This is a genomic window from Fulvimarina manganoxydans (genome assembly GCF_900176465.1).
Taxonomy (GTDB): domain Bacteria; phylum Pseudomonadota; class Alphaproteobacteria; order Rhizobiales; family Rhizobiaceae; genus Fulvimarina; species Fulvimarina manganoxydans.
The window spans coordinates 461,374-519,044 of the sequence record NZ_FWXR01000001.1; the positions used below are offsets into that span (position 1 = coordinate 461,374).

The window sequence follows — 57,671 nt, forward strand, 5'->3', positions numbered from 1 at the left end:
CATGCCTGAAATCTGCGAGAGCTTCACCCAGCGAAAGGCTTTGGCCCATCAGGCCGCTGGCCGCGTGGTCATTTTCGCCGGTGGCACTGGCAACCCCTTCTTCACGACCGATTCGGCTGGCGCCTTGCGCGCCGCGGAAATGGGCGCGGCCGCGCTCTTCAAGGGCACGCAGGTCGACGGCATCTATTCCGCCGATCCGAAGAAAGATCCAACGGCCGAACGCTTCGAGCGGCTGACCCATGCCGAGGTCCTGCACAAGGGCCTTGCCGTCATGGATGTCGCCGCCGTCGCGTTGGCGCGCGAGAATCATATCCCCATTGTGGTCTTTTCGATCCACGAAAAGGGCGAATTTGCAAAAATCCTGTCCGGATCTGGACGTTCGACCATCGTCGCCGACTGAAATTGCAGTCGCGTAGGACGATGCCGGCAGGCGAAATATGTGAGGAGACGACATGGCCGAATTCGATTTCGAAGACATCAAGCGGCGAATGGACGGGGCGATCGCTTCGCTGAAGAGCGATCTGGCGGGCCTGCGAACCGGCCGTGCTTCGCCCAATCTGCTCGATCCGATCACGGTCGACGCCTATGGCTCGGCGATGCCGATCAATCAGGTGGCCAATATTTCCGTTCCCGAGCCGCGTCTCGTCACCGTTTCCGTCTGGGACAAGCAGATGGTCGGCAAGGTCGAGCGTGCCATCCGCGAAAGCAATCTGGGTCTCAATCCCGTGACGGACGGGACCACCTTGCGCATCCCGCTTCCTGAACTGAACGAGCAGCGCCGCAAGGAACTGGTCAAGGTCGCGCATCAATATGGCGAGCAGGCCAAGGTTGCGGTGCGTCATGTTCGCCGGGACGGCATGGACCTTCTGAAGAAGCTCGAAAAGGATGGCGATATCAGCCAGGATGACAGCCGGCAGATGTCCGATCGGGTTCAGAAGATGACCGACGAATCCGTGTCCGAGATCGACAAGACGCTCTCCGCTAAGGAAAGCGAAATCATGCAGGTTTAAGGTTCAAGCTCGCCGCCGCGCCCGGCCGAACGGCCCGCTAGCCCGACGTCATCCAGAAGAAAAGGTTGAGCTCGTGCGTCATCCTCGACACGTCGCCATCATCATGGACGGCAACGGACGTTGGGCGCGTGCGCGCGGCCTTCCGCGCAGCATGGGCCATCGCCGGGGCGTCGAAGCCGTGCGCGAGGCGGTGCGGGCCGCCGGCGAGTTCGGGATCGACTATCTGACGCTTTTCGCGTTTTCCTCGGAGAACTGGCGGCGTCCGAAGGACGAGGTCGACGAACTGCTCGGCCTGTTGCGCCATTTCATTCGTCGCGATCTCGCCGACCTCCACAAGGAGGGCGTGCGCGTGCGCGTGATCGGCGCGCGCGAGAATCTCGCCCCCGATATTCTCGGGCTTTTGGAAGAGGCCGAGAATCTGACGCGCGACAATCAGCGTCAGACCCTCATCATCGCCTTCAATTACGGGGCGCGGGACGAGGTGGCCCGGGCGATGCGCACCATCGCGCAGAAATTCGCGCGCGGTGAAATCGAACTGTCGGCCATGACCGACAGCTGCATCGACGCTCATCTTGATACGGCGGGGATCCCCGATCCCGATCTGATCATCCGCACCAGCGGCGAAATCCGGCTGTCGAACTTCCTTCTGTGGCAAGCCGCCTATTCCGAATTCGTCTTCGTGCCGCTCAATTGGCCCGAATTCGACAAACGGGCCTTCCAGGCGGCGCTCGACGAATTTGCTTCGCGTGATCGCAGGTTCGGGGGCCTGTCTCGCGAAATCGCGTCCTGAGCCGCGATATGAGCTCCCTGATCTCGCGTATCGCTGAAATAGGCAGCTGGGGTGATCTGAAGTCGCGCGTGATCTCGGCCGTGCTTCTCGGCCTTGCCGTCATTGCCGTGACCCTCGTGGGCGGTTTCGCGTTTCGCATTCTCTGCGTCGCCATCGGCGTCATCGTCTTCGACGAATGGTCGCGGATGACCAGGTCCAAGCACCGCGCGGGGCCTCTGCATCCCTTTGCCCGGCGTTGCCTCTATCTCACTCTGCTTCTGTTTCTCTTCGGCCTGCCCGAGCTATCGCTTCTCATTCTCGTCGGCGGGGTCGTCTTCATCACATTCGTCGATCGGCAGGAACAGCGCGCGATCTGGACCCTCGGCGGGTTGGTTTATGCCGCTGCCGCCGCCTTGCCGCTTGGCCTGCTGCGCGCCGACAGCACCGAAGGGCTTATCGCGCTCGGCTATGTGGTCGCGATCGTCTGGTCGACCGACATCTTCGCTTACTTCACCGGGCGCAGCATCGGCGGGCCGAAACTGATGCCGATCGTCTCGCCGAAGAAGACGATTTCGGGCGCAATCGGCGGTCTGATCGCCGGTGTTGTGGCGGCGTGCCTCTTTTTGGAACTGACGGTCGGCTCAGTGAGCTGGAGTCTGGCAATCCTCGCCGCTTTTCTCTCGGCTCTCGGTCAGGCCGGCGATCTTTATGAGTCCTGGATCAAGCGACGGTTCGGCGTGAAGGATTCGGGGCGGGTCATTCCCGGGCATGGCGGCATTATGGACCGGATCGATGCGCTCATCGTCGCTGTCGCCGCCGCCTTTCTCATCGGCGCGGCGTTTGCATCTCCCTTTGATCCGGCTCGTGGTCTGATCTGATCGCCTTTGTGGGTTTGCTCTGACATACCGTTCGGGCGTTTGGGTCACACCCGCCGGAAAATCTCAGCTGCCCGCCAATCTGCGGATACACTTGCCGCGCTTCGCCATGCTTACGGCATGGTCGTGGCTCCGAATGCCGAAGGCTCATTCGAGAAGCAAATACGAAAAGGTGGACGATGGAAGCGGGATTGGGACTGGGCAGCATCTGGAATGGCGGTTTGATGTACATCATCCCCTTTCTCTTCGTCCTCACGATCATCGTCTTCTTCCATGAGCTCGGCCATTATCTGGTGGGGCGTTGGTGCGGGATTCGCTCGCTCGCCTTCTCGGTCGGCTTCGGTCCTGAGATCGTCGGTTTCACGGACCGGCAAGGGACGCGCTGGAAGCTCTCCGCGATCCCACTCGGCGGCTATGTGAAATTCCTTGGCGACGAGAATGCGGCCTCGGTTCCGGATCGTTCCGCGGTCGCTCGGATGAGCGAGAAGGAGGCGCGCGAGGCCTTCCCGACCGCAAGCGTCGGAAGGCGGGCTGCGACGGTCGCTGCCGGGCCGATCGCGAATTTCATCCTTGCCATCGCGATCTTTGCCGGTGTCGCCTATGTCCAGGGCCGCCCGGTTGCCGATCCGATCGTCTCGGAGGTGGTAGAAGGCTCCCCGGCGGAGGAAGCCGGGTTTGAGGCGGGAGACCGGGTCCTTGCGACCGATGGCCAGCCGGTCACTTATTTCTCCGATCTCCAGAAATACGTCACGGCCCGACCGGATCAGCCGATCGTCGTCACGGTCGAGCGCGACGGCAAGCCGATCGAGCTAACAGTGACCCCGCGCACGGAAGAGCGCGACGATGGGTTCGGCAAGACCTTCAACGTACCGGTCGTCGGCATCGTCGCGAGAGGGACCGAATCGTCCTTCCGCGTCGAAGAGCTCGGACCGGTCGAATCACTGCGCTACGGCGTCGAGCAGACCTGGTTCGTCACCGAGCGCACCGTCAACTTCATCGGCGAGGTCTTCACCGGCCGACAGAATGCCGATCAGATCGGCGGGCCGATCCGCATCGCTCAAGTGTCCGGAGAGGTCTCCACCCTCGGCCTTGGCGCGCTTCTCAACCTGGCGGCCCTCCTCTCGGTGTCGATCGGTCTTCTCAATCTGATGCCGGTTCCGATGCTGGACGGGGGCCACCTTTTATTCTACGCGTTCGAGGCGGTGAGGGGACGGCCGCTCAGTGAGCAGGTTCAGGAGGTCGGGTTCAAGATCGGCCTGGCGCTCGTCATGATGCTGATGGTCTTCGCGTTTTGGAACGACATTTCCGGCCTTGTCTAACCGGAGTGTTCCATCGCGAGATGCCACGGGGCATGTTGGGGGATGCTTAACCATGATCCGACAGCGCGTGACACCGGCGCAACGCCGTTTCCGAATCCTCAAGGGAAGAGCGCGACTTTGCTTGCTTGAGGACGCAAACCGGATACAAACGACCCTGCATCCGCAGGCGGCGACGTCAAATGAATGGCGAAAAGGTGGTTAAGCCTATGAAGGCTGGAAAAAACATCCTGCGAGCGACTGTGACGGCAGCCAAGTCGACGACGGTTCTCACGGTCGCCCTCGTGGGAATGCAGCTCGCGGCAGCCCAGTCTGCCAGCGCTGCAGTGGTCAATCGGATCGACGTGCGGGGGAATAGTCGCGTCGAGGCCTCCACAATTCGCAGCTTCACGCAGATCCAGCCGGGGACGAATGTCTCCGAAGCCGATCAGGACGCCATCCTTCAGCGCCTCTTTGCGACCGGCCTATTCTCCGATGTGCGTGTCAGCCAGTCAGGTGGCGCGCTGATCATTCAGGTCGACGAGAATCAGATCGTCAATCAGGTGCTCTTCCAGGGCAATTCGAAGATCAAGGATGAGCAGCTGAACGCCGCCATCCAGACGCGGCCGCGCGGCGCCTATTCGCGCGCTCAGGTCGATCAGGATGTCGAGATGATCCGCGAGGCCTATCAGCGGATCGGGCGCAGTGACGCCGTGGTCAGCGTCCAGGCCCAGGAGATCGGCGAAGGCCGCGTCAACGTCATCTATAATATTCAGGAAGGCGATCGCACGAAGATCGCTTCCATCAGCTTCGTCGGCAATAATTTCTTTGGTGACACGCGGCTGAAGCAGGTCATCTCGCTGCGCGAGACCGGCCTTCTCTCCTTCTTCCAGCGCAACGACGTCTATGACGAGGACAAGCTGCGGGTCGACGAGGAAGCGCTGCGCCGCTTCTACTACAATCGCGGCTTTGCCGATTTTCGCATCGTCTCGGCGGTCGCCGAGCTCGATGAGACCGAGAACTCCTATTACATCACCATCACGGTGGATGAGGGCGAGCGCTATGCCTTCGGCGACATCTCGATCGATTCGACCATTGCCGGCGTCGATTCCGGTGCGCTCTACAGCGAGTTGGAGACCTCTCCGGGTGAGGTCTACAGCGCCGAGGATGTCGAGGACTCTCTCGTCAATCTGACCAACAGGCTCGCTGGGGAGGGCTATGCCTTTGCCCAGGTGACGCCGCGCGGCGATCGCGATTTCACCAATCGGACGATCTCGGTCAATTACGTGATCGACCAGGGCCCGCGCGCCTATGTCGAGCGTCTGGAAATTCGCGGCAACACCAAGACCCGCGACTATGTCATTCGCCGCGAATTCGACGTATCCGAGGGCGACGCCTTCAATCAGGTGCTGGTCCAGCGCGCCAAGCAGCGTCTCGAAGATCTCGGCTATTTCGAGAGCGTGAAGGTTTCGACCGCGCCGGGCAGCGAGCCTGACCGTGTGATCGTCATTGTGGATGTTGCCGAGAAGGCGACGGGCGAGCTTTCCATCGGTGGTGGCTATACGACAGGCGGCGAAAGCTCGGGTCCTGTGGCGGAAGTCGGCGTCACCGAGCGCAACTTCCTCGGCAGAGGTCAATTCATCAAAGTCTCGGCGGGCTTCGGCACCGATACCCGCAACTACAATCTTTCCTTCACCGAGCCCTATTTCCTCGGCCAGCGCCTCGCGGTTGGTTTCGACCTCTATCGCACCGAGTCGACGGCAGGCGATTACGATACGCTGCGCAACGGTGGTGACGTGCGAATTGCAGCGCCGATCACGGAAAATCTGACCGCTCAGCTCGCCTACAACTACAAAGAAGAAGAATTCGGCGACAATAACGGCATCACGCTGCGCGATCCGATCACGAACGAGCCGCTCGAGCTCGCCAATGGCGATCGGTTGCGCAGCCTGTGCAGTGATCCGAATCCCGCAGCCTATCGGACGCTGACCGGCCAGGACGTCGTCGATAAGAACGGCAATGTGGTGACGGCGCCGAACTATACGGACTCGGCGATCATCAACAACGCGATCTGCGAGAGCCCCTATTCGACCTCGTCGATCTCCTATTCGCTGACCTACAACTCACTCGACAACTCGAATGACCCGCGCGAAGGCTTCTTCGTCCAGGCGGGCCAGGAATACGCCGGCCTCGGCGGCGATGCCGAATTCCTGAAGTCGACGGTCAAGGCGAGCGCCTATACGCTCCTCAACGAAGAGTTCGACGTCATCGGCTCGGTCAGCGCCAGCGCCGGCCACGTGACGTCGCTCGGCGGCGGCGATCTTCGCGTCTTCGACAACTTCTTCAAGGGCAAGGATCTGGTTCGCGGCTTCGAATATAAGGGTATCGGCCCGCGTCAGAACGGCGTCTCCATCGGCGGAACTCAATATGCCGGTGCACAGGCCGAGGCGACCTTCCCGCTGCCCGGTATTAGTCGCGATCTTGGTTTCCGCGGTGCGGTCTTCGCCGATGCGGGTTCGCTCTGGGGCTCGGAGTATGCGGGCGTCCAGGGTGTCGAAGGTGACGATTCGGCAATTCGCGCGGCAGCCGGTGTGGGTCTCATCTGGGCGTCGCCCTTTGGCCCGCTGCGCGTGAACTATGCCCATCCCTTCATGAAGGAAGATTTCGACAAGACCCAGGAATTCTCCTTCGGCTTCTCGTCGCGCTTCTAACGCAAAGGGGCTGAGAGCGGCCAATTTCGAAGAGCGGGTCGTGGTCTTTGCGGATCGCTGGCCCGCTCTAAATTTGGGCGGGTATCGTGAATGGGCGATCAACTGCCCGGCTCACCCTGTTCCAACGGAGAGACCATGCCGCCAGCCGTCTTTTTTCCGCGCGGCGCAGGACTCGCGGTCGGTGAAATCGCCGAACTGACCCAAGCGGAGATCCGTGAGGGTTCGGACGATGCCTGTCGGATCGATGGGATCGCGTCTCTCTCCGAGGCGAACCGCACCGACATCGCCATGTTCGACAATGTTCGATACGAGGCCGATCTTGATACGACCCATGCGGGCTGCATCCTCTTGTCCAGGCGCTATGCAACTCGTAGCGTCCCGCAGCGGGTTGCGGCCGTTCTGGTCGCACCCGACGCCGGCAAGGCGTTCGCCGCTATCGGTCGCACTCTGTTTCCGGCAGCTCTCGCGCCGGAAGCTGTGGCCGGAACGGACACCATTTCAGTCAAGGCCCATATCGACGAGACGGCTCACCTTGAAGATGGCGTGGTGGTCGAACCATTCGCCGTCATAGGCCCCAATGTCGCGATCGGACGCGGAACGATCGTCGGGGCTGGCGCGCAGATCGCTGCCGGTTGCCGGATCGGCCGTGACTGCCGTATCGGCGCCGGCGTAAGCCTGTCGCATAGTTTGCTTGGCAATCGCGTGATTCTTCATCCGGGTGTCAAAGCGGGGCAGGACGGATTCGGCTATGTGGTTGGGCCGAAAGGCTTAGAAAAGACCGTCCAGATCGGGCGTGTGGTCATTCAGGACGACGTGGAGATTGGCGCCAACAGCACGATCGATCGCGGCGCGGTGCGGGACACGATCATTGGCGAAGGCACGAAGATCGACAATCAGGTTCAAATTGGCCACAACGTCGTTATCGGTCGCAGTTGCGTGATCGTCTCTCAGGTGGGTATCTCCGGTAGTGCGACGATCGAGGACGGCGTGATGATCGGCGGGCAGTCCGGCGTCAACGGTCATGTGACCATTGGGGCCGGCGCGCAGATTGCTGCGGTGTCTTCGGTGAATGGTGATGTTCCCGCGCGTGCCCGATGGGGTGGCGTGCCGGCCAAGCCGGTCCGGGATTGGTTTCGCGAGGTTACGCTTCTCGCGGAGCTGGCAAAAAAGAGGCGGTCTTCAGGAAGGAACGATGAGTGAAGAGCCCAAGGCGTTGGAAAGCGCCGATATTTTCAAGATACTGAAGCTGTTGCCTCATCGGTATCCGTTCCTGATGGTGGATCGGATCATTGATATCGATGGTGACGTCTCGGCGATAGGCGTCAAGAATGTGACCGCCAACGAGCCGCATTTTCAAGGTCATTTTCCGGACAATCCCGTCATGCCGGGTGTCCTCATCATCGAGGGTATGGCGCAGACGGCCGGAGCCATTTGCACCTTGAGCCGTGGCGGCGAGACGCCGGCGCTCGTCTATTTCATGACGATCGACAACGCCAAGTTCCGCAAGCCCGTGCTGCCGGGTGACATGCTGGAATATCACGTCAAACAGAGCAAGAAGCGCGGCAATATCTGGAAGTTCGATTGCCTCGCCATCGTCGCCGGCACGAAGGTCGCCGAGGCGACCGTGAGCGCGATGCTGGTGGCCGCCGACGGAGCCCAATGACATCAGAGACGACAATCCATCCGACTGCGGTGGTCGAAGACGGGGCGGAGATCGGCGAAGGCTGTGAGATCGGCCCTTTCTGCCATATCGGGCCTCAGGTGCGGCTCGGGGCCCATTCGCGGCTTCGTTCTCACATCGCCCTTTGGGGCAACACCGAGATTGGGGAAGGGGCGCAAATTTGGCCCTTCGCCTCGCTCGGCCACGCGCCCCAGCATCTGAAATATCGCGGTGAGGACACCCGCCTTGTTATCGGCAAGAACGCGCTGGTGCGCGAACATGTGACGATGAATCCCGGCACGGTGCAAGGCCGGTCGGAGACGACGGTCGGCGACAATTGCTCCTTCTTCACCGGCGCCCATGTGGCGCATGACTGCGTCCTCGGCAACAGCGTGACGCTGATCAACAATGTCATGCTGGCCGGCCATTGCAGCATCGGCGAGTTCGCCACGATCGCCGGTGGCTCAGGGATCCATCAATTCACCCGTATCGGTCATCACGCCTATATTGGCGGGCTCGCGGCCGTCGAAGGCGATGTCATCCCCTTCGGCATGGTTCTCGGCAATCGCGCCTATCTCTCCGGCCTCAACGTCATCGGCATGAAGCGCGCGGGCTTCTCTCGCGATGCGATCCGCAACGTGCGGCGCGCCTATCGGATGTTGTTCTCCTTCGACCAGACCTTCAAGGAAAGCATCGACGAGGTAGCACTGGAGTTCCCGGAAGACCCGCTCGTCGTCGATCTGGTCGGTTTCATCCGGGCCGGCGGTGATCGCGCCTTGTGTTTCCCGCGTCATACGCCGACGGGCTGACAAAATGGGCGAGGGGACCGGCGAGCGGCTCGGCATTCTGGCGGGTGGCGGTTCGTTGCCCTGTGTCGTCGCACGCGCTGCGCTCGAAGAGGGTTATCAGCCGATCTTTGCCCGGTTTGGCGATGGAACCGGTGGATCGCAGGATGGTTTTGGCGAGGGGCGGGATTTCGCCTGGGGCGAAGCCGGCAATGCCATTATGTGGCTCCGCGAAATGCAGGTTCGAAGGGTGGTCTTCTGTGGAACGATTTCCCGGCGCCCGGATTTCAAGGCCCTCATTCCCAGCTGGCAGACGCTGAAGCGGCTTCCGGCTGCGCTCTCCATCGTGCGGGGCGGCGACGACCGCCTCTTGCGCAATCTCGCCGCCTATCTGGAGCGTCAGGGCTTCACACTGTTGCCCGTCCAGGCGGTCGCACCTCAGCTTCTGACGCCTGGTGGAACCTTGTCTGCGCGAAAGCCGGAGACGTTGGAGTTGTCCGCCTTGACCAGCGCGCGGGACGCGGCGATCGCTCTTGGCCGCCTCGATGCCGGTCAAGCCGTCGTCGCCTCGAACGAGCGGATCATCGCGCTGGAAGGCATTGAGGGAACCCGCGAGATGATGCGGCGCGTGGCTGATCTTAGAGCGCGCGGCCGGATCCATCGCGGCGAGAGACTCGCGCTGGTCAAGGCGGTGAAGCCCGACCAGGATCACCGCTTCGATCTGCCAAGCATCGGCTTGCGGACGATCGACGAGGCCGTCGAGGCAGGGATCAGCGCGATCGGCCTGTCGGCAGGCGCCAGCCTCGTTCTCGATTACGATGACGTCGTTGCGGCGGCAGACCGGGCGATGATTGCATTGGTTGGGCTCTCCTCGGCCGAGGGCACGGCCAAGGCCATGGGAGACGCTCCATGACGCGAATAGCCTTTGTCGTCGGAGAACCCTCGGGCGACCGGATCGGCGCCGATCTGATCGTCTATCTCAAGAAGCGCTACGGCATCGATCTCGAATTGGTCGGGCTCGGCGGCGACGCGATGGCCGAACAGGGGCTGACGAGCCTCTTCGAAATTGAGGAATTGTCGATCATCGGGATCGGCGCGATTGTGATGCGTCTGCCGCAGCTCCTCAGCCGGTTGCGGCAGACGTCGAAGGCGATTTTGGCGGCAAAGCCGGATGCGCTCGTCATCATCGACAGCCCGACATTTTCCCATCGTATCGCCAAGGCGGTAAGGGCGGAACGACCGCACATTCCCATCATAAATTATATTCCGCCGACCGTCTGGGCCTGGCGGGAGGAGCGCGCGGCAAAGATGCGCGCCTATATCGACCACGCGATCTGCGCGCTTCCCTTTGAACCGGACGTCTATCACCGGCTCGACGGACCACCCGCGACCTATGTCGGTCATCCGCTTCTGACCGATCCGGCCTTGCAGCGGATTCTCGAACATCCGCTAAGACCGCGTCCAGCCGATCCGCCGACTCTTCTTCTCCTGCCGGGCTCTCGCCGGGGTGAGATCGACCGGCTCCTGAGTGATTTCGGCGAGACCTATGAAAGGCTCGCCGCGCGGATGCCCGCGCTCAACGCAGTGTTGCCAACGCTTCCGCGCCACAGGGCCCGGGTGGAAAAGGTGATCGCTGATTGGTCGTTCAGACCCGAGGTGGTGACAGGGGAGACGGCGAAATGGGCGGCCTTCGAAAAGGCGGATGCCGCCCTTGCAGCGTCAGGAACGGTGTCGCTGGAACTGGCGCTGGCTGGCGTTCCGATGGCGCTCGCTTATAAGCTCGATCCAGTCGCTTATCGCTTTCGCCATCTCGTCACCGCCTGGACGGCGGCGCTGCCGAACTTCATCACCGGCCACCCGCTGGTCCCGGAGCATTTCCACGAATTCGTCCGGCCCGAGCACTTGGCTCGTCGGCTCGAACGTCTTTTGACGGATACGCCTGAGCGCGCCGCTCAGATGGCCGGCTTTGGCGAGATCCGACAAGCCATGTCGATCGACCGCCCGCCCGGTGAGGCGGCTGCCGAGATCGTCGCCCGGCTCATCGAAGGGACGAACGCGAAGCGCTGATTGATCGGCTCTTTCGCGCTACCGATCACTCGAAGATCAAAGATGCGGCTTCGTCTCCGCAAGCTTCGGATTGGCGGCATAGAAGGCATCTGCCCATGCCGTCAGGGTCGGAAACTCGTTCAGCTTGTCCGCATAACGGAGCTCAATCCAACCCAGGAGAGAAGCGAGGGCGCAATGGGCGATCGTCGGCTGGTCTCCGAGTTCGCCGAGATGCTCGCCGAGCCAGGCAAGACCGCGGTCGGCCTTGCGCGTCTGCCGATCCGTCCAGTCGGAATGACGCTTCTCCTCTGGGCGGAATCGCACCTCATAAAGGCACAGAATCAACGCATCGACGACACCGGATGCGACCGATTCGAAGGTCTTGGCCTTCCGGTATTCGACAAGGGTCTGCGGGATCAGCTGATTGCCGCTCATCCGGTCGAGATATTCGCAGATGACGGCACTGTCGAAGACCGCATCGCCGTCTTCGGTGACGAGCGCAGGGATCTTGCCGAGCGGATTAACCGAGGTAAGGGCCTCCGGCTCATTGCCCGTATCGATCGCATCGACGCTGAGTTCGATATCGCAGATGGCCGCCGCCATCCTCACTTTGGCGACGAAGGGGGAGGCGGAAGAACCAAGAAGACGCATCGAAGCTCCGATCGAGAATCAGTATTTCGTCACATAGCCATAGCCGGTTCTGCCTTCCGGCTGATAGCGGCGAAGCGACTGGCAGTTGGCGCCATACACATGCCAGAGATCCAGCCCGACGACGCAGCCCTCCGCTCGCCAGGACTTAACCGGCGAGAACATGCCGAGGACACCGCCAGCGCCGGCAAAACCCATCGGATGCTCGATCACATAATAGACCGTGCGGGCCACATGATCGGAGATCAGCGCGGTGGCCTCGCAATAGCGGCGCTCGATAGGCTGCGGCGGGGGCAGGGGATCGTTCCGCACCAGCGGGAAATAGGCCTTTTCGTGCATGCCGGAAAATTCGAGGATTTCCAGATCGGCTTCCAGCATGCGCGGCGCGCCATATTCGAACTGATCCTCGACCTCCGCCAAGACGGCTGGGTTGTCGCATTGCGGGACCAGCGCGTCCGCTTCCGGCGCGGGCTGATAGCGAAGATCGGCCGCGAAGGAGGGCGTCGCCGCCAGGGATGTTGCAGCAAGGCAGGCCGCGAAAATCAGGCGAAGGTGGCGTCCCATGGCTGGCTCTCTTCGTCAAAGAATGGCTGTTTGGGATCAAGAGGTAGCATGGGTGGGGCGCGTGGCTTGCCTCAACCTTTGGATTTCAGTCGAAAAACTCGTGCTGTTGCGGATGGGTCGCGGGCCAGAACCGGCAACAGGGCGTCGAAGATCGTCTGTGCCTCTTCGGCAAAGACAAAGGGCGGATTGATGACCGCGAGCCCGGTGCCAACGAAGCGCTCGTCCCCAGGCCGCAAGGCCTCAACGATGAGCTCGGCGGCGAGGGTCTCCGGGTCGCCGATCGCGGCCAGCCCATCGCGCAGAGCGCGAACGCTCGTCTCGCGCTTGATCGGATACCAGACAGCGAAGGTGCCACCCGGCCAACGCTTGTAGGCCTTCCCGACACCCTCGACGATGTCGTCGATTTCGCTGGTCTTCTCGAAGGGCGGGTCGATGAGAACGAGCCCGCGCTTTTCCTTCGGCGGCAGATGGGCTCCGAGCGCGAGCCAACCGTCGAGCGCGATGGCTTTCGCCTGCACATCGCCGGCAAAAAGGGCCTTCAGCGCATCGGCGTCTTCGGGATGCAGCTCATAGGCCGACAGGCGATCCTGGGGCCGCAGACATCGCCGGGCAATAAGCGGAGAGCCGGGATAGAGCCCATCATCGATATCCGTGCCAAGCGCCGCGCGGTAGTCCGCAAGCAATGGATGCTCGGCAAGAGCCGGCTCGCTCAAGAAGCGCGTTACGCCATCTTCCGCTTCCCGTGTCTTCAGCGCTGATTCGCTCGACAGATCATAGAGCCCGCGCCCGGCATGGGTGTCATAGACGCGGAAAGCCTTCTCCTTGCGCTTGAGGTAGGCAATAAGCCGCGTCAGCAGCGCGTGTTTGACGACGTCGGCGAAATTCCCGGCGTGATAGGCGTGGCGATAATTCACCGGGCCTCCATTCCTCTTGTGTGGTCAAATCCCTGCCATGGGGAGATCGATCACGGATGAGCGACATTGCGTTCAACGATCTTTTCAGCGGCCGAGGGCGACCCACATTCATGCCCAACGCCGGGCGGCGGTTTCACGCCGAGCCGGCTTTCTCATGCTTTTCGTATCGAAAGGTCATCCGATGGCAAGCCATAAGCTGTTCGAGCCCTATGCGCTCGGACCAATCCAGCTGTCCAATCGCATCGTTATGGCGCCGTTGACGCGCTCCCGCGCCACAAGCGACGGCGTGCCCAAGGACATGCATGTGGACTATTACCGCCAGCGCGCCGGCGCCGGTCTGATCATCACCGAGGCGACGAATATCTCTGTCGAAGGCCGAGGCTATGCCTGGACGCCGGGCATCTATTCCGACGAGCAGGTCGTCGCCTGGCGCAAGGTGACGGAGGCCGTTCACGAGGCGGGCGGCAAGATCGTCCTGCAGCTCTGGCATGTGGGCCGGGTCTCGCATCCCGATCTCCAGATGAACGGCCAGCTTCCCGTTGCGCCCTCCGCCATCGCTCCGCAGATGAAGGCTTTCACCGAAAGTGGCATGAAGGAAGTCCCGACCCCGCGTGCTTTGGAGACGGATGAGCTTCCGCGTGTCGTCGAGGATTATGTGAAGGCGGCGCGCAATGCGATCGCCGCCGGCTTCGACGGGGTCGAGGTCCATTCGGCGAACGGCTATCTGCTCGACCAGTTCCTGCGCGACGGCGCCAACCAGCGCACCGACGACTATGGCGGTTCGATCGAGAACCGGATGCGTTTCCCCTTGGAAGTGGTGGATGCCGTCGTCGCCGCGGTCGGCGCCGAGCGCACCGGTATCCGCGTTTCGCCAGTCAGCCCGGCGAATGATCTCCAGGACAGCGATCCGCGAGCACTCTTCACGGCCTATGCGGCGGAGCTGAAGAAGCGCGGCCTTCTCTATCTCCACGCGATCGAGGGCGAGACCCGTGGCAAGCGTGATCCCCACGAATTCAAAGCCTGGGAGCTGAAGGACGTTTTTGGCGGCCCCTATATGGGCAACAATGGCTATGACCGGGATCTCGCGATCGAGCGCGTTGAGAATGGCGATGTCGATCTCGCCTGCTTCGGCCGGGACTTCATCTCCAACCCCGATCTCGTCACACGCCTCGAACTGAACGCGCCACTCGCCCCCTATGACGAGAGCACCTTCTATGGCGGCGACGAAAAGGGCTATACGGATTATCCGTCCCTCTCGGAAGAAGAGAAGGCCCGCTACGCAAAGGCTGCCTGATCGAACCGACCAGCTGTTCGGCTGACTTTGAGGCCTCCGCGCGTTTGTCGACGCGCGGAGGCCTTTTTCCGTTCAGGCTGTAAATTGATTTCGTGACAGGAAAGGATTGGTCGGGCGATGCGGTGCCTGCTAATTCTTGAGCATGAACAAGCCTCTGCCTTCCCGCTTCGGCCATTCGGCCTGCCCACATGACTGTCCCTCGACCTGCGCGCTAGATGTCGAGCTCCTGCCAGACGGCCGAATTGGCCGCCTGCGCGGGGCGCCGGACAACAGCTATACGGCCGGTGTCATCTGCGCCAAGGTCGCTCGCTATGCGGAGCGAATTCATCACCCCGATCGGCTCTTGAAGCCGCTGCAGCGCGTTGGCGGTAAGGGCGAAGGCAATTGGCGGGAGATCGGCTGGGACGACGCGCTCGACCTCGTTGCCGAACAGTTTCTCAAGGCCGAACAGATGGACGGCCCGGAGGCGGTCTGGCCCTATTACTATGCCGGGACCATGGGCCTCGTTCAGCGCGACGGCATCAATCGCCTGCGCCACGCCAAAGGCTATTCCGGGCAGTTCTCGACGATCTGCACCAATATGGCCTGGACCGGCTGGGTGATGGGGGCGGGCGCCTTGCGCGGCGCGGACCCGCGCGAGATCGCCAAATCCGACTGCGTCGTCATCTGGGGCACCAATGCCGTGGCGACGCAGGTCAATGTCATGACCCACGCAGCGCGCGCGCGAAAAGAGCGCGGCGCCAAGATCGTCGTCATCGACATCTATGACAACGCGACCATGGCTCAGGCCGATCTTGCCTTGAAACTTCGGCCCGGCACGGACGGCGCTCTGGCCTGCGCGCTCATGCATATCGCCTTTCGCGACGGGACGGCCGACCGGGCCTATCTCGACCGCTACACCGACGACCCGAAAGGGCTCGAAGCCCATCTTGCGACTCGCGGCCCGGAATGGGCGGCGGCGATCACCGGCCTTTCGGTCGATGAGATTGAAAGCTTTGGCGCCCTGATCGGCCGAACGCAGCGAAGCTATTTCCGCCTCGGCTATGGCTTTACGCGCCAGCGCAATGGCGCGGCCGCCATGCATGCGGCCCTCTCAGTCCCGACGGTTTTCGGCCATTGGCAATATGAGGGCGGCGGCGCCTTCCATTCCAACAGCGACATATTCGGTTTGGACGGCTCTTTGATCCAAGGTGCAGCCCTGCGCGACCGAGATACACGCTTCCTCGATCAGTCGCGGATCGGTGCGATCCTGACGGGTGATCGCGAAGCGTTGTCGGGCGGGCCGCCGGTGACGGCGATGCTCGTCCAAAACACCAATCCAGCCAATGTCTGCCCGGAACAGCGCAAGGTCGTCGCCGGATTGCGGCGCGAGGACCTGTTCGTCGCCGTCCATGAGCAATTCCTGACGGACACGGCCAAGCTTGCCGATCTGGTGCTGCCGGCGACGATGTTCCTGGAGCATGACGACATCTATCGCGGCGGTGGGCAGAGCCATATCGTGCTCGGACCGAAGCTGACCGAGCCGCCCGAAACCGTGCGCTCCAATCACTTCGTGATTGAGGCGCTGGCCGAGCGATTGGGCGCTTCCGGCAAGCCGGGATTTGGGATGAGCGAGCGCGATCTCATCACCGATCTTCTCGAGCGGTCGGGCGTGGAAACCGATTTCGGTAGCCTTATCGAGGAGAAATGGATCGATAAGGGCATCGATTTCGAGAAGGCTCATTTCATCGATGGGTTTGCACATGAGAATGGCAAGTTCCGTTTCCGGCCCGACTGGACGGGTACGCGCGCACCCAACCGGCCGCCAAGCTCGCTCGGGCCCCAGGGGCCGCATGCGAGCCTGTCGGCTTTCCCCGACCACGTCGAAACGATTGAGGGAGTGGACGAGGATCACCCTTATCGACTCGCGACTTCGCCAGCGCGCCAGTTCCTGAATTCGTCCTTTGCCGAAACACCCGGTTCGCGAAAGCGCGAGGGCACCCCAGCGCTCATGATCCATCCGGACGATGCAGCCCGTGAAGCCCTATCGGAGGGCGATGTGGTGCAGGTCGGCAATCAGAGGGGCGACCTGCGCCTCGCGGTGACGATCACCGAAACCGTCCGCCCCGGTGTTCTCGTTCACGAGGGCCTCTGGGCCAATTCTGATTTTCTGGACGGGGAGGGGATCAACGTTCTCACCGGCGCCGATCCGGTGGCGCCCTATGGCGGGGCGGCCTTCCACGACAATCGCGTGTGGTTGAGGCGTTCGTGACAGCCCGTCTTGTAATGGCGGGTCGGAGAAACTGACTGCCTCGCGGAGGGTGCGATCCATATTGCCAGAAGCTTCGAAATCGGGCGGCGCGATGCCGTTCGATTGCGTCCAAAGCACGCTTAAAGCTGCCGGCACAGCGGATGACGGGTCTCGCTGGCTTAAACGAAAACGGGCCCGTCAGGGCCCGAAATTCGTCATGATCATGAAGACATCGCCGCAGCCTCGACTGTAGCAATTGGGCGTTGGGCGACGCGAGAGCGTTACGTGCCGGTCGCGATCAGCATGAAAGCGGGGATGTCGTCGCCGAAACCGACAGGCGTGTGGTCGTCGCGGTTGTCGCGGCCGGAATTGCCGGAATAGCCTTCATTGCGACCGCGCGAAGAGGCGGTTGGGCGCTGAGACCGCGACCCGGCGCCTGACCGCGAGCGAGGCTGGCTGCGCGACTCGCGACGGGTCTTGCTCGGGCTCTCCACCTCGGATGCCTCCTCTACGGTGTCCGTGCTTTCGGGGCACGCGGCGACGACCTCGTCCACCGCTTCCTCCACGCGTTCCACCGGCTCCGCGCTCTCTTTGCGACGCGAGCGCGAACGCGTTCCCCTGCTCGACGAACGCGAACGGCTGCGGCGGGTGTCGCCGTCATCGTCCTCGTCGCTGGTCACGATCGAAGAGAGATCGCCATCGAGCCATTCGATATCCGTGCCGATCATCTTCTTGATGGCTTCGAGGTGCTTGGTCTCGGACTGGGTCACCAGCGTAAAGGCCTTGCCGGAGCGCCCGGCGCGTCCAGTACGCCCGATGCGATGGACATAGTCCTCGGCATGGATCGGCACGTCGAAATTGAAGACGTGACTGACTGCTGGAATATCCAGACCACGCGCCGCGACGTCGGAAGCGACGAGAAGCTGCAGCTTATTTTCCCGGAAATTATGCAGCATCATCATACGCGCGCGTTGGTCCATGTCGCCATGGAGCGCGCCGGCCGAAAAGCCGTGTTTTTCCAGGGATCGGAACAAGGTGGAGACGTCGCGCTTGCGATTGCAGAAAATGATGGCGTTGGTCAGATCGCTCTGCTGACGCAGAAGGTCGCGCAGCCGGGACCGCTTGTCGTAATCCTTGGGCTTCGAGGCGACGAGACGCTGCTGCACCGTCAGCGCTGCCGAAGCGGGCTTCGCCACCTCGACGCGCACCGGATTCTGCAGGAACTGCTCGGTGAGCTTGGTGATCTCCGGCGGCATGGTCGCCGAGAAAAAGAGCGTCTGCCGCGTGAAGGGCAGCAGCTTGCAGATCCGCTCGATGTCCGGGATGAAACCCATGTCGAGCATGCGATCGGCCTCGTCGATGACAAGGATCTCGACGCCGGTGAGCAACAGCTTGCCGCGCTCGAAATGATCGAGCAGGCGCCCAGGTGTCGCAATCAGAACGTCGCAACCACGGTCGAGCTTGCGGTCCTGTTCGTCGAAGGACATGCCACCGATCAGTAGAGCGACGTTCAGCTTGTGATTGCTGCCATATTTGGTGAAGGACTCTTCGACCTGAGCGGCCAGCTCGCGCGTCGGCTCGATGATGAGCGTGCGCGGCATTCGAGCCCTGGCGCGACCCTTTTCGAGCAGCGTCAGCATCGGAAGAACGAAGGACGCCGTCTTGCCGGTTCCGGTCTGGGCAATGCCAAGAACATCGCGCCGTTCCAGCGCGTGTGGAATGGCTTCCGCTTGAATCGGCGTGGGTTCGGTATATCCGGCGGATTCGACGGCGGATTGAACCTTGGCACTCAAGCCGAGTTCGGAAAAGCTGGTCAAGTGGTCGGTACTCTTGTGCTCTTTTCGATAGGTCGGGAGACAGCTGCGATTGCGGGCGCGATAGAGCGCAGACGCCCAAGAGTCAACTGCCAGCTCTATATGGCGATGCCATGTATCATTTTAAAGACGGCCCGTCAGTGGCCATTCCAAGCAACGAATCCGACTTCCGGATGCACTGAACGATAAGGGTTAATCGCGCGGACGATCTCTCTCGCTGGGCGCTCGGAAAACGTCTTGACCTCAGTTGGTCGCAAACCCGAAATCGTAAGACCCGTCCGGCTGGACGTGAAGCTCGTAGGTCTCCGAGATTTCGCCATCACGCGGCACGATTTCGAAGAAGAGTGACAAGCCGCTTGGTTCATCGCTCGACGGTTCGTCGGCACGGTAACCGACCACGGCGCCGCCCATCTCGCCGATTTCGGTGATCTCGATCGTCTTGACGAGCGTCGCTCCGCCTTCCGCGCCGGCGATCTGCTGGAGGAAGAAATGCGAGCGGGACGGATCGGCCGGATCGCGGGCCATGACGGTGCGCCAAACACCCTTCGTCCCGTCCTGATCCCACGGTCCGACGATCTGCACGTCCTCGATCAAAGGCGAAAGCCCACCGATCATCGATCCCGCTTGGCCTTCATCCGAGGACGACGAGGCGGGCGCGGCCGTTGCGGATGGGGTGGACGAGCCTGCGGCATCGCCTGTCTGGGCCGTTCCCTCCTGCGCGAGCGCTGACGATAAAAGAAGCACCAAAGCGAGCGGCACTGCCCATAAGCGACCCTGCATGCCCATTTTCAAAGCCATGATGTCTATCGTCCCGTCTGTTGCTCGATCAGATGTCGAGATCTTCGACAAAAGCGGAGCGCTCCTGAATGAAGCGGAAGCGCAAATCCGCCTTCGTGCCCATCAAAGCCTCGACGGCACCGGATGTTCCGCTTTCAGGAGTCTCGTCGATGACCACCTGAAGCAGCGTCCGCTTGCGCGGATCCATGGTGGTTTCCTTCAGCTGGGCGGGAAGCATCTCGCCAAGTCCCTTGAAGCGGGACACCTCGACCTTGCCCTTGCCTTTGAAGTCGCGGGCCACCAGCCGATCTCGATCGCGGTCGTCGCGGGCATAGGCCGTCTTGCCGCCCTGGGTCAGCTTATAGAGGGGCGGGACGGCCAGATAGAGATGGCCGCCACGAACGAGCTCCGGCATCTCGCGATAAAAAAAGGTGATCAGCAGGGAGGCGATATGGGCGCCGTCGACATCGGCGTCCGTCATCACGATCACCTTCTCGTAGCGAAGGTCGCTCTCGCGATATTTTGACCGAGTGCCGCAGCCCAGCGCCTGAACAAGATCGGCGAGCTGCTGATTGGCACCCAGCTTGTCGCGTCCGGCGCTCGCCACATTGAGGATCTTGCCTCGAAGGGGCAAGATCGCCTGGGTGCGTCGGTCGCGCGCCTGCTTAGCCGATCCGCCAGCGGAATCGCCCTCTACGATGAAGATTTCCGAGCCGCTTGCGCCGGCTTGCGAACAATCGGCGAGCTTGCCCGGCAGTCTCAGCTTGCGGGTCGCGCTCTTGCGGTTGACCTCTTTCTCCTGGCGCCTGCGAAGCCGCTCGTCGGCTCGCTCCAGCGTCCAGTCGATCAGCCGCGCCGCGTCCTGGGGCGATGATGCAAGCCAGATGTCGAAGGAATCGCGCATCGACTGCTCGACGATGCGCTGGGCCTCGACCGTCGCCAGGCGATCCTTGGTCTGGCCGACGAATTCGGGTTCGCGGATGAAGACCGAGAGCATGGCACTGGCCGTCGACATGACGTCGTCGCCGGTAATCACGGACGCACGCTTATTCCCCGAGACCTCGGCGAAGGCTTTCAGCCCACGCAGGATCACCGACCGCAGACCCGCCTCATGGGTGCCGCCTTCGGGTGTCGGGATCGTGTTGCAGTAGGAGCGGATGACGCCGTCGTCCGGCGTCCAGGCAACGGCCCATTCCACCGCCCCATGGCCCGAGACCTTTTGCGTGCGGCCGGAAAAGATCTGCCCAGTGATGCGATCCTTGCCGATCGAGCTGTCGAGATAATCCTTGAGACCGCCTGGAAAGTGGAAGCTCTCGCGCGCCGGGATATCGCTTCCGTCCGGAAGCAGTCGCGGATCGCACTGCCAGCGAATCTCGACGCCACCGAAGAGATACGCCTTGGACCGGGCCATTTGGAACAGGCGGGCGGGCTCGAAACCGGCGCCATTGCCGAAGATCTGACTGTCCGGCTTGAAGCGCACGCGTGTGCCGCGCCGGTTCTGAATCTCGCCGACCTCGATGAGAGGTGTCACTGCAAGGCCGCGCGAATAGGTCTGACGGTACAGCCGCCGATTGCGTGCGACCTCGACCTCGAGCGTCTCTGAGAGGGCGTTGACCACCGATACGCCGACGCCATGCAGGCCGCCGGAAGTCTCATAGACTTTCGAGTCGAACTTACCGCCGGCGTGGAGTGTCGTCAGAATGACCTCCAAGGCCGACTTGTCCTTGAAGCGCGGATGGGGATCGATCGGAATGCCGCGTCCATTGTCCGTGACGGTCAGGAAGCCTTCGGCATCCAGCGAGACTTCGATGAAGTTGGCATGGCCGGCTGTCGCCTCGTCCATCGAATTGTCGATCACCTCGGCAAAGAGGTGATGCAGGGCCTTGGCGTCGGTGCCGCCAATATACATGCCGGGACGTCTGCGAACCGGCTCGAGCCCCTCCAGGACCTCGATGTCTGCGGCAGTGTAATCGCCGGGTTCGTGCGCGGTTTCGGGATGAGCCGGTTGCGCCCGCTTCGGGCGTCGGGGCGGCGGTGCCTCCTCCTGACGACGAGCTGCCGAGCCGCCTGAGAACAGGTCGTCGCTCATCGTCCGCGCCCCGCTGCAGGCAGATCGGGGCGAGAAGGTCGAACAAAGTGGCGATCAAGCGTCGGCATGGGTTCCTGGTACACTTTCACGTATTGTTCTTCAAGCGGAGCATCGGAACTTATCCGGCCAACTCCGATTTCGAGGCCGCTATCCGTGATGCTGGCGCTCCTCGCATGAATAGCGCCTCACCAATGAAAAGGGGCGCCCGTTCGGCGCCCCTTTCGTGACATATCTTTGTCGTCTCAGCCTGATCAGACCGAGTAGTACATCTCGAATTCGACCGGATGCGGGGTCATTTCGAAACGCAGAACCTCGGCCATCTTCAGGTCGATGAAGGCGTCGATCTGGTCGTCGTCGAAGACGCCGCCGGCCTTCAGGAACTCGCGGTCACTGTCGAGATTCTCGAGCGACTCGCGCAGGCTGCGGCAGACGGTCGGGATTTCCTTCAGCTCTTCCGGCGGCAGATCGTAGAGATCCTTGTCCATGGCCGAGCCTGGATGGATCTTGTTCTTGATGCCGTCGAGACCGGCCATCAGCATGGCGGCGAAAGCGAGATAGGGGTTCGCCGTCGGATCGGGGAAGCGCACCTCGACGCGCTTGGCCTTCGGCGACTGGCCAAACGGGATGCGGCAGGACGCCGAACGGTTGCGCGCCGAATAGGCGAGCAGAACCGGTGCCTCGTAGCCCGGAACCAGACGCTTGAAGGAGTTGGTCGACGGGTTGGTGAAGGCGTTCAGGGCGCGCGCATGCTTGATGATGCCGCCGATGTAGAACAAGCAGCTTTCGGAAAGCCCGGCATATTCTTCGCCCGCGAAGGTCGGCTTGGAGTCCTTCCAGATCGACTGGTGGACATGCATGCCCGAGCCGTTGTCGCCGAAGACCGGCTTCGGCATGAAGGTCGCCGTCTTGCCATAGGCGTTCGCCACCTGATGGATTACATATTTGTAGATCTGCATCTTGTCGGCGTTGCGCGTCAGCGTGTCGAACTTGATGCCGAGTTCGTGCTGGGCCGCGGCCACCTCATGGTGATGCTTCTCGACGGCAACGCCCATTTCGGCCATGACCGTCAGCATTTCCGAGCGCATGTCCTGGCAGCTGTCGATCGGCGGAACGGGGAAATAGCCGCCCTTGGTCCGCGGACGATGGCCGAGATTGCCGGTCTCGTATTCGGTGTCGTCATTGGAGGGAAGCTCGGTCGAATCGAGCTTGAAGCCGGTGTTGTAAGGGTCGGCCTTGTAACGCACGTCGTCGAAGACGAAGAACTCGGCCTCGGGGCCGAAATAGGCGGTGTCGCCGACGCCGGACTGGGTCAGATAGGCCTCGGCCTTCTTGGCCGTCGTGCGCGGATCGCGATTGTAAGCCTCGCCGGAGACCGGATCGAGAATGTCGCAGACGATCGCCATGGTCGACTGGGCGAAGAACGGGTCCATATAGGCCGTTTCAGGGTCCGGCATCAGGACCATGTCCGATTCGTTGATGGCCTTCCAGCCCGCGATCGACGATCCGTCGAACATCGTGCCTTCTGCAAAGATGTCCTCGTCGATCATCGAGGCATCCATGGTCACATGCTGCGTCTTGCCCTTCGGATCGGTGAAGCGAAGGTCGACGAACTTCACGTCGTTGTCCTTAACCTGCTTCAGGATGTCGTTCGCGCTCGTCATGGCGTTCCTTCCTAGTAGGGATATGCTTGGTTTGGCTGGATGCGGTTATGCGGAATGATCAAAGAGCGGTCATATCGCGTCCGTGCCGGCTTCGCCGGTGCGGATGCGGATCGCTTCCTCGATATTGGAGACGAAGATCTTGCCGTCGCCGATCCGGCCAGTCTGAGCGGCCTTCCGGATAGCCTCCACGGCTGAGGCCACCATCTCGTCGCCGAGCACGATCTCCACCTTCACCTTCGGCAGGAAATCGACGACGTATTCGGCGCCGCGATACAGTTCCGTGTGACCCTTCTGGCGCCCGAAGCCCTTGGCTTCAGTCACGGTGATGCCCTGCAGGCCAACCTCCTGCAGCGCTTCCTTGACCTCATCCAGCTTGAACGGCTTGATGATCGCCTCGACCTTCTTCATCGAATGTCCTTCTCGAATGGTCCCCGATACGGGTCTCGCCCGTCGCCTCGATCATGCACAGTGCATGCCAACTGGCCGGCTGCAAGTCGGGCAGTGGAGAAAAATGAGGCCTCGCCCCCATGTCCACCGCGCGCCCACCGCGAAGGGTATAGAAGCTTCGGCCCTGGCGTCCACCGACCTGTGCTCCATTGTTCGTCCAAACCAAGCGAAGAGGCTTTGGGGCGTGCGTTTCGGGCTTCTGTTTGAATAATAATGATGCATATCGCCTAAAGGATAAGCAAGTCGATGCCAACATGCGCGCCAATCGGAACCGCCTTGCTCACGCCCACGGAAATGGCGGAGGCGGATAGGCTGACGATCGAAAGCGGGATATCGGGCTGGCAGCTGATGAGCGCGGCCGGGCGTGCGGTCGCGGGCGTTGCCGCAGAGATGGTCGCGCTGCCCGGACCAGTGGCCTGTCTTGCCGGACCGGGCAACAATGGCGGCGACGCCTATGTGGCGGCGGCAAACTTGCGGGAACAGGGATTTGCGGTCCGCGTCTTCGCGCTGGGTGATCCCGAGCGCCTGGCTGGCGATGCTGCCTTCGCGCGTGCAGCCTGGAATGCCGAGATCGAGCCGCTCGCCGCCTTCGAGGCGGACCAATTCTCGCTCATCATCGACGGTCTGTTCGGCGCCGGTCTCTCGCGAGCTTTGGATGGCGAGGTCGCCAACTGCGTCGAGCGGGCGAACGCATGTCGAACGCCGATCCTATCCATCGATTTGCCCTCCGGCGTCGCGGGCGATAGCGGCGTGGTGCTCGGCACGGCCTTCAAAGCCCGTCGCACGATCAGCTTCTTTCGCGCAAAGCCCGGTCATCGTCTGGAGCCCGGGCGCAGCCTCTGCGGCGAGATCACGATCCGGCCAATCGGTATTCTGCCAGACGTCCTGCAGACGATTCGGCCGCGGACCTTCGATAACGATCCGAATTTGTGGGGCAGAGCGCTCCGGTGGCCTGCCGATGCCGGCCACAAATATGATCGCGGCCATGCGGTCATTCTGTCCGGCGGCGCGTCGAAGACCGGCGCCGCACGGCTTGCCGCCAATGCCGCACTTCGCGCCGGGGCCGGGCTGGTTACCGTCTTTTCGCCCGCGAGCGCGGTGTTGGTCCATGCGGCCCATCTGACGGCTGCTATGATAAAACGCTGCGAGGGGGCGAGCGAACTCGATACTCACCTCGCGGACGAACGCCTGAACGCCTTCGTCCTTGGGCCGGGCTTCGGCGTCGGCGCCAAGGCGCGGGATGCCGCCCGGCTAATCCTTGAGAAAGCGCGCGCGCTCGTTCTCGATGCCGACGGCATCACGTCCTATGCCGACGATCCCCGGGCCTTGTTCGCCCTGGCTCGCGAAGCGGGAAAAAAAGCCAGCGAAACACGTCTTGTCATGACGCCGCATGCCGGAGAGTTCAAACGCCTGTTTCCCGATCTCGCATCCTCTGAAGGGGCCAAACTCGAACAGGCGCGGGAAGCGGCGGCCCGCGCCCATTCGATCGTCGTCCTGAAAGGCCGGGATACGGTGATCGCGGAGCCCGGCGGGCGGGCCGCCATCAATTCAACGGGCACGCCCTGGCTCGCTACGGCCGGGACCGGGGACGTCCTCACCGGCATGATCGTCGCACAACTCGCGCAGGGAACCCCGGCCTTCGAGGCGGCCTGCGCCGGGGTTTGGATGCATGGCAAGGCGGCCGAGGCCTTCGGGCCCGGGCTGATCGCCGAGGATCTGGCGCCGATGCTGCCGAAGGTGTTTGGCGACCTCGCCCGCCTCATGGACGAGACCTAACCTACTCCGCCGCTTCCTTTTTCACGGTGGGGCGGCGCTCCAAGAGCTCTTTCAGGAAGCGGCCCGTATAGGAGCGCCAGGTCTCGCAGACGGTCTCGGGCGTTCCGGTCGCGACAATTTCACCGCCACCATCGCCACCTTCCGGGCCGATATCGACCAACCAATCGGCGGTCTTGATGACCTCGAGATTGTGCTCGATGACAACAACCGTATTGCCGCGATCGACCAGATCATGGAGGACTTCCAGAAGCTTGGCGACGTCATGGAAATGCAGGCCCGTTGTCGGCTCGTCGAGAATATAGAGCGTCTTGCCCGTGGCCCGCCGCGAAAGCTCCTTGGCAAGTTTCACCCGCTGGGCCTCGCCACCGGACAAGGTCGTCGCCTGCTGGCCGACCTTGACATAGCCGAGCCCCACCTCCTTCAGCGTCGCCAGCTTGTCGCGGACGGCCGGTACCGCCTCGAAAAAGCCGACGCCTTCCTCGACCGTCATGTCGAGAACGTCGGCGATCGACTTGCCCTTGAAGGTGACTTCCAGCGTCTCGCGATTGTAGCGCTTCCCGTGACAGACGTCGCAGGTGACGTAGACATCGGGCAGGAAGTGCATCTCGATCTTGATGACGCCGTCGCCCTGGCAGGCCTCGCAGCGTCCGCCCTTCACATTGAAGGAGAAGCGGCCCGCCTGATAGCCGCGCGCCTTGGCTTCGGGCAGGGCCGCGAACCACTCGCGGATCGGCGTGAAGGCGCCGGTATAGGTCGCCGGATTGGAACGCGGCGTGCGCCCGATCGGCGACTGGTCGATGTCGATGACCTTATCGAGATGTTCCAGCCCCTCGATCCGATCATGCTCGGCTGGCACGTCGCGGCCATTGGCGATGCGGCGCGAGGCGGCCTTGAACAGGGTCTCGATGAGGAAGGTCGACTTGCCGCCGCCGGAAACGCCCGTGACGCAGGAGAAGAGGCCGAGCGGGATTTCAGCCGAGACATTTTTGAGATTGTTGCCCCGCGCGCCGACGACCTTGACCGCCTTGCCCTTCTTCGGCTGGCGGCGCTTTTCGGGAACGGCAATGCCAAGGTCGCCCGAAAGATAGCGCCCGGTGAGCGACTTCGGATTGGCCATGATCTCGGCAGGCGTGCCGGATGCGATGACTTCGCCGCCATGGACGCCGGCCGCAGGCCCGATATCGACGACGTAGTCGGCGGCGCGGATCGCGTCCTCGTCATGCTCGACGACGATCACCGTGTTGCCGATGTCCCGCAAATGCTTGAGCGTTTCGAGAAGACGTTCATTGTCGCGTTGATGCAGGCCGATCGAGGGTTCGTCGAGAACGTAGAGAACGCCCGTCAGCCCCGAGCCGATCTGCGAAGCCAGACGGATGCGCTGGCTTTCGCCGCCGGAGAGCGTCCCGGACGAGCGCGACAAGGTCAGATAGTCGAGGCCGACATCGTTGAGGAAACGCAGCCGCTCGCGAATCTCCTTCAGGATCCGCACGGCGATCTCGTTCTGTTTGTCGGACAGTTTTGCCGGAAGCGCCTCGAACCATTCGACGGCCGTCTTGATCGACAGCGCGGTGACTTCGCCGATGTGGCAACCGGCAACCTTCACCGCCAGCGCCTCGGGCTTCAGGCGATAGCCGTTGCAGGCGGGGCAGGGGGTCGCGGACATGAAGCGCTCGATCTCCTCGCGCATGAAGGCTGATTCGGTCTCCTTCCAGCGCCGTGAGAGATTGTTGACGACGCCCTCGAAGGTCTTCGTCGTCGAATAGGCGCGCAAACCATCCTTGAAGCGGAATTCGACCTTGTCCTTGCCAGTGCCGAACAGGATCGCCTTGCGGCCGTCCTCGGGCAGGTCCGCCCACCGGTCGGTCTGCTTGAAGCCGTAATGCCGGCCGAGTCCATCGAGGATCTGGCCGTAATAGGGCGAGGTGGATTTGGCCCAGGGCGCCACCGCGCCGGATTTGAGGGTTACGGCTTCATTGGGCACGACGAGCTTCGGATCGACTGCCTGCTGCGAGCCGAGACCGTCACATTTCGGACAGGCGCCGAACGGGTTGTTGAAGGAAAAGAGCCGAGGCTCGATTTCCGGGATGGTGAAGCCGGAGACCGGGCAGGCGAACTTTTCGGAAAAGACGATCTGGCGCGGTTTGCCGTCTTCGTCGGTCCCATCGGCGAATTCGGCGACCGCGATGCCGTCGGACAGGCCGAGAGCCGTCTCCAGCGAGTCGGCGAGGCGCGATGCGATATCGTCGCGCACGACGATGCGATCGACCACCACGTCGATGTCGTGCTTGAACTTCTTGTCGAGAGCAGGCGCGTCGGCGATGTCGTGAAACTCGCCATCGATGCGGACGCGCTGGAAGCCCTTCTTCTGAAGCTCCGCCAGTTCCTTGCGATATTCGCCCTTGCGGCCGCGCACCATGGGTGCCAGCAGATAGAGCCGGGTCCCTTCCTCCAGCGCCATCACCCGGTCCACCATCTGGCTGACCGTCTGGCTTTCGATGGGAAGGCCCGTTGCCGGCGAATAGGGGATGCCGACCCGGGCGAAGAGAAGCCGCAGATAGTCGTAGATCTCTGTGACCGTTCCGACCGTCGAACGCGGGTTCTTCGACGTCGTCTTCTGCTCGATCGAGATCGCCGGCGACAAGCCGTCGATCTGATCGACATCCGGCTTCTGCATCATTTCGAGGAATTGCCGCGCATAGGCCGAAAGGCTCTCGACATAGCGGCGCTGGCCTTCCGCATAGATCGTGTCGAAGGCGAGCGAGGATTTGCCGGACCCCGAAAGGCCGGTCATGACGATCAGCGTGTCGCGCGGCAGGTCGAGATCGACATTCTTGAGGTTGTGCTCGCGCGCGCCGCGAACCGAGATCGTCTTCAGTTCCGCCATGGGATATCGGTCTTTGTCTGTTGTCGAGAGTCGCGCCTATCTATGGCCGCGCGTGTCGTCTTTAAAGCGCTCGGCCTGGACTCCCTTGATCGTTCTATTTTTGTTCTATAGCCTGGACGCCGCAGAGTCACAATGGCGTGCCGTGCTTTTTGTTGTTGACGATGAAATCCGAGCCCTTTCGTCCGGGCGTCCCACCGACTAGGGTTCGGCGCGAAATTCGAAGGGAGTTTTTCGTCATGGCAGGCAGCGTCAACAAGGTCATCCTCGTCGGCAATCTCGGCGCGGATCCCGAGATTCGCCGCCTGAATTCCGGCGATGCGGTGGTCAATCTGCGGATTGCCACGTCCGAACAGTGGCGCGATCGCCAATCCGGCGAGCGGCGCGAGCGGACCGAATGGCACAATGTCGTCATCTTCAACGAAAATCTCGTCAAGGTTGCCGAGCAGTTCCTGAAAAAGGGCTCGAAGGTCTATCTGGAAGGCCAGTTGCAGACGCGGTCCTGGGACGATCAGTCCGGCCAGAAGCGTTACACGACCGAAGTCGTGCTGCAGCGCTATCGTGGTGAATTGCAAATGCTCGACAGCCGCGGCGAAGGCGGCGGCGCGGGCGGCGGAAGCTATGGCGGGCCGCGCGGCGGGGGCGGAAGCTCTTCTCGCGACGACGACCGTGGATATGGCGGCGGCGGCGGTTATGGCGGCAGCTCCGGGGGCGGGGGCGGCTCCAACGACTTCGACGACGAAATCCCGTTCTGATTGGAAAATGTCGTATCGGCCGGAGACGGTGCCAGCGCTACGGCCCGTCCCGGTCAGAGAGAGGCCAAAACCCTGCACCATCGCTCTTGCGCGCGGTGTGGAAACGTCGCGCAACGTTTCCACACCATGCTCTAAGCGGAGGCGGTGGCTTCGGATGAGCCGGCGCCTCCTGCAAGAGCTTGGTGCCCTTGTTGGGACTGGACCTCGACGAAGACGCGCCGCACGATCGGAAAGGCGTCCCTAACACGGCGCTCGATCTCGGTCACGATCGTCTCGATCCGTTGGGATACGACGTCGTCGCGAAAGTCGAGGCTCATGGTCAGGAGCACGTCGCTCGGGCCCAGATGCAGCGTGCGCAGCTCGTTCACGCCGATGATCTCTGGTTGATCGGCGATCCGATCGCGGATGCGCTCTTCCATCTCTGGTCCGGCCGCCTCTCCGATCAAGAGACCCTTCACTTCGATGGCAAGCAGCACGGCTGTGACGCCGAGAAGAACCCCGATTAGGATCGAGCCAATCGCATCGAAAGCCGGAATGCCGGTGCCCCATGCAAGGCCAACACCCGCCGCCGCGATGAGTATGCCGAGACACGCCGCCGAATCCTCGAAAAGGACGACGAAGATCGACGGGTCCTTCATGTCGCGGAAATCCCGGAGCAGGCCATTGCCGCGTCGTCTGTCCTGAAACTCGCGAAAGGCAACGCTCCAGGAATAGCCCTCGAAGCAGAAGGAGAGGGCCAGAACGCCGAGAGCCACCAATGGCGAGTTGATGCTTTCGGACTCCCCGGCGATCAGTCCCTCCACGCCCTCGAAGATTGAAAAGCCCGCGCCCAGTGCGAAGATGATGATGGCGACGAGGAAGGACCAGAAATAGACCTCCGATCCGTAGCCAAAGGGATGTTTCTCGTCTGCGGGCTTCTTCGCCCGTTTGAGACCGATCAGGAGAAAGCCTTCATTCGCCGTATCGATGATGGAATGAAAACCCTCGGCGAGCATGGACGAGGATCCGGTGAAGACCGCCGCGACCAGCTTCGTCACCGCGATCGCCAGATTGGCGCCCATGGCGGCGATCACCGCCTTCTTGCTGCCATCGGCTTCTTGCTCACCATCCCGAACCTTGCGCCGTGATCGTGCCATGCAACTGCTCCTGTTCGGTGTGCCGGAGCGGTAAGTCTTCAGGCGCCGAAAAAGTTCGCCGGCTCTTCAAGATTTCGCGAGTCGCGCGTCAGTGAAAGGCGATTTCGCCTGTCCCCGGTCCTGCGCACCTCTGCGTCCCCGAACAGAAGGTTTTCGATAATTGCCAGATGGATAGCGCGGCGCGATTGTCAGATCGCTTCAATATCGCCCCGCGCCCAAGCCTCCATGGTCTCCGACCGAAAATCGGCGAACCGGCCCGCCTCGATCGCCGAGCGCATGCCGGCCATCAGCGACTGGTAATAGGCGAGGTTGGTCCAGGTCAGGAGCATGCCGGCGAGCGACTCGTTGGCGCGCACGAGATGATGGAGATAGGCGCGCGAATAATCCCGCGTCGCCGGGCAATCGGAGGTCTCGTCCAGCGGCCTCGGATCGTCGGCATGACGGGCATTGCGCAGATTGATCTTGCCGAAGCGCGTATAAGCGAGGCCGTGGCGTCCGGCCCGTGTCGGCATCACGCAATCGAACATGTCGATGCCGCGCGCCACCGACTGCAGGAGATCGTCGGGCGTGCCGACGCCCATCAGATAGCGCGGTTTCTCGCCCGGCATGGCCGGCAGCGTCTCTTCGAGGACTTTCAGCATGACCTCCTGCGGCTCGCCCACCGCTAAGCCGCCGACCGAATAGCCCTTGAGGTCCATCGCCGCGAGCGCCTCGGCCGAGCGCAGGCGCAGATCGATCACGTCGCCGCCTTGGACGATGCCGAACATCGCCTTGCCCGGCTGATTGCCAAAGGCCTTGGCCGAGCGTTCGGCCCAACGGAGCGAGAGCTCCATCGCACGCTCGATCTCGGCGCGCTCCGCCGGCAGGCGGATGCATTCGTCGAGCTGCATCTGAATGTCCGAATCCAGAAGGTTCTGGATCTCGATCGAACGCTCAGGCGTCAGCTCGTATTCGCTTCCGTCCACATGACTCTTGAACTTCACGCCGCGCTCGTCGAGCTTTCGAAGATCAGCCAGAGACATGATCTGAAAGCCGCCGGAATCGGTCAGGATCGGATAGGGCCAGCGGGCAAATTCATGCAGGCCGCCGAGCCGCGCCACGCGCTCGGCGCCGGGGCGCAGCATGAGATGATAGACATTGCCAAGGATGATGTCTGAGCCGAGATCGCGCACCTGGTCGAGATACATCGCCTTGACCGTGCCGGCGGTGCCGACGGGCATGAAGGCCGGGGTCCGCACCGTGCCGCGCGGCATGGTGATCTCGCCGCGCCGCGCCTTGCCGTCGGTGGCGATCAGGTTGAAGCGGAACTCATCGCTCATGCGTCTGTCGCCCGCTCCAAGAGGCAGGCATCTCCATAGGAATAGAAACGATAGCCCGCGCCGATTGCATGGGTGTAGGCCGCTCTCATGCGCTCCAGGCCACTGAAGGCCGAAACCAGCATGAACAGCGTCGAGCGCGGCAGATGGAAATTCGTCATCAACGCATCGACGGCACGAAAGCGATAGCCGGGGGTGATGAAGATGTCGGTCGGGCCGGAAAACGGCTTGATCGTGCCGTCCGGCTCCGCCGCGCTTTCCAGGAGGCGGAGCGAGGTGGTGCCGACCGAGACGATACGGCGGCCCGCGCGCTTGGCGTCTGTCAGCCGGGTAGCCAAAGCCGCATCGATATGCCCGATTTCGGCATGCATGCGATGGTCCTCGGTCGTCTCGGCCTTGACGGGCAAAAACGTCCCGGCGCCCACATGCAAGGTCAAGAACTCGGTGGAAACGCCGCGCGCCTTCAGCGCCACGAACAAGGACGGAGTAAAATGAAGACCCGCCGTCGGTGCCGCGACGGCGCCCGGGTCCTTCGCATAGACCGTCTGATAATCGGTTCGGTCTTGTGCGTCCTCAGGGCGCTTCGAGGCAATGTAAGGGGGCAGCGGCACATGGCCGACAGCGGCGATCGCCTCGTCGAGCACCGGGCCGGACAGATCGAAGGCGAGCACCGCTTCGCCAGCCTCGCCTCGCTCCTCGACATTTGCCTGCAGCGAGCCGTGAAGGCAGGTCTCGCCCTCATGGCCGAAGACGATCCGGTCGCCCGGTCTCAGCCGTTTGGCGGGCCGCACGAAGGCCGCCCATTTCTCCGGACCGAGGCGCATATGAAGCGTCGCCTCGATCTCGGCGACGCCTTGGCCCTCCGGCAGGCCTTCCCGCCGGCGGATGCCGACGAGTTGGGCCGGAATGACGCGCGTGTCGTTGAAGACGAGAATGTCGTCCGGCCGCAGACAATCGGGAAGATCGGCGACGCGTCGATCCGTCAGGCCGCTCGGCGCGACCTGAAGAAGCCGCGCCGATTCACGCGGTTCTGCCGGACGCAGCGCGATGCGCTCTTCCGGCAGATCGAAATCGAACAGATCGACGCGCATGAGAGCCTGAACGGTTCGATTACTCAGCGCCGATATCGGTCGCGACGCGCATGGTCGTGATCGAGTCTGGATCGCGGACCGGCTCGCCCTTCTTAATCTTGTCGACATTCTCCATGCCTTCGATCACCTCGCCGAAGACCGAATACTGCTTGTTCAGCCAGGGGGCTTCGTCGAAGCAGATGAAGAACTGCGAATTGGCCGAATTCGGCGCCGCGGTGCGGGCGGCCGAAACCGTGCCGCGCTTGTGCGGCTCGGCGGTGAATTCCGCCTTGAGGTCGGGCTTGTCGGAGCCGCCGGCGCCGGTTCCCGTCGGATCGCCCGTCTGAGCCATGAAGCCATCGATCACGCGGTGGAAGACGACACCGTCATAGAAATTTTCGCGCGCCAGCTCCTTGATCCGAGCGACGTGGTTCGGGGCGAGATCGGGGCGCAGGCGGATAACCACGCGGCCCTTCGTCGTCTCGAGGATCAGGACGTTTTCGGGATTTTCGTAAGCCATCTGAAAAGGCTCCTTTCTTCGATCGGCCAGGACCCCGCACGGAGCGGGCGACCTCATCGCCGTCTCAGCCAGAGTTGCGTCGCGCTCCAGCTATGGAAACGGCGGCCCGGGTCAATCCCGAACCGCCGCAAATTGGGGTCTATCTCGACCAAAACGACCTGAGGCGCAAGTCCGCGAAGTCTCGCGGGGCCACCCCCATGACGGGTCCGATCAGTTGGCGCCGCCGCCGACGGTGACCTTCACCATCTTGTCGGGGTTCTCGACCGACCCGTTCTGTGCCGGATCACCCTTCTTGATCTCGTCGACCACATCCATGCCCTCAACGACGTCGCCGACGATCGTGTATTGGCCGTCCAGGAAATCGCCATCGGCGAGCATGATGAAGAATTGAGAGTTGGCGGAATTCGGGTTCTGCGAGCGCGCCATGCCGACCGTGCCGCGATCAAAGGTCTCGCTATCGCTGAATTCGGCGGGGAGATCAGGCTTGTCCGATCCACCCGTCCCGACCATCGACGCGTCGTAGCCGTTACCCGTCTCCTTCCCGAACTGGACATCGCCCGTCTGGGCCATGAAGCCGTCGATCACCCGGTGGAAGACGACATTGTCATAGGCCCCTTCGCGGGCGAGCTCCTTTAAGCGCTCCACATGCTGGGGCGCGAGATCGGGTCGCAGCTGAATGACGACCTCGCCCTTATTGGTCTCGATGGCCATCCGGTTGTCGGCGTCATCGGACTGCGCAAAGGCCGAGCCGACCCCGGTCGCAAGGACCAGACCGGCAATCAGACCGATCGTCGAGAAAAACTTCATGAAGAACACCTCGTTGAACAAATAGGGCGCGCCCTGCGCAAAGCGTTTCCTGCCTTACGCCCGGCGATCGGCCAAAGCGGCCGCGACCGGCTTCGGCACGAAGGGCGTGACGTCGCCCCCCATCTTCGCGATCTGACGAACCAATGTGGCCGTAATGGGCCTGGTCGCCGGGCTTGCCGGAAAGAAGATCGTCGCGATCTGAGGTTTCATGACGCCGTTCATGCCCGCCATCTGCATCTCGTAGTCGAGATCCGTCCCATCCCGCAGGCCGCGTATGAGGACGCTGGCACCGGCTTGTGCTGCCGCTTCGACGACAAGGCCATCGAAGGGAACCACATCAACGCGGGCAGCCGCTTCGGCGGTGAGCGAGTCGCGGATCAGGGCCACGCGCTCGTCGAAAGAGAACATCGCCATCTTCGACGCATGGACTCCGATCCCGACTACGACCCTTTCGAAAGCAATCAGCGACTGGCGCAGAATGTCCAAATGTCCGTTCGTCACGGGATCGAAGGAGCCGGGATAGAATGCCAGCCTCACGGGTCACCTCTCGGAGTGTTGCAGGAGCTGTCACGAAACTTAACTCGCCAAAGCCAAGCAGCGAAGATACATTCTATGGTGTCAGAGATGCTTGTGCTGTCACATGCCGGTCTGGCTGCAAGGTTGTTGGCGCGCGTCTTGGAACGAATTGCTGCGCACGGCCGTTAATGGGGTACGAAACGAGGAGAACACTTGCATGTTGATCGTCGCGCTTTCACTCGCCATGGTCCTCAGCCTTGCCGCAGCGACCGCGGTCACCCTCCATAACGAGCAGCAGGACTCGCGGGTCAAAGTGTTGGCACGCCGCTCCAGACAGATACGCTGATTAGCGCATCGACGCAGACTGTCGAGCATCCTTGCCTACCGTTAGTCCTTTATCAACCTTTCAATTTCTTCATTGCAGTATCGATCACCAGCCGTTTCATCTATTAGATGCGGCCTGCCATTGAAACGAAAAAGGCTCCCCTTCAATCGAAGAGGAGCCTTTTTGCTAGATCTGCCGAGAGGCGGTCAGACCTCTTCATCCGGGTTCGAGCCGTCAGGTCCGGAGAGATCGCCATCGTTCCTGTTCGTGGCCGAATTCTCGCCGCTTTCCGATGAGCCGTCCTCTGGTTCGATGATCGCGTCGGCGTCTGCTTCACCCGCCTCATCCGTTCCCTGATCGGGAATGCGCTCCACCGAGACGACGCGCTCGCCTTCGGCTGTGCGGAAGATCGTCACGCCGCGTGTCGCGCGACCGGCAATGCGGATGCCTTCGACCGGAACGCGGATCAACTGACCCCGATCGGTGACGAGCAGAATCTGGTCGCCCGGCTCGACGGGGAAGCCCGCGATCAACTGGCCGATCTCGCCCATCCGGTTCACGTCGGTCGCACGAATTCCCTTGCCGCCGCGCCCGGAGGTGCGGAAGTCGTAGGAGGATGAGCGCTTGCCATAGCCGAATTCGCTGACCGTGAGGATGAACTCCTCATTGGCCGACAGGAAGCCGTAGCGCTCGGGATCGATGCGAACGTCCTCGATGCCCTCTTCGTCGACCGACACCTCGCTCTGCACCTCGCCATCGGTGGCGCGGCTCATCTTGATATAGGTCGAGCGCTCGGCCGGTGTCGCATCCACATGACGCAGGATCGCCATGGAGATCAGCCGATCGCCCTTGGCCATCGAAATGCCGCGCACGCCGACCGAGTTGCGGCCCGCAAAGACGCGCACATCGGTCGCGGGGAAACGAATGCACAGGCCCGACGACGCCGTGAGAAGCACATCGTCCTCCTCCTGGCAGGTCGCGACGGCGAGAATTTCGTCGCCGTCTTCCTCGAGCTTCATCGCGATCTTGCCGTTGCGATTCACCTGCGTGAAATCGCTCAGCTTGTTGCGGCGAACGGTGCCGCGCGTCGTCGCGAACATGACGTTCAGCTTTTCCGCCGCCTCGTCGTCGGTCGGCAGCGGCAGAATCGAGGTGATGCGCTCGTTCTTTTCGAGCGGCAGCATATTGATCAATGCCTTGCCACGCGATTGCGGCGTCGCCAGAGGCAGCCGCCAGACCTTCTCCTTGTAGACGATGCCACGGGAGGAGAAGAACAGGACGGGCGTATGGGTGTTGGCGACGAAGAGCCGGGTGACCGAATCCTCGTCGTTCTTCAGGCTCATGCCCGAACGGCCCTTGCCGCCCCGGCGCTGGGCCCGATAGACGCTGAGCGGAACGCGCTTGATGTAGCCGCCATGGCTGACGGTCACGACCATGTCCTCGCGCGGGATCAGGTCCTCATCGTCGAGATCGGCCGCGCCTTCCGTCAATTCGGTCCGGCGCGGCGTGGCGAACTCGTCGCGAATATCGGTCAGCTCATCTTTGATGATCTGAAGAACGCGAGCCCGCGAGGACAGAATATCGAGATAGTCCTTGATCTCGGTCCCGATCTTTTCGAGCTCGTCGCCGATCTCGTCACGGCCGAGTGCCGTCAGACGCTGGAGGCGCAGATCGAGGATCGCACGCGCCTGGGCCTCGGACAGGCGATAGGTGCCGGCCTCCGAAATGCGATGGCGCGGGTCGTCGATGAGACGCACGAGCGGCGCCACATCCTTGGCGTCCCATTCACGCTCCATCAACTGCTCGCGAGCCGTCGCCGGATCGGGCGCCTGGCGAATGAGCTTGATCACCTCGTCGATATTGGCGACGGCGATGGCAAGACCAACCAACACATGGGCGCGCTCGCGCGCTTTGCGCAGGAGATATTTAGTCCGCCGGTTGACCACCTCTTCGCGGAAGGCGACGAAGGCCGACAGCATGTCCATCAAGGTCAGCTGTTCGGGCTTGCCGCCATTCAGCGCGACGATATTGGCGCCGAAGGAGGTTTGAAGCGGCGTGAAACGATAAAGTTGGTTGAGAACGACGTCGCTGGAGGCGTCGCGCTTCAATTCGATGACGACGCGGTAACCCTCGCGATCGGATTCGTCGCGAATGTCGGAGATGCCCTCGATCCGCTTGTCGCGAACGAGTTCGGCCATCTTCTCGATCATCGTCGCCTTGTTCACTTGATACGGAACTTCGGTGACGACGATGGCCTCGCGGTCCCCGCGCATCGTTTCCACATGGACCTTGCCGCGCATAAGGATCGAGCCGCGACCGGTCGAATAGGCCGACAGGATACCGGCCCGGCCGAGCACGATCGCACCGGTCGGGAAATCCGGCCCCGGAATAATCTCCATCATCTCGGACAGAGAAATCGCCGGATTGTCGATCAGCGCAATACAGCCATCGATCACTTCACCCAGATTATGGGGCGGAATGTTCGTCGCCATGCCGACGGCGATGCCGCCCGACCCATTGACGAGGAGATTTGGAAAGCGGGCCGGAAGGACGACAGGCTCGGTCTCGCGTCCGTCGTAATTGTCCTGGAAGTCGACCGTTTCCTTGTCGATGTCGACGAGGAGCGCATCGGTGATCTTCTGAAGACGGCACTCGGTGTAGCGCATGGCCGCCGGCGGATCGCCGTCGATCGAGCCGAAATTTCCCTGGCCCTCGATGAGCGGGGCGCGCATCGACCAGTCCTGCGCCATGCGCACCAGCGCGTCATAGATCGCCGAGTCGCCATGGGGATGGAACTTACCCATCACCTCGCCGACCACACCCGCCGATTTGCGGTAAGGCTTGGTCGAGGTGAGGCCCATCTCGTTCATGGCATGTAGAATGCGGCGATGGACGGGCTTCAGGCCATCGCGCACGTCGGGGAGGGCGCGGCTGACGATGACGCTCATGGCGTAATCGAGATAGCTGCGCTGCATTTCCTCTATGATCGAAACGGTGCCGATACCGCTTTCGGTCGGCCCTTCCGGCCCCCTGGGGGGAGGTGCGGGCGGAATGTCGTCGTTCTCTTCGGCCAAGGAATCGTCCTGAAAATCCGATGGATGCGTGCGCTCGCTATAGACCGAAGGTCAAAGGCAGCGCAAACAATGCCGCGCGCCCGGAATGGCACGGCAGCTCAGACCGGTCATATAAGACCGATGACAGGGGTGTGAAAGCGATAGAGCGCGTTTGGCGAGCCATGACGAGCTCCCGCGCAGCGTTCCTTGCCTCCTAACCCAAAGGATGGTGTGAAGAAGAGGCTGCACCCATGCGAGGGCTCGATGCTCGATCTTCTTCTCAATGGCTTCGTGACGCTGTTCGTCATCGTCGATCCGCTCGGGCTTATCCCGCTCTTTCTGGCGGTGACACCGGGTGTCGATCAGAAAGGTCGTATCGCGATTGCCATGCGGGCCTGCCTCCTTGCTTTGGCGATTCTCTCCGTCTTCGCGCTGGTCGGTCTTTCGCTGCTTCAGACGCTGGGAATCTCGCTCGGGGCGTTTCGGGTGGCCGGCGGGCTGTTTCTCTTCTGGATCGGATTCGAACTGGTCTTCGAACGGCGCAAGGAGCGCCATCAAAAGAGCGCCGATCGCGCCGTTGCGGAAAATGACGATATTGCCGACGTCGCGGCCTTTCCGCTCGCAATTCCCCTGATTGCCGGTCCCGGCGCGATCTCCGCCGTCATCCTCCTGTCCGGCCAATTGCCGAGCGTGATCGGCAAGGCCGGCGTCATCGCCACCATCGCCTTGGCTTTGGCCGTGACCTTCGCCTGCCTTGCCGTCGCCCATCGCATCGACGGACTTCTCGGCGCGACCGGCCGGGCCGTCATCTCACGCCTCCTCGGCGTCGTTCTCGCCGCTTTGGCCGTCCAATTCGTCGCCGATGGGGCGATCCAGCTCTTCGACATCAATACGGCTCGATAGCGATCTGCCTCGCGATTCTCGGGCGTATCAAGAGGTCTCGAAGACGGGCGGATGGCGCACCGTCGGGCGACACGATAAACGGTCGAGAGACGGAAAATAGACGGGCTCTGCCTTGGAAAAGACTGCCTGACGCCGTCCGGGGCGTTGATCCTGCGGGATATCGAGTCACTGCGATCTGCCGAGATTGGGCTTATACGGAGGTTTCCTCGGACTGGCGGAGCACGCAGCCGGTGATCTTCATCGTCCCGTCCGGCTGACGCTCCAGGGTGTAGGAGGCGACCCAGCTTCGACCTTTCGGCCCCGTGAGGTGAACGTCCTGGCGAAAGCCGCCGCGATAGGGCTCCAATTTCCCGAAAACGACATTGCTGGCGCGATAGACGGAGGGATATCCGCTTCTGACCATCTTCATGAAGCGGTCCTCGGTGCCGAACATCGAGCGGATGCCGGGTGCGGCATAGGAAAAGGCCGCGGCGGCGTCATCCGTGCGGAACGCGTTGATTTGGGCGGAGATCACCGCCCGAATGTCCTCGGCGTCACCGGCTCGAGCCGGCGCTCCCGTGATCAAGACGCCCAATAAGGCCAATGTGAAAAGGATTGGGCGCCATGTCATGATCCGAGGTCTCCCTGTCCGATACTCATATCCTGAAGATGAGATACGGTTTTCGGAACCAGGATCGGTCTCAAAAGCCTGTGAAATCGCTCCTTCTCACGTCAGAGTGACGGTGGAGCCGTCAGAAGTCATTGGCCGAATGCAGATCCTCTGGGCGTCTGCCAACGTCCGATCCGCTTAAGTGGACGACAACCCGACGCCGATCCGTGCGAGAGCCCTCGCGGGGGTGCGAGACGACTTCGACATCGACCGATTGGCCGAGTTCGGCGGCCTGATTGAGAGCCTTGCTCAAAGCCTCGGCGCAGCGATGCACCTCTTGGATTGCCTCCTCGCGTGTCATGGGACGTAACTTCCTTTCTGATCTCTCGTGATGGTCCTATTGCGTCTGCCGTCTCAAGATGGCCGATCGAATCTCGGGTCTCACCCGCGTCTCGGATACGCCGCGCCGTCACGATTCGTTGCAAAATGATGTGGAGAAAAGAAAGAAGCCGTCCAGGTCGCCCCGGACGGCTCTTCAGCGGTCGATCCTGCCGGTACATCCGCGGTCAGGACAGACCGATCGCGCCAGGCTCCGTCAGGGTGGAGCGCGCCGATCTGGGGCTATCGTCCCGCCTTCGGCTTTCGCGAGGCTGGAGATCGGTTGGCAAACGACGAAGCGATCCGCGCGCGATGAGAAACATCGTGAGGAACCGAAGGCTGCGCTGGCCGCGATCCGGTGGCCGCTTCTCGCGCACTAGCGCGACGGGGCGGCGAAAAGAACGTAGCCATGTCTGAATCGAAGCGGCGGCAGCGGCGGCGATCGATTCGCGTCGCGGCGGAGCGAATTCAGTCGAGGCGGACACGCTCGGACAGGAGCGACGCCGTCCAATTGGCCCGGTGACATGTGTTTGTCACGGGCAAAGCGCATGCTTTGAACGCAACCGCGAAATTCGATCGATTTCGAGGGTTGCATTCGTCCGAGAGACCGGTTAGCAAGCCTCCACCGGCGGCCGAGACGGCAACGACCTCTCAGCCGACCAAGGCAAGCGCCCGTAGCTCAGCTGGATAGAGCACCAGACTACGAATCTGGGGGTCAGAGGTTCGAATCCTTTCGGGCGCGCCATCTCGCTTCTAGGGGGTGGAAAATCACCTAATATCCTGAATGGAAAGGATAAATTAGGTGTTCGAAGTCCTTCGATCCGGCTGTATGCCAAAGGCTCCAGAAAAGCCAGTCTAAGGACTGTTTTCTTGCCGATCAAATCGGCATTCATCCATATTTTCCAAGGTCTTGATAGAAAATGGAGTGCGTGTTCGAACGACTTCTCCCAGGTCATGCGCGGTTTGCCGTTTGCTACCAGCTGTTCTTCGGCCAAAGCCTTTTCCCGCTCCAGCTTACTGATGCGCTTTTCATAGGCTGCAATGACTGAGGCGTTGTCGGTCTCGACGATGCGGTCGAGCACTGCCTCGATCTTCTTTTCGACCTCGGCGACGTTGGCCTTGAGATGCTTTGTGGCGTGCTTCGCCTGCGCAAGGCGCATGTCCCACGCATCCTTGAACATGGCTTTCGCCAGCTTGAACAGGTTCTCGGACGGCTCCAGACGCTCCAGAAGTCCTTCGAACGAGCTTTCCAGCTCTTCGCGCTTGATGGACTTGCGGTAGCTCTCACAGCCCTTGGTCGGGCAGAGATAATACGGATACTTTTGATTCTTGCCCTGCAACCAGCAGGCAGTCAGCGGCTTCTGGCAATCGTCGCAGAGGATAAAGCCGCGCAGCGGGAAGTCCGCATTGATGTCTTTGCGTGCCGGAGCCTTTGCCGTGCCTTTTAGGCGAGTCTGAATCTTCTCGAAGGTCTCAAAGCTGATAAGCCCTTCGTGCTTGCCCTTGCGCAGCGTGACTCCCCAGCCGGGAGATTCGATATACCCGGCATAGACGACGCGCGTCAGCATGTCGGTGATGCGCTGATTACGGATTTCGCCGTTCGGCAAGTCTTTCGGGAAAGACGGCTGACGCTCCAGAAAGCGTTTCACTTCGACCTGCGTCTCGAAGCGCCCGGAGGCATAGCCTTCCAGCGCTTCTTGCAGGACGGAGGCATTCGGCTCATCGCGCACTAGGATTTTGCCATGCCCGCTTTCGCGCTCATAACGATAGCCGACCGGAGCCTGATGCACCCAATAGCCATTTTGCATGCGCGCGCGCATACGGTTGACCGTCTGCTCGCCGTTTTTCTGGCGCTGGTGCTGGGAAACAGAAGCAAGAAGGTTCTCGACAAGCTGAGAGTCGGAATCTTCGCCGAATTCGATAGAGGGGCTGACAAGGACGCCACCGGCATCGCCGATCTTCACCCGCAGCTCAAAATGCGCCATCAGTCCGCGCGCAAGGCGGCTGATGTCGTCAATGATGACCGCGTGCGGTTCCTTGCGGTGTTGCGAAAGGAAAGCCAGCATGGCTTGCATGCCGGGGCGGGAGGTGAGGCTTCCTGAGCTGTCGTCGCGGAAAACTTCGACGACTTCGTAATTTTTGTACTTGGCGAACTCGCGGCAGCGCGTTTCCTGGGAGCCGAGGCCGTCACCGCGCACGGTCTGCTTCGTGCTCGACACGCGGCAATAGATGACGGCCTTGCTTATATCCCGGTCTTGTGTCTCGTGCATGTTCATGTCTGCCTCCAGTCCGCCCTTCATGTTCAAGGGGCTGGAATCTAAGTGTTTTCAGGTTGCTCTAAAGGCTTCGATTTTACTCTATCGAAGCCTTCTTTTGCGCACGGACAGGACTCTTCCGAATCTTGTCCACATACTTCTTGCAAGGGATGGACGCCGAAGCCGAGGTCTACAAAGGCAACCATGATAGACCAGATGGCCTGAAGGAACTCCTCTTTCTGTTCTTCGCTCAGGTTCGGATCGTCGAGATACGCCTGATACTTCTCCACATCCACAGTAACGATAGGCCGTGCTGACGCATCGAAACGACCGGAGAGATTGCGGTTACCGCCATTCGTGTTATCACCCAACATATCGCACCCCTTCTATAATTTTACTACTAAATGTAGTAGTCGATCAAATTCTACATCCTTCGATAGTCTGTCTGAGTCCGCTCCACTCCTTTTGAATCCGTTTGAGTCCGCTTCGCCCCGCCGTCATTCTTCAGCGAGCTTTTCCCAATCGGGCGGGATCAGTTTGAAGAGGCCGCAGGTCTCGCCACCGACCGGCACGACGACGCGCCGCCCCTGAAAACCGTGATAGATGCAATAGTTGAAGGACTGGCAGGGCTGACCCGGACGTGTCGGATAGCGGCACTGGTACTCGCTGCCGATATGCGGCGTGCCGACATTGCAGGCGAACCAGATACCGCCCAGGAGCATCAGCACGCGCGGACGCTTGAGCGCCGCGACTGTCAAATCCCAAGGCGCATCGAGAATGCGCAGGATGATATGCGGGCGCTTGTGCGGCTTCTTCGTGCCAGTGATTTTCACATCGTAATCATTCATCGCCGTTGCTCCTCTTGCTGTAGGTGAGCCGCAGTTGCGGCCTTGGCTGTGGATAGCCGCCTTCGACGGGATTGCGCGCCGCCCACGACGCCCAGGGCGAGACGAACCAGAAAGGCAGACGCTGCGCGCGGATCGGCGGCAGCGCCTTGATGAGCAGAAGCTGCTCATCCGCACCCATCAGGCGGATTTCATCGGGCGACATGAGCGGCCTGCCGGTCTCGCCGAGGCTTTCGCCGATCTCGTCGTCTTCAGTGCGTCCGAGGTTGAAATTGCGGGTTTTGACCGTGCGCTGGCCGAGCGCCGCCGAGAGGGTCTTGGCGAGCTGATCGTCCTGCACGGCGAAGAACTGCTTCACTTCGGCCTGCGAGAGGACGGTGCGCGCCGTGTACGGCCCGTAGAGCCGGATCAACTCTGATAGCTCCTGCACGAAGGCCCAGACGCGCACGCCGAGGCCGGGAAGCGCCGTCAGGCTTTCGGCGAGCCCTGCGAGCTTGCCCATGTTCGCGAACTCATCGAGGACGAACAGCACTTCGTTGCGCCCGGAAGATCGCGCTACGGCGGCGATGGCCTGCCGTGTGACAAGGCCGAGCCAGGCCCCGTGCGTGGCGATCCGATCCTGCGGGATCACCAGATAGACGCTGGCCTTGCCTTCCTTCAGCGCGCGGAAATCGACGTCGGAGCCGCTGACGGCAGCACCGAGGAAGCCGACCGGATCGAAGATATCGAGCGTCTGCACCGCGCCCTGCCGGAAATCTGCAAACTGATCGGGATTGTCTTCGAGTTGATGAGCCAAATCCTGGCCCAGATCGGCGACCATGCCGAACAGCGCATCGGAAGCGGTCATCTGGGCGACCAGCTTCTCGATACGTTTGGTGCTGGAGAGCACGCGCCACATCTCAGGCAGCGTGCAGGTGACAGGAGCGCCGCGCGTGGCGAGATGCAGCATGACGGCGCGCAAAATGGTGCGCGCGCCTTCGCGAAAATAGCGGTTCCGCGAGTCTTCCGGCTCCGGCAGAAGCTGGAGCGCGAGCGCCTTGGCTTCGTCCGCAACGCCACGTATCAAAGCCGGATCGTTCACCGCATCGAGCAGCGGCTGCAACGGATTGCAGCGATGCTGCGGCAGGCCATGCAGGCCCCAGGGATTGAGGATATAGACCTTCTGGCCGAGCCGTTCGGCGCGATGCGCCGCCGTCACCGCCGCCAGCTCGCCCTTGGGATCGGTGACAAAGACCGAGCCCTGGAAGTGCAGCAGGTTCGGAATAACGACATTGATACCCTTGCCCTGGCGAGCGGGGGCAGCGGTCAGCAGATGTGCCTTGCCGGAATAAAAGAGCGGTTGGCCATCCAGCACGCCGAGATACAGCCCGCGCGGATCGCACAGGCCCGCCGCCTCACAGTCTGGAAGCGTCGCAAATGCCGCGCCGCCAAATGTGTTGGAGGGCAGCTCAGCCAGCTTGCGCTTCGCGCGCTGTTGCCAGAGCTTCAGATAACCGCCGACGCCGATCAGCATCGCCGTCGCGCCGATGAACTGGAAAAAGCCAAGATAAAGCTGATCCGCAGCAGTGAGACTTGGGCCGTCCATTCCAGAGGTCAGTGCGAAGACCGACACGCCAATCAGTAGATTGCCGAGCGGTGCTCCTGACTTTTGCTTGTTCTGGCCCGACATTGGACTTCCCCTTCGTCACGATTGACAAAGGAAAAGCTGGTGATGCTGGAAAACCTGAAACAGAAAGGAAAGCAAACTTCTTCATTCGCATTTTTCGTGCAAAGCTCCGCACCGATGCGGAGATTTGCAGATTCGGATACGCGATGCCCTGGCAGGAAACGGAAGAGCATAACAGGCGGCTGCACGAGGCCCTGAGCGAGTTAGCCGCCGAGAAGGGCGCTCTGGTGCGCCTTGCCGGGGCGCTCAATGCCGACCCGCGCGCTACCGCGACCGATAGTACCCGCAGGGGCGGCCAGCATCAGGACAGAAAAGACCTGATCGCCGCATCGACATTGGCGCGCTGGCAGCAAGAAGGGCTTGCGCGCCTCACAAACGCGCAATCGCACAAGAAGCGCATTGTGTTCGAGTTCCTGGAGCGCTCCGAGAGCTTTCGCACGTCGATCTACAATCCGGCCCCCGACCTGCCGGAAGGCTTCGCCGCCTTCATCGCCGCGCAGCAGAAAACGCTATCGCAGCTCAGGTTCAGCCGACTCAATAATCTCGACGGCACATACCGCCTCTACCGCCGCGCCTGGACGACACCGGCGCGGCGCGACCGCGTTTTAATATCCCGCCTCATCATCACGACCGTGGGCGGTCTCACCCGCTATCGCGAAGAACAGACCTACCGCGACGAAGCACGCGGCGGCATCCTCATCGAGGAAGCCGACGAGGGGCTTGTGTTCAATTCCGGCACCAATCTCTTCCTGTTCGGCTTCGGCGAAGAGGAGCCCCGCGTGAAGTTCTACGCCATCCACGCCTGGCGACCGATGGTCGATGGCAACAGGCCGGTGCAGGAGCTACGCGGCACCGTGATCGCAGTGGCATGGGAGGGCCCGCATCCGGGCTACAGCTTTGTGGCCTATCGGGCGGATGACCCACTCTTTGCGCCGGAGATCGTCCTCGCGAACGCGGTTGATGCTGAAATTTGCAGCTGGATCGGTTGCGAGGCTAGTGATCAGAAACGATTTTAACGATGTCACCGTTTCTGTTGATAGTGATATCAGCGCCGGACTGCATATGAGCTGTCATGGTCGTTGGGTCGAAACTCTGAACGAGCGTAGCCTTTGTGTTTAGTCGCCACAAAAGCTGCCAATTTCGGTTGAAACAAAATAAATTATCATACACAACGCGGGTTGATATCAGCACGTAAAAATTTCCGTCATGTGCATATATTTCATCATTTTCATCTATATTGAGATGCTCGTTTTTCTTTATAATTTGATATAGCGCATCATTTGTTTCCATTCTATAGGCTGCGGCCTTTCTATCGCTTAACTCAATGTATAATTGCGAAGATTTTCGTAATCAATAATGTCGATCTGATCTAAACGGCTGCCGCCTCGCGCATCTAGCTCTTTGTACTCAGACGTATTCTTGCCATTCGACGACGGCGCACTTCCGAATCTGTCAAGCTTTCAGGTTCGATCTGATCCGTCACCCGAAGGTACTCTTGAGAATCGCCGCGATCCCATGCTTCATGAGCGCGCGTCCGCAAGCCACCGAATTGCATGTCGGCCAATACAAGACGTCGACTCTCTTGCGCAACTGTATGCAGCCGCTGAAGCTCATCCAAATCTCCGAGAAGCAGTTTGTGCAAGTGGGTTTTCACTTTTTCAGCCAGCTTCTGGAGGCATTTAGCGGCAACGGCGTCCTCATATGCGTATAGTCCGCTCTCGTAATCCTCAAGGGCTCCACCAAACTGGCCAGCTATCTCTTCTAGAGATACCCCCATCTCGCCAGTGGCCGTAGATATCTCCAATCCAATCCATCCAGATCTAGTTTCTCTTTCAATCGATAGGAGGATTTTTTCGGACCGAAAATGGATTTCTAGAGGGTATTCTATTGACATTTCAAACTGATAATCTTTTATAAGAAATTCAAAGCATTCAGCGACTAACGATGAAAAATATAAATCTTTGTCCATAATATTAACTAATTTCTCGCCCCTAATTTGGCGGATGCCAATGCTGAGTTGAAGAATTATACACCCATCCTCTCGATTTTAGTATAAATCTTTCCATCATTAAGAATCCTGTATTCGATGTGCGGAGCGTTGATCCAATATTAGGATTGACGGAGCCGTCTCTAATTGGAATGCCTTTTCTGATCTCTTTCCTAAGTTCGGAGTAATTTTGACGCCAATTGGATTGAGGAGTTCCCCGGTTTGGCAATCTGGACAGTAATGTCATCTCATTTTTTCTGAGCGTCGTGTCTCTCAGACGAGAATAAGATTTTCCAGTCTGTACACTCTGAAGTGTTCGCACCTTCCCAATAACTACCGTCGCATTAGTAATCGAATTAAATGAACCAGAAATCCTAGAGCTACGAGTTAGATTGTCACCGGCGAATCGTGCCTCGATACCTGAAGGACTCAATTTTCTTCCGAAGTATCGTTGAGGGTGGCGGGGACCGTCGAGTCGATCTGAGTTGCTGGGGGAGCTTCGGTCCAGTAGAGTGGGCGTTCTCCCACTGATGGTGCCTGCGCGCAAGGCAATCGACGGAGCCCTACGAAGTGATCTTCTTGCCCGATCGATGCGTTCGCGCTCCGCTACCCGGCGAGCCTGTTCCCGCTGCGCCGCCTTTCGCGCTTGCTCTTGCTGCAAGGCTTTCTGCCTTTGCTGCTGCTGATAGCGCCGTGCCTGCTCCCGCTGTTGCTGGAGCTGTCTTTGCCGAAGCTGTTGCTGACGCTGCAAGCGCTGCTGTTGTTGCCACTGGTTATTCCGGATTGCACCGCCGCCCCGCCATCTCTGGACAAGGATGACGGGCGCGTTGGTCGTATGGGTGTCATGAGCCAGGCTGCGCTCCGGAGAGAGCCACGCAGCGTTCGCTGTGCCTGGACCCCAGAACGAAAACAGCGCGATAACAGCAAGAAGCAGCGCTTGGGACGGTCTCATTGGAATCTCCCCCAATAACGGGACTCGCCAATCAGTTAACGATAGCTTAACTTTTCGTAATTCGTAAGTGTAGGGACTAGCCGATGCCGCTGTCGCGTGCGTTGCTTGCAGGATGCTGCCTCTTGGCAGGGGCGCTTGCGCCTGCCGTTGTATGGGCGCAGACCTCAGACGCGGATGTACCGCTTCTTCACGACTGCGACTTCCTCGTCTCTCATCCGGATGACCCCGACCGCATAAGCCCCGGCGTCCCGGACGCGGACCTGGTGCCATTATTGGCGGTCACGGTATGCGAAAATGCTGTCGCAGAGTATCCTTCGGTCGTTCGTTTTTCTTTCCAGCTTGGGCGGGCCCTCTTTGCCGCGGGGAGAGAGGAAGAGGCGCTGGCGCAGCTCAGCGCGGCGGCAAAGCAGGATTACGCCATCGCTCATCTCTTTCTCGGCGATGCCTATCGCTTCGGTCTTGGACTGGAGGCCGACCTAATGCAGGCAAGGCAGCACTATCAGACGGCGCTGGATAGCGGCTTCGAGGGTGCAGCACCCTTGCTGGCCGCCGTGACATTTGACGCCGATGCCTTCCTGATACCGATGGCGGCGGGCATCAACAACGGCATATCGGAACTCTCGACTTCTCTGGATTTGAGCACGCAGCCGCTGTTGATCGCTTATGTCTACAGCTTCGCGGTCGCTGCCAATAGCGAGTGCCGTGGGCGCGTCCGACCGGCCAATCTGATGCGGCTCCTCGAACTTCGATTCAAGGGGCCTGTAACGCCGGAGATGGAGTCCGGCGGAGACATCCAGATATACTCATCCGCCGGTGACTATGACGCAGCGACCTTCGTCGCCCGACACGGCTGCGATGGGGCGTTTCCGGAGACGTTTTTTGAGAATCTCAATCGATACGTCGCTCTTCACAGGAGTTCTCAATGACAGGCTCTATATCGCTCGCCCTGGGTGCGCTCCTTTTCGGTGGCATTAGCGGTTTGCTAATACCCGCTCAAAGCGAATTACAAAGCCAAACTATTCCACTGGTCGCGGTCGAATATGTAACGGACCCATCCAGATCGGCCAGTGACAGCTTCTCAGTCACGGGCATTTGGGAGGGCTCCTTCACATGCGGAAGCGCGTCATCGCTCGTCACCTTGACCATAGAAAGCGAAAATGATTCCGGAGCGGCAAGGGTGGATTACTATCCACCTGTCGGCAAGAGCGGCGCTAGCGGCAGCCGCTCCTATGAGTACGAAGTTGACCCTTTTACGGGCTCAATCAATCTTACCGCCGGCGCACTGATTGATGGAGAGAAATCGCCGGATATCTCCTTCGATGGCTTGGTGAGCGAGGACGGCAACACGCTGGAAGGCACAGCGGACCTGCGCCGTCAGTGCGGAACTTTCCACTTCCGGAGGGTAACATCACCCGCTCAATTGCAAGAAGCCACGGCAAGCCTTGTGGAGGTGACCAGTGCGCCGCCCGCTGTGACGATCATGGAAGCCGACACGCCGCAGGAGTTCTGCGATGCCTTTCAGGCATGGGGCGATCAGCTTATCGCTGCTTTTCCCGACATAAGGTCGGCACACGATCTCAGGGGTGTTCCACCGCAGATGGAGCGCAACCTTTTCAGGGATGATCGCTTCGAGCCGTTTTTCGGATTCCCGACTTCGACAATAACCAAGCAAATCTATCAAGCGATCGATCGCAAGTACCGCGACCGCCGGGAATGCAGGCTAAGGGATGAGGAGATGTTCCGTGTCCTCTACAGCATGTACCGCACGACACAGAACACCGTTTTCAAACGTGGGATTGCCGACATTGAGGCCGCGACGGATTGGAAGGAGCGGATTATCGGCAGCCTTGACCGACTTCCGCAGGATCAAAGCGCCTTGGACAGACTAGACGAACTGGCCGCAGAAGCAGCGGAACGTCTGGAGCCTCTGTGGCCAACTGATCTTGCTGAGCTTATGCAGGCGATATCGGCAAAGCGAACGCAGTTGGAAGGCCAAGTGGTGGCCGCTCTGGTGGAGACGGAGAAAGCACTGCCGTCAAAGGAGGAGCTGGCCTCATTGCTCCGCCTGAGCCAATCGCCGGAAGCCGGACAGCCCGCAATGCAGAAGGCGGAGGAGTGGATGGTCGCTTATGTCGACGCCGCTGTTCGAGAAACCGATCCAGATATGCCCGCCTATGAAAAGCTCCTCAATCTTGGCCGTTTGCAAGCCGAGATCGAGAAAGAATTCCAGGCGTATTCGACGAGTGCTGCTTTTCGTGCAGGGCTCGCACGCCTTTCGAGCGAAATGCAGAACCTGACACCCCCTGCCGAAGAGGAGTTGCGACTGTCGCTGGCGGCTGCCGTGCAGGCTCAGGCCTTTTATCCAATCCGGGACCAGGTGATCCGCGCCCGGAACATCCTGCCACAGCCATCGACCTACGAGCGGTTTTGGGACTTATACCACGACGCGGTAAATGCGTGGGTGGATGGCGTGATTGCCGATTCCACGAAGAATGCCGCCTCAGGAGGCGGTGACTTTCCGGCCGGAAGTGAGCCAGATAAACAAGACACGGCTTTCGATGCCACGAACCCCCTGGGCCGACAGACGCCGGACGTTCCCGTAACCTCAGCGGCGGATAGCGCCTTTCGCACTCAGCCCTGGACCAATAGTGCTGTCATGGTCGGCACCTACGAAGCCGATTTTGGCAGGTTGCATGAATTTGGCGCTGATGGCGCGAAGATTTATCTAGGCGGCGTGACTGCCGAAATCGGCAACAGTTGTCCAAACCTCAAAAGCCTTGAGGTTGAACTGGCCGGGCAGTCCGCCCTGTTAGGATCAGATATCCGCAATCCCGACCTGCAACGGCTCGGGATGGAGCAGTTGGAGAACCTGGCCAAAAACCTTCAGAACCCTGGGCGACTTATGGATGCGGCAATTCAACAAGAGGAATTCAGGCGCAGCGTCAGCGCCGATGCCGTCTTGTTTCTGAGAAATTTCGATTGCTACGACGAGGCGGCTATTCGGTTCCAAGACAACGCGCTGGCCTTTGTCCGTGATCCGATGAAGGGTGTTCCGGCTGATAAGCTGTCAATGCGCGATATCTGCATATCTCATTTGAGGCGCAACAATCCGCCTGTGAGCAGCCCGGAGAGCTACTGTCGCTGCGCCGGTGACATCCTGACCGGCTTTCTTTCCGAGAACCAACGATTGTTTCTCGTCGCATCGGAAGAGCCAACATTCAACGTCATGCTAAACCTGTATCCGATGGTTGATGCCGAATTGAGACAATGCAGGCGCTGAGCTGCTGGCAAGCGAAATCATAGGAGCATTCAGACGTGTGGCTTCGTACTACGCTCAGCTGGGATGTCGTTCCGGGGTAGCGCAAGATGTGTTTTGTAATACAAAACCATCTTGGCAAGGGGGCCGCTGCGCGCCCCCGTTGCATCCCCCAGGCCGTGGCTCTTCCAGGGTATTGAACCCGTTCCAGAGCCACAGACCGTATCGCCGGTCAACCACTCGCGGGAGACTTCGCTCTCCCTGCACCCATCGACTTGGCGGGCGTTCCTGCCCCCAAGACCCTAGACCATTTCATGGAGACCAGGAAGGGAGCGTTCGTGCTGCCCTTCCTTGGAGCCATCCCACCGACCAAAGGGCGTGTCGCACCCCTTGGAACCCCGACCAACCCTGCGCGGATTGGATGCCGATCAGGGTTTTCGCACCCCGATACCCACGACCATTTCATGGAGACCAATCGACGCCGATTGGATCCGGCATCATGCCAAAGATGATCCCGGTTGCCTGCGCTTTGCCCCGCTCAGGTTCTGACTGAGCGACATCAGCGGTAGTGCTAAAAGGACTTCCCATATGTGTACCCATTGGCTACACTTCTCACGCTATGAAGGACGTCGGAATCAGAATCAGGGTACAGCGGGAATTGCGGGAGCAATTCGTTGCCGCTTGCAAGGCGGAAGACAAACCCGCCGCCCAAGTCCTGCGCGAGTTTATGCGCTCGTATGTCGATGCATACGCGCCGCGAGCACAAAGCCACCACTCAGTCGCTCATGACAATAAACAACCCAGGTTCAATGTTGGTGACGCGGGACGGTCTCGGCGTGTGAATACTAGGGATAGCATCAATCGAGGGGTCAGCCCGAACAAGGATAAGAAAATATGACGGGGCAAGAGCAACGCGCAGCGCTACAACGGAAAATCTGGGACATCGCAAACGATGTGCGCGGCTCCGTCGATGGCTGGGACTTTAAGCAGTATGTCCTGGGTACGCTCTTCTATCGTTTCATCAGCGAGAACTTCGCCGCCTATATCGAGGCGGATGATGAGAGCATCGACTATGCGGCTCTATCCGATGACGTCATCACCGATGATATCAAGGACGACGCCATCAAGACCAAGGGCTATTTCATCTATCCCAGCCAGCTGTTTGTGAATGTCGCGAAGAACGCCAACACGAATGACAGCTTGAACACCGATCTGGCGCACATCTTCGCAGCGATCGAATCATCGGCCAATGGCTACCCTTCCGAGCAGGACATCAGAGGCCTTTTCGCTGATTTCGACACGACCAGCACACGCCTTGGCAATACCGTCACGGAAAAGAACAGCCGATTAGCCAAGGTCCTGAAACGTGTTGCAGAACTCGATTTCGGCGACTTCCACAACAGTCAGATTGATCTGTTCGGCGATGCCTATGAATTCCTGATCTCGAACTATGCCGCCAATGCGGGCAAATCCGGCGGGGAGTTCTTCACCCCACAACACGTCTCAAAGCTCATCGCGCAGCTCGCGATGCATGGGCAGGAAAAGGTCAACAAGATTTACGACCCGGCCTGCGGCTCTGGCTCGCTCTTGCTGCAGGCCAAGAAGCACTTTGACGAACATATCATCGAAGAGGGTTTCTTCGGGCAGGAGATCAACCACACGACCTACAACCTCGCTCGCATGAACATGTTCCTGCACAACATCAATTACGACAAGTTCAATATTCAGCGCGGCGATACGCTGACCCAGCCGCATTTCCAGGACGACAAACCCTTTGACGCCATCGTCTCCAACCCGCCTTATTCGGTAAAGTGGATCGGCTCGGACGATCCGACCCTGATCAACGATGACCGCTTTGCTCCGGCGGGCGTGCTGGCACCCAAATCAAAGGCCGATTTCGCCTTTGTGCTCCATGCGCTCAGCTATCTCTCGGCCAAAGGCCGCGCGGCGATTGTATGCTTCCCTGGGATATTCTATCGCGACGGGGCGGAGAAGAAGATCCGGCAATATCTGGTCGATAACAACTATGTCGAGACGGTGATCGCCCTCGCCTCCAACCTTTTCTATGGCACGACCATCGCGGTGACGATCCTCGTGCTCGCCAAGAACAAAACCGACACGGCCATCCAATTCATCGACGCCAGCGGGGAAGAGTTCTTCAAGAAGGCCACCAACACCAATCTGATGACGGACAATCACATCGCGCGGGTGATGGAGATTTTTGATCGCAAGGAGGACGTCGACCATGTCGCGGCTTCGGTGCCCTATGAGACGATCGTGGAACGGGGCTATAACCTCTCTGTCAGTTCCTATGTTGAGCCGCGCGACACGCGCGAGGTTGTGAACATCAATGAACTGAATGAAGAGATCAGCGCGACGGTAGATCGGATCAATCAGCTGCGCGCCGACATCGACGCCATCATTGCGGAGATTGACGCATGAGCGCGGCGGGCTTTCTGGAGAAACTGCTCGGTGGGGCTGATGTCGCGTGGGTGCCGTTGGGTGAACTAACAACGGTCAAAACAGGCCAACTGGTCAATAAAAACCTGATTGCCACCAATCCGGGGCCTTACCCTGTCATCAACAGCGGGCGAGAACCTCTTGGCTTTATTGATAAATGGAATACTGACGACGACCCAATCGGCGTCACAACACGAGGTGCAGGTGTCGGCTCAATTACCTGGCAAGAAGGCAAGTACTATCGTGGCAACCTCAACTATGCCGTCAGTGTGCGTCCGAATGTAAGTTTGGCGGTCAGATTTCTCTATCACCTCTTGCTTGAAATGCAGTCCGAGATTCACTCTCTGTGCACATTTGATGGAATTCCAGCTCTCAACGCCAGTAAACTTAAAGAGTTGGCCATACCAATTCCGTGCCCAAATGATCCGGATAAGTCTTTGGCGATACAGGGGGAGATTGTTCGGATACTGGATAGCTTCACCCAGCTTACCGCCGAGCTTACCGCCGAGCTTACTTTGCGTGAGAAGCAATATAAGCACTACCGCGATGAGCTGCTGACCTTCCCGAAACCTGAGCAGGCATCGGATTAGGATGGGACAGTCGCTGACAGAGATATCTGAAACGCTGCGGGACGCCGACAAGAAGGTGCAGTTGATCTATGCGTTCAATGCCTCCGGCAAGACGCGACTGTCACGCGAATTCAGGGAACTGATCGACCCGAAGACCGAGGAACGGGACGACGATTATCGGCCAAAAGTGCTTTACTACAACGCTTTCACTGAAGACCTGTTCTTCTGGGACAATGACCTCACCGGCGATACTGAGCGGAAGCTTTGCATTCATCCGAATTCTTACACGAAATCCGCCTTTGAAGTCCTCGGACTCGATACTAGGGTCATCACAGCGTTCCAGCGCTATACCCAACCGAATTTGACGCCGCGCTTCAGCCCCGATTTTTCAGAGGTGACCTTCTCGCTTGAGCGCGGCACTGATACGAGCACCGGCAATCTGAAAATCTCCAAAGGCGAGGAGAGCAACTTCATCTGGAGCGTCTTCTATTGCCTGTTGGATCAGGTGATCAGCACGCGCAACATCACCGAGGTTGATGATCGCGAGACGGACCAGTTCAATGACCTTCAATATGTCTTCATTGATGACCCGGTCAGTTCGCTTGACGAGAACCACCTCATTCAGCTCGCCGTTGATGTCGCCGACCTGATTAGGAGAAGTGAAAGCACGAACGGCCTGAAGTTTATCATCACGACGCATAGCCCGCTTTTCTTCAACGTGCTGTTCAATGAGCTGAAAAACAAGACCTGCTACATGCTGAAACGCCTTGAAGACGGAACCTTTGATCTGGGCGTGAAGAGTGGCGACTCAAACCAGAGCTTTTCTTATCACCTTTACCTCAAGCAGACGCTGGAGGAGGCAATCGCGGCGGATAGGATCGAGCGCTATCACTTCACCCTGCTGCGCAATCTCTATGAAAAGACTTCGAACTTTCTGGGCTATCCGCGATGGTCTGAGCTGCTGCCGGGCGACCAGCAGCTTTACTTCAACCGCATCATTCAGTTTACGAGCCATAGCACGCTTTCGAACGAGGCCGTTGCCGAGCCGTCTGCGCAAGAGAAGCAGACAGTAAAGCTCCTTCTGGAGCATCTGCGCAACAATTACAGCTATTGGCAGGAGGGAGCGCCGAATGGCTGAGCAGACCACCACCATCGCTGAGACCAATCGTTTCATCGTCCTCGATAAATATGTGCGCGCCTGGGAGGCGGCGGACAGCTATCAGTCCGAGGCCGACCTCGAGCGCGAGCTGATCCAAGACCTACGCAATCAGGGCTACGAATTTCGGGCCGATCTGAAGTCAACAGACGCCATGCTGGCCAATGTGCGTGTGCAGCTGCAGGCGCTCAATGATGTTCAGTTTACTGATAAGGAGTGGGCGCGCTTCGTCGAAACCTATTTGGACAAGCCCAGCGACAGCGCGACGGACAAAGCCCGCAAGCTCCATGACGACTACATCTTCGATTTCGTCTTCGATGATGGCCGGATTCAGAACATCTATCTCGTCGATAAGGGAAATGTCTGTCACAACAAAGTTCAGGTTATTAAGCAATTCGAGCAGGCCGGAGCGCATGCGAATCGCTATGATGTGACGATCCTCGTGAATGGTTTGCCGCTGGTGCAGGTGGAACTGAAAAAGCGCGGCGTCGCCATCCGTGAGGCGTTCAACCAGATCCACCGTTACAGCAAAGAGAGCTTCAACTCGGACAGTTCGCTTTTCAAATACCTCCAGATCTTCGTGATCTCGAACGGTACCGATACCCGCTACTTCGCCAACACGACCAAACGCGACAAGAACAGCTTCGACTTCACTATGAACTGGGCGCAGGCCGATAACAGCCTGATCCGGGACCTGAAGGATTTTACGGCAACTTTCTTCGAGAAGCGCACCCTCTTGAAGGTGTTGTTGGACTATTCCGTCTTTGATGTGAGCGATACGCTACTGGTGATGCGTCCTTACCAGATCGCGGCAACGGAACGCATCCTGAGGAAGATCCGAAGCTCATTCGAAGCCAAGACGCCTCAAGGCAAGATTTTGGGCAAGCCCGAAAGCGGCGGGTATATCTGGCATACGACAGGTTCAGGCAAGACGCTGACCAGCTTCAAGGCGGCGCGCCTCGCCACGCAGCTCGACTTCATCGACAAGGTCTTTTTCGTGGTCGACCGCAAGGACCTCGATTACCAGACGATGAAGGAGTATCAGCGTTTCTCCCCGGATAGCGTCAATGGCTCAGACAGCACCGCCGGATTGAAGCGGAACCTCTCTAAGGACGACAACAAGATCATCGTCACGACGATCCAGAAGCTCAACAATCTGATGAAGAGTGAGGGCGACCTGCCGGTCTATACCCAGCGCGTCGTCTTCATTTTCGACGAATGCCATCGTAGCCAGTTTGGTGAGGCGCAGAAGAACCTCAAACGCAAGTTCAAATACTTCTGCCAGTTTGGCTTCACAGGCACGCCGATCTTCCCGGAAAATGCCTCAGGGGCAGAGACAACTGCCAGCGTGTTCGGGAACGAACTCCACTCATACGTCATCACCGACGCCATCCGCGATGAGAAGGTCCTGAAGTTCAAGGTCGACTACAACGATGTGCGGCCGCAATTTAAGGCCATTGAGACCGAGCAGGATGAGAAGAAACTGACAGCCGCTGAAAACCGTCAGGCCCTTCAGCATCCTCAACGTATCGCTGAAATTTCGCAGTACATCCTCGACAACTTCCGCCGCAAGACGCATCGGCTTTATGGGGACAACAAGGGTTTTAATGCCATGTTTGCCGTGAGCAGTGTCGAGGCGGCAAAGCTCTATTATGAGAGCCTGAACAAGCTGCAGGCAGATAGCGACAAACCGTTGAAGATCGCGACGATTTTTTCGTTTGCGGCTAATGAGGAGCAGGACGCAATTGGCGACATTCCCGACGAGAGCTTTGAGGTTTCCGCGCTAAACAGCAGCGCCAAGGAATTCCTGAGCGCAGCCATCGCGGATTACAATGCCTTTTTCAAAACGAATTTCAGCGTCGATAGCAAAGGCTTCCAGAATTATTATCGGGATCTGGCCAAGCGGGTGAAGTCCAAAGAAGTGGATCTGCTCATTGTGGTGGGCATGTTCCTGACTGGCTTTGATGCACCGACGCTCAACACGCTGTTCGTGGACAAGAACCTGCGCTTTCACGGTCTCATTCAGGCCTATTCCCGTACCAACCGCATTTATGATGCGACCAAGTCATTCGGAAACATCGTCACCTTCCGCGACCTCGAAGAGGCGACCGTCAAAGCGATTACGCTGTTCGGTAATGCGAACACCAAGAACGTCGTCCTCGAAAAAAGCTACTCGGAATACATGGAGGGCTTCACGGACCAGACGACCGGAGAGGCAAGACGCGGCTTCATAGATGTTGTAAAGGAGCTTGAAGAACGTTTCCCCGACCCCTCGGCGATTGCAAAGGAGGCTGACAAAAAGGCCTTTGCGAAGCTGTTCGGTGAGTATCTCCGTGTTGAGAATATCCTTCAGAACTACGATGAATTTGCTAATCTCAGAGAGCTGCAGGAGCTCGACCAGAGTGATCCCAGAGCTCTAACAGCCTTCAAAGAACGGCATCATCTGAGCGATGATGACGTTGAAAACCTGAAGACCGTCAAAATGCCCGCAGACCGGAGGATCCAGGACTACCGTTCGACTTACAACGATATTCGGGACTGGCTTCGCCGAGAAAAGGCAAGCTCTGAGCAAGTCGAGTCCAATATTGATTGGGGCGATGTTGTCTTTGAGGTTGATCTGCTGAAATCCCAGGAGATCAATCTCGATTACATTCTTGAGCTTATCTTCGAGCATAACAAAAAGACGAAAAGCAAGTCTGAGCTCGTCGGTGAAATTCGCCGCGTCATCCGCGCGAGTATCGGCAACCGTGCAAAGGAAAGCCTCATCGTCGATTTCATAAATCAGACCGATCTCGATGAACTCGGGGACAAGGCCGGGGTGATCGAGGCCTTCTTTGCATTCGCACAAGCGGAACAACGCCGCGAAGCGGAAGAGCTCATTATCGGCGAAAAGCTGAATCCGGACGCTGCG

The 57,671-nt window shown here is 60.1% G+C and carries 46 protein-coding genes, 1 tRNA gene and 1 pseudogene (2 of these 48 only partly in view); 25 read left to right on the forward strand and 23 right to left on the reverse strand.

The window, feature by feature from the left end; genetic code table 11:
• The 11 genes from pyrH to lpxB all read left to right on the forward strand — a co-directional run.
• On the forward strand, window positions 1-400 hold the 3' portion of the coding sequence (pyrH, locus tag B9A15_RS02085) for a UMP kinase (RefSeq protein ID WP_084408286.1). Its footprint begins 320 nt before the window's first position; the window shows 400 of its 720 coding nt (coding positions 321-720); its start codon lies off the left edge, out of view; the stop codon is at window positions 398-400.
• A 52-nt stretch (window positions 401-452) separates the two neighbouring features.
• The gene (frr, locus tag B9A15_RS02090; RefSeq protein WP_084408287.1) at window positions 453-1,010 is read left to right on the forward strand and encodes a ribosome recycling factor; all 558 of its coding nucleotides are present in this window, start codon (window positions 453-455) and stop codon (window positions 1,008-1,010) included.
• A gap of 103 nt (window positions 1,011-1,113) precedes the next feature.
• Window positions 1,114-1,800 carry an isoprenyl transferase gene (locus B9A15_RS02095; RefSeq protein ID WP_244556765.1) on the forward strand — a complete coding sequence of 229 codons (687 nt, stop codon included), beginning with the start codon at window positions 1,114-1,116 and terminating at the stop codon, window positions 1,798-1,800.
• An 8-nt stretch (window positions 1,801-1,808) separates the two neighbouring features.
• Window positions 1,809-2,657, forward strand: a complete 849-nt coding sequence (locus B9A15_RS02100) for a phosphatidate cytidylyltransferase (protein ID WP_084408289.1) — start codon at window positions 1,809-1,811, stop codon at window positions 2,655-2,657.
• A 176-nt stretch (window positions 2,658-2,833) separates the two neighbouring features.
• A complete protein-coding gene (gene rseP / locus B9A15_RS02105; RefSeq protein WP_084408290.1) occupies window positions 2,834-3,973 on the forward strand; it encodes an RIP metalloprotease RseP in 1,140 nt (379 codons plus the stop codon).
• 206 nt (window positions 3,974-4,179) lie between these two features.
• Window positions 4,180-6,660 carry an outer membrane protein assembly factor BamA gene (bamA, locus tag B9A15_RS02110; RefSeq protein WP_084408291.1) on the forward strand — a complete coding sequence of 827 codons (2,481 nt, stop codon included), beginning with the start codon at window positions 4,180-4,182 and terminating at the stop codon, window positions 6,658-6,660.
• A gap of 135 nt (window positions 6,661-6,795) precedes the next feature.
• Window positions 6,796-7,860, forward strand: a complete 1,065-nt coding sequence (lpxD, locus tag B9A15_RS02115) for a UDP-3-O-(3-hydroxymyristoyl)glucosamine N-acyltransferase (protein WP_084408292.1) — start codon at window positions 6,796-6,798, stop codon at window positions 7,858-7,860.
• Entirely contained in the window at window positions 7,853-8,323 is a 471-nt protein-coding gene (gene fabZ / locus B9A15_RS02120) for a 3-hydroxyacyl-ACP dehydratase FabZ (protein WP_084408293.1), read from the forward strand. Before lpxD ends, fabZ begins: the two co-directional genes overlap by 8 nt.
• A complete protein-coding gene (gene lpxA, locus B9A15_RS02125; protein ID WP_084408294.1) occupies window positions 8,320-9,129 on the forward strand; it encodes an acyl-ACP--UDP-N-acetylglucosamine O-acyltransferase in 810 nt (269 codons plus the stop codon). Before fabZ ends, lpxA begins: the two co-directional genes overlap by 4 nt.
• Before the next feature lie 4 nt (window positions 9,130-9,133).
• On the forward strand, window positions 9,134-10,018 hold the full coding sequence (locus tag B9A15_RS02130; RefSeq protein WP_084408295.1) for an LpxI family protein: 885 nt from the start codon (window positions 9,134-9,136) through the stop codon (window positions 10,016-10,018).
• Complete coding sequence (lpxB, locus tag B9A15_RS02135) at window positions 10,015-11,172, forward strand: lipid-A-disaccharide synthase (protein WP_084408296.1); 1,158 nt, start codon at window positions 10,015-10,017, stop codon at window positions 11,170-11,172. The genes B9A15_RS02130 and lpxB overlap by 4 nt, the downstream gene beginning before the upstream one ends.
• Window positions 11,173-11,208: 36 nt before the next feature.
• Here lpxB and B9A15_RS02140 read toward each other — a convergent pair whose 3' ends face one another.
• The 3 genes from B9A15_RS02140 to B9A15_RS02150 form a co-directional block, all read right to left on the reverse strand.
• Window positions 11,209-11,802, reverse strand: a complete 594-nt coding sequence (locus B9A15_RS02140; RefSeq protein ID WP_084408297.1) for a glutathione S-transferase family protein — start codon at window positions 11,800-11,802, stop codon at window positions 11,209-11,211.
• Between the two features lie 18 nt (window positions 11,803-11,820).
• A complete protein-coding gene (locus tag B9A15_RS02145) occupies window positions 11,821-12,363 on the reverse strand; it encodes a hypothetical protein (RefSeq protein ID WP_084408298.1) in 543 nt (180 codons plus the stop codon).
• Window positions 12,364-12,434: 71 nt separating this feature from the next.
• A complete protein-coding gene (locus B9A15_RS02150) occupies window positions 12,435-13,277 on the reverse strand; it encodes a 23S rRNA (adenine(2030)-N(6))-methyltransferase RlmJ (protein ID WP_084408299.1) in 843 nt (280 codons plus the stop codon).
• Between the two features lie 181 nt (window positions 13,278-13,458).
• Between B9A15_RS02150 and B9A15_RS02155 the strand changes: the two genes are divergently transcribed.
• Window positions 13,459-14,571, forward strand: coding sequence for an alkene reductase (locus B9A15_RS02155; RefSeq protein WP_084408300.1), 1,113 nt, complete (start codon window positions 13,459-13,461; stop codon window positions 14,569-14,571).
• Between the two features lie 142 nt (window positions 14,572-14,713).
• A complete protein-coding gene (locus B9A15_RS02160; protein ID WP_084408460.1) occupies window positions 14,714-16,822 on the forward strand; it encodes a molybdopterin oxidoreductase family protein in 2,109 nt (702 codons plus the stop codon).
• A gap of 260 nt (window positions 16,823-17,082) precedes the next feature.
• Here the strand turns inward: B9A15_RS02160 and B9A15_RS02165 are convergent, their stop codons facing one another.
• From B9A15_RS02165 to B9A15_RS02185, 5 genes are all read right to left on the reverse strand, one after another.
• Window positions 17,083-18,618 carry a DEAD/DEAH box helicase gene (locus B9A15_RS02165; RefSeq protein WP_084408301.1) on the reverse strand — a complete coding sequence of 512 codons (1,536 nt, stop codon included), beginning with the start codon at window positions 18,616-18,618 and terminating at the stop codon, window positions 17,083-17,085.
• Between the two features lie 240 nt (window positions 18,619-18,858).
• Entirely contained in the window at window positions 18,859-19,413 is a 555-nt protein-coding gene (locus B9A15_RS02170; protein WP_084408302.1) for a hypothetical protein, read from the reverse strand.
• A gap of 28 nt (window positions 19,414-19,441) precedes the next feature.
• Window positions 19,442-21,481, reverse strand: a complete 2,040-nt coding sequence (parE, locus tag B9A15_RS02175) for a DNA topoisomerase IV subunit B (protein ID WP_084408303.1) — start codon at window positions 21,479-21,481, stop codon at window positions 19,442-19,444.
• Window positions 21,482-21,732: 251 nt separating this feature from the next.
• The gene (gene glnA, locus B9A15_RS02180; protein WP_084408304.1) at window positions 21,733-23,142 is read right to left on the reverse strand and encodes a type I glutamate--ammonia ligase; all 1,410 of its coding nucleotides are present in this window, start codon (window positions 23,140-23,142) and stop codon (window positions 21,733-21,735) included.
• 69 nt (window positions 23,143-23,211) lie between these two features.
• Window positions 23,212-23,550 (reverse strand): P-II family nitrogen regulator, encoded by a 339-nt coding sequence (locus B9A15_RS02185; RefSeq protein WP_084408305.1) that lies wholly within the window; start codon window positions 23,548-23,550, stop codon window positions 23,212-23,214.
• A 285-nt stretch (window positions 23,551-23,835) separates the two neighbouring features.
• Between B9A15_RS02185 and B9A15_RS02190 the strand changes: the two genes are divergently transcribed.
• Window positions 23,836-25,365, forward strand: a complete 1,530-nt coding sequence (locus tag B9A15_RS02190) for an NAD(P)H-hydrate dehydratase (protein ID WP_084408306.1) — start codon at window positions 23,836-23,838, stop codon at window positions 25,363-25,365.
• Between the two features lies 1 nt (window position 25,366).
• Here the strand turns inward: B9A15_RS02190 and uvrA are convergent, their stop codons facing one another.
• Window positions 25,367-28,249, reverse strand: a complete 2,883-nt coding sequence (uvrA, locus tag B9A15_RS02195) for an excinuclease ABC subunit UvrA (protein ID WP_084408307.1) — start codon at window positions 28,247-28,249, stop codon at window positions 25,367-25,369.
• Window positions 28,250-28,485: 236 nt separating this feature from the next.
• Between uvrA and ssb the strand changes: the two genes are divergently transcribed.
• The gene (ssb, locus tag B9A15_RS02200; RefSeq protein ID WP_084408308.1) at window positions 28,486-29,001 is read left to right on the forward strand and encodes a single-stranded DNA-binding protein; all 516 of its coding nucleotides are present in this window, start codon (window positions 28,486-28,488) and stop codon (window positions 28,999-29,001) included.
• 131 nt (window positions 29,002-29,132) lie between these two features.
• On the opposite strand, the gene B9A15_RS02205 is transcribed toward ssb, so the two are convergent.
• The 6 genes from B9A15_RS02205 to coaD all read right to left on the reverse strand — a co-directional run bounded on the left by B9A15_RS02205 (window position 29,133) and on the right by coaD (window position 34,387).
• On the reverse strand, window positions 29,133-30,137 hold the full coding sequence (locus B9A15_RS02205; RefSeq protein ID WP_084408309.1) for a cation diffusion facilitator family transporter: 1,005 nt from the start codon (window positions 30,135-30,137) through the stop codon (window positions 29,133-29,135).
• A gap of 188 nt (window positions 30,138-30,325) precedes the next feature.
• Window positions 30,326-31,456: a tRNA guanosine(34) transglycosylase Tgt gene (gene tgt / locus B9A15_RS02210; protein ID WP_084408310.1), complete on the reverse strand. Its 1,131-nt coding sequence runs from the start codon at window positions 31,454-31,456 to the stop codon at window positions 30,326-30,328.
• Window positions 31,453-32,544: a tRNA preQ1(34) S-adenosylmethionine ribosyltransferase-isomerase QueA gene (gene queA / locus B9A15_RS02215; protein WP_084408311.1), complete on the reverse strand. Its 1,092-nt coding sequence runs from the start codon at window positions 32,542-32,544 to the stop codon at window positions 31,453-31,455. Before queA ends, tgt begins: the two co-directional genes overlap by 4 nt.
• A gap of 19 nt (window positions 32,545-32,563) precedes the next feature.
• Window positions 32,564-33,043: a peptidylprolyl isomerase gene (locus B9A15_RS02220; protein WP_084408312.1), complete on the reverse strand. Its 480-nt coding sequence runs from the start codon at window positions 33,041-33,043 to the stop codon at window positions 32,564-32,566.
• Window positions 33,044-33,253: 210 nt separating this feature from the next.
• A complete protein-coding gene (locus B9A15_RS02225; RefSeq protein ID WP_084408463.1) occupies window positions 33,254-33,850 on the reverse strand; it encodes a peptidylprolyl isomerase in 597 nt (198 codons plus the stop codon).
• Window positions 33,851-33,904: 54 nt separating this feature from the next.
• Window positions 33,905-34,387 (reverse strand): pantetheine-phosphate adenylyltransferase, encoded by a 483-nt coding sequence (gene coaD / locus B9A15_RS02230; RefSeq protein WP_084408313.1) that lies wholly within the window; start codon window positions 34,385-34,387, stop codon window positions 33,905-33,907.
• A 196-nt stretch (window positions 34,388-34,583) separates the two neighbouring features.
• On the opposite strand from coaD, the gene B9A15_RS23590 reads away from it, so the two are divergent.
• A complete protein-coding gene (locus B9A15_RS23590) occupies window positions 34,584-34,712 on the forward strand; it encodes a hypothetical protein (protein ID WP_280173772.1) in 129 nt (42 codons plus the stop codon).
• Between the two features lie 185 nt (window positions 34,713-34,897).
• Here the strand turns inward: B9A15_RS23590 and gyrA are convergent, their stop codons facing one another.
• Window positions 34,898-37,666, reverse strand: coding sequence for a DNA gyrase subunit A (gyrA, locus tag B9A15_RS02235; protein WP_244556766.1), 2,769 nt, complete (start codon window positions 37,664-37,666; stop codon window positions 34,898-34,900).
• A 342-nt stretch (window positions 37,667-38,008) separates the two neighbouring features.
• Here gyrA and B9A15_RS02240 point away from each other — a divergent pair, with 342 nt between their 5' ends.
• Complete coding sequence (locus B9A15_RS02240; protein ID WP_084408315.1) at window positions 38,009-38,647, forward strand: MarC family protein; 639 nt, start codon at window positions 38,009-38,011, stop codon at window positions 38,645-38,647.
• Between the two features lie 190 nt (window positions 38,648-38,837).
• On the opposite strand, the gene B9A15_RS02245 is transcribed toward B9A15_RS02240, so the two are convergent.
• Window positions 38,838-39,257, reverse strand: coding sequence for a DUF4864 domain-containing protein (locus B9A15_RS02245; RefSeq protein WP_084408316.1), 420 nt, complete (start codon window positions 39,255-39,257; stop codon window positions 38,838-38,840).
• A gap of 121 nt (window positions 39,258-39,378) precedes the next feature.
• The gene (locus B9A15_RS02250; protein ID WP_084408317.1) at window positions 39,379-39,597 is read right to left on the reverse strand and encodes a hypothetical protein; all 219 of its coding nucleotides are present in this window, start codon (window positions 39,595-39,597) and stop codon (window positions 39,379-39,381) included.
• A gap of 685 nt (window positions 39,598-40,282) precedes the next feature.
• Between B9A15_RS02250 and B9A15_RS02260 the strand changes: the two genes are divergently transcribed.
• Window positions 40,283-40,359 (forward strand) — tRNA-Arg (locus B9A15_RS02260).
• A gap of 505 nt (window positions 40,360-40,864) precedes the next feature.
• On the opposite strand, the pseudogene B9A15_RS23725 reads toward B9A15_RS02260, so the two are convergent.
• The 4 genes and pseudogenes from B9A15_RS23725 to B9A15_RS02290 form a co-directional block, all read right to left on the reverse strand.
• Window positions 40,865-41,914: pseudogene (locus B9A15_RS23725) on the reverse strand (recombinase family protein); the annotation flags it as partial.
• A gap of 17 nt (window positions 41,915-41,931) precedes the next feature.
• Window positions 41,932-42,243 carry a hypothetical protein gene (locus B9A15_RS02280; RefSeq protein WP_084408321.1) on the reverse strand — a complete coding sequence of 104 codons (312 nt, stop codon included), beginning with the start codon at window positions 42,241-42,243 and terminating at the stop codon, window positions 41,932-41,934.
• Window positions 42,244-42,366: 123 nt separating this feature from the next.
• The gene (locus B9A15_RS02285) at window positions 42,367-42,717 is read right to left on the reverse strand and encodes a hypothetical protein (protein ID WP_084408322.1); all 351 of its coding nucleotides are present in this window, start codon (window positions 42,715-42,717) and stop codon (window positions 42,367-42,369) included.
• Window positions 42,710-44,383 (reverse strand): type IV secretory system conjugative DNA transfer family protein, encoded by a 1,674-nt coding sequence (locus B9A15_RS02290; RefSeq protein ID WP_084408323.1) that lies wholly within the window; start codon window positions 44,381-44,383, stop codon window positions 42,710-42,712. Before B9A15_RS02290 ends, B9A15_RS02285 begins: the two co-directional genes overlap by 8 nt.
• Here B9A15_RS02290 and B9A15_RS02295 point away from each other — a divergent pair.
• Window positions 44,383-45,396 carry a hypothetical protein gene (locus B9A15_RS02295; protein ID WP_084408324.1) on the forward strand — a complete coding sequence of 338 codons (1,014 nt, stop codon included), beginning with the start codon at window positions 44,383-44,385 and terminating at the stop codon, window positions 45,394-45,396. The genes B9A15_RS02290 and B9A15_RS02295 overlap by 1 nt on opposite strands.
• 377 nt (window positions 45,397-45,773) lie before the next feature.
• Here the strand turns inward: B9A15_RS02295 and B9A15_RS22385 are convergent, their stop codons facing one another.
• Window positions 45,774-46,349: a hypothetical protein gene (locus tag B9A15_RS22385; protein WP_139798156.1), complete on the reverse strand. Its 576-nt coding sequence runs from the start codon at window positions 46,347-46,349 to the stop codon at window positions 45,774-45,776.
• A gap of 1,053 nt (window positions 46,350-47,402) precedes the next feature.
• Between B9A15_RS22385 and B9A15_RS02310 the strand changes: the two genes are divergently transcribed.
• The 6 genes from B9A15_RS02310 to B9A15_RS02340 form a co-directional block, all read left to right on the forward strand.
• Entirely contained in the window at window positions 47,403-48,245 is an 843-nt protein-coding gene (locus B9A15_RS02310; protein WP_084408327.1) for an SEL1-like repeat protein, read from the forward strand.
• The gene (locus tag B9A15_RS02315; RefSeq protein WP_084408328.1) at window positions 48,242-50,599 is read left to right on the forward strand and encodes a hypothetical protein; all 2,358 of its coding nucleotides are present in this window, start codon (window positions 48,242-48,244) and stop codon (window positions 50,597-50,599) included. Before B9A15_RS02310 ends, B9A15_RS02315 begins: the two co-directional genes overlap by 4 nt.
• Before the next feature lie 870 nt (window positions 50,600-51,469).
• Window positions 51,470-53,017 carry a type I restriction-modification system subunit M gene (locus B9A15_RS02325; RefSeq protein WP_084408330.1) on the forward strand — a complete coding sequence of 516 codons (1,548 nt, stop codon included), beginning with the start codon at window positions 51,470-51,472 and terminating at the stop codon, window positions 53,015-53,017.
• Complete coding sequence (locus B9A15_RS02330) at window positions 53,014-53,625, forward strand: restriction endonuclease subunit S (protein ID WP_084408331.1); 612 nt, start codon at window positions 53,014-53,016, stop codon at window positions 53,623-53,625. Before B9A15_RS02325 ends, B9A15_RS02330 begins: the two co-directional genes overlap by 4 nt.
• A gap of 1 nt (window position 53,626) precedes the next feature.
• On the forward strand, window positions 53,627-54,742 hold the full coding sequence (locus tag B9A15_RS02335; RefSeq protein ID WP_084408332.1) for an ATP-binding protein: 1,116 nt from the start codon (window positions 53,627-53,629) through the stop codon (window positions 54,740-54,742).
• Window positions 54,735-57,671, forward strand: the 5' portion of a protein-coding gene (locus tag B9A15_RS02340; protein WP_084408333.1) for a type I restriction endonuclease subunit R. 180 nt of this gene lie beyond the right edge of the window; only the first 2,937 of its 3,117 coding nucleotides appear in the window; its start codon is at window positions 54,735-54,737; the stop codon falls past the right edge of the window. Before B9A15_RS02335 ends, B9A15_RS02340 begins: the two co-directional genes overlap by 8 nt.

Excerpts from the sequence above, each read along its gene's own strand:
- frr (WP_084408287.1), top strand. The coding sequence starts at position 453 with ATGGCCGAATTCGATTTCGAAGACATCAAGCGGCGAATGGACGGGGCG.
- B9A15_RS02095 (WP_244556765.1), top strand. The coding sequence starts at position 1,114 with ATGGACGGCAACGGACGTTGGGCGCGTGCGCGCGGCCTTCCGCGCAGC.
- B9A15_RS02100 (WP_084408289.1), top strand. The coding sequence starts at position 1,809 with ATGAGCTCCCTGATCTCGCGTATCGCTGAAATAGGCAGCTGGGGTGAT.
- rseP (WP_084408290.1), top strand. The coding sequence starts at position 2,834 with ATGGAAGCGGGATTGGGACTGGGCAGCATCTGGAATGGCGGTTTGATG.
- bamA (WP_084408291.1), top strand. The coding sequence starts at position 4,180 with ATGAAGGCTGGAAAAAACATCCTGCGAGCGACTGTGACGGCAGCCAAG.
- lpxD (WP_084408292.1), top strand. The coding sequence starts at position 6,796 with ATGCCGCCAGCCGTCTTTTTTCCGCGCGGCGCAGGACTCGCGGTCGGT.
- fabZ (WP_084408293.1), top strand. The coding sequence starts at position 7,853 with ATGAGTGAAGAGCCCAAGGCGTTGGAAAGCGCCGATATTTTCAAGATA.
- lpxA (WP_084408294.1), top strand. The coding sequence starts at position 8,320 with ATGACATCAGAGACGACAATCCATCCGACTGCGGTGGTCGAAGACGGG.
- B9A15_RS02130 (WP_084408295.1), top strand. The coding sequence starts at position 9,134 with ATGGGCGAGGGGACCGGCGAGCGGCTCGGCATTCTGGCGGGTGGCGGT.
- lpxB (WP_084408296.1), top strand. The coding sequence starts at position 10,015 with ATGACGCGAATAGCCTTTGTCGTCGGAGAACCCTCGGGCGACCGGATC.
- B9A15_RS02140 (WP_084408297.1), bottom strand. The coding sequence starts at position 11,802 with ATGCGTCTTCTTGGTTCTTCCGCCTCCCCCTTCGTCGCCAAAGTGAGG.
- B9A15_RS02145 (WP_084408298.1), bottom strand. The coding sequence starts at position 12,363 with ATGGGACGCCACCTTCGCCTGATTTTCGCGGCCTGCCTTGCTGCAACA.
- B9A15_RS02155 (WP_084408300.1), top strand. The coding sequence starts at position 13,459 with ATGGCAAGCCATAAGCTGTTCGAGCCCTATGCGCTCGGACCAATCCAG.
- B9A15_RS02160 (WP_084408460.1), top strand. The coding sequence starts at position 14,714 with ATGAACAAGCCTCTGCCTTCCCGCTTCGGCCATTCGGCCTGCCCACAT.
- B9A15_RS02170 (WP_084408302.1), bottom strand. The coding sequence starts at position 19,413 with ATGGCTTTGAAAATGGGCATGCAGGGTCGCTTATGGGCAGTGCCGCTC.
- parE (WP_084408303.1), bottom strand. The coding sequence starts at position 21,481 with ATGAGCGACGACCTGTTCTCAGGCGGCTCGGCAGCTCGTCGTCAGGAG.
- glnA (WP_084408304.1), bottom strand. The coding sequence starts at position 23,142 with ATGACGAGCGCGAACGACATCCTGAAGCAGGTTAAGGACAACGACGTG.
- B9A15_RS02185 (WP_084408305.1), bottom strand. The coding sequence starts at position 23,550 with ATGAAGAAGGTCGAGGCGATCATCAAGCCGTTCAAGCTGGATGAGGTC.
- B9A15_RS02190 (WP_084408306.1), top strand. The coding sequence starts at position 23,836 with ATGCCAACATGCGCGCCAATCGGAACCGCCTTGCTCACGCCCACGGAA.
- uvrA (WP_084408307.1), bottom strand. The coding sequence starts at position 28,249 with ATGGCGGAACTGAAGACGATCTCGGTTCGCGGCGCGCGCGAGCACAAC.
- ssb (WP_084408308.1), top strand. The coding sequence starts at position 28,486 with ATGGCAGGCAGCGTCAACAAGGTCATCCTCGTCGGCAATCTCGGCGCG.
- B9A15_RS02205 (WP_084408309.1), bottom strand. The coding sequence starts at position 30,137 with ATGGCACGATCACGGCGCAAGGTTCGGGATGGTGAGCAAGAAGCCGAT.
- tgt (WP_084408310.1), bottom strand. The coding sequence starts at position 31,456 with ATGAGCGATGAGTTCCGCTTCAACCTGATCGCCACCGACGGCAAGGCG.
- queA (WP_084408311.1), bottom strand. The coding sequence starts at position 32,544 with ATGCGCGTCGATCTGTTCGATTTCGATCTGCCGGAAGAGCGCATCGCG.
- B9A15_RS02220 (WP_084408312.1), bottom strand. The coding sequence starts at position 33,043 with ATGGCTTACGAAAATCCCGAAAACGTCCTGATCCTCGAGACGACGAAG.
- B9A15_RS02225 (WP_084408463.1), bottom strand. The coding sequence starts at position 33,850 with ATGAAGTTTTTCTCGACGATCGGTCTGATTGCCGGTCTGGTCCTTGCG.
- B9A15_RS23590 (WP_280173772.1), top strand. The coding sequence starts at position 34,584 with ATGTTGATCGTCGCGCTTTCACTCGCCATGGTCCTCAGCCTTGCCGCA.
- gyrA (WP_244556766.1), bottom strand. The coding sequence starts at position 37,666 with ATGCAGCGCAGCTATCTCGATTACGCCATGAGCGTCATCGTCAGCCGC.
- B9A15_RS02240 (WP_084408315.1), top strand. The coding sequence starts at position 38,009 with ATGCTCGATCTTCTTCTCAATGGCTTCGTGACGCTGTTCGTCATCGTC.
- B9A15_RS02245 (WP_084408316.1), bottom strand. The coding sequence starts at position 39,257 with ATGACATGGCGCCCAATCCTTTTCACATTGGCCTTATTGGGCGTCTTG.
- B9A15_RS02250 (WP_084408317.1), bottom strand. The coding sequence starts at position 39,597 with ATGACACGCGAGGAGGCAATCCAAGAGGTGCATCGCTGCGCCGAGGCT.
- B9A15_RS02280 (WP_084408321.1), bottom strand. The coding sequence starts at position 42,243 with ATGTTGGGTGATAACACGAATGGCGGTAACCGCAATCTCTCCGGTCGT.
- B9A15_RS02285 (WP_084408322.1), bottom strand. The coding sequence starts at position 42,717 with ATGAATGATTACGATGTGAAAATCACTGGCACGAAGAAGCCGCACAAG.
- B9A15_RS02290 (WP_084408323.1), bottom strand. The coding sequence starts at position 44,383 with ATGTCGGGCCAGAACAAGCAAAAGTCAGGAGCACCGCTCGGCAATCTA.
- B9A15_RS22385 (WP_139798156.1), bottom strand. The coding sequence starts at position 46,349 with ATGGACAAAGATTTATATTTTTCATCGTTAGTCGCTGAATGCTTTGAA.
- B9A15_RS02310 (WP_084408327.1), top strand. The coding sequence starts at position 47,403 with ATGCCGCTGTCGCGTGCGTTGCTTGCAGGATGCTGCCTCTTGGCAGGG.
- B9A15_RS02315 (WP_084408328.1), top strand. The coding sequence starts at position 48,242 with ATGACAGGCTCTATATCGCTCGCCCTGGGTGCGCTCCTTTTCGGTGGC.
- B9A15_RS02325 (WP_084408330.1), top strand. The coding sequence starts at position 51,470 with ATGACGGGGCAAGAGCAACGCGCAGCGCTACAACGGAAAATCTGGGAC.
- B9A15_RS02330 (WP_084408331.1), top strand. The coding sequence starts at position 53,014 with ATGAGCGCGGCGGGCTTTCTGGAGAAACTGCTCGGTGGGGCTGATGTC.
- B9A15_RS02335 (WP_084408332.1), top strand. The coding sequence starts at position 53,627 with ATGGGACAGTCGCTGACAGAGATATCTGAAACGCTGCGGGACGCCGAC.